This window comes from Proteus sp. GOKU (genome assembly GCF_015475555.1).
Lineage (GTDB): Bacteria > Pseudomonadota > Gammaproteobacteria > Enterobacterales > Enterobacteriaceae > Proteus > Proteus mirabilis_B.
Genome location: NZ_CP034105.1, coordinates 57672 through 115342, shown reverse-complemented (window position 1 = coordinate 115342; position 57671 = coordinate 57672). Strand labels below are relative to the sequence as shown.

The 57671-nt window shown below is 38.9% G+C and carries 49 protein-coding genes (2 of these 49 cut by a window edge); 28 read left to right on the top strand and 21 right to left on the bottom strand.

Annotated features, from left to right (window positions below; genetic code table 11):
- A protein-coding gene (gene trmA, locus EHE21_RS00520) for a tRNA (uridine(54)-C5)-methyltransferase TrmA (protein ID WP_194951596.1) crosses the window boundary here: on the top strand, window positions 1-712 show its 3' portion. It extends 386 nt beyond the left edge of the window; only the last 712 of its 1098 coding nucleotides appear in the window; its start codon lies beyond the left edge, outside the window; it ends in the stop codon at window positions 710-712.
- Between the two features lie 123 nt (window positions 713-835).
- On the opposite strand, the gene EHE21_RS00515 is transcribed toward trmA, so the two are convergent.
- Both EHE21_RS00515 and fabR read right to left on the bottom strand, forming a co-directional pair.
- The gene (locus tag EHE21_RS00515; RefSeq protein ID WP_036933245.1) at window positions 836-1237 is read right to left on the bottom strand and encodes a YijD family membrane protein; all 402 of its coding nucleotides are present in this window, start codon (window positions 1235-1237) and stop codon (window positions 836-838) included.
- Window positions 1237-1923 (bottom strand): HTH-type transcriptional repressor FabR, encoded by a 687-nt coding sequence (fabR, locus tag EHE21_RS00510; protein WP_069366914.1) that lies wholly within the window; start codon window positions 1921-1923, stop codon window positions 1237-1239. The genes EHE21_RS00515 and fabR overlap by 1 nt, the downstream gene beginning before the upstream one ends.
- Window positions 1924-2122: 199 nt before the next feature.
- Here fabR and sthA point away from each other — a divergent pair, with 199 nt between their 5' ends.
- Entirely contained in the window at window positions 2123-3520 is a 1398-nt protein-coding gene (gene sthA, locus EHE21_RS00505) for a Si-specific NAD(P)(+) transhydrogenase (protein ID WP_069366816.1), read from the top strand.
- On the opposite strand, the gene oxyR is transcribed toward sthA, so the two are convergent.
- The 5 genes from oxyR to argC form a co-directional block, all read right to left on the bottom strand.
- Window positions 3512-4429, bottom strand: a complete 918-nt coding sequence (oxyR, locus tag EHE21_RS00500; protein ID WP_075672972.1) for a DNA-binding transcriptional regulator OxyR — start codon at window positions 4427-4429, stop codon at window positions 3512-3514. The genes sthA and oxyR overlap by 9 nt on opposite strands.
- Window positions 4430-4662: 233 nt before the next feature.
- The gene (gene argH / locus EHE21_RS00495) at window positions 4663-6045 is read right to left on the bottom strand and encodes an argininosuccinate lyase (protein WP_194951595.1); all 1383 of its coding nucleotides are present in this window, start codon (window positions 6043-6045) and stop codon (window positions 4663-4665) included.
- Between the two features lie 77 nt (window positions 6046-6122).
- Window positions 6123-7331, bottom strand: a complete 1209-nt coding sequence (locus EHE21_RS00490; protein WP_088494072.1) for an argininosuccinate synthase — start codon at window positions 7329-7331, stop codon at window positions 6123-6125.
- A gap of 75 nt (window positions 7332-7406) precedes the next feature.
- Complete coding sequence (gene argB / locus EHE21_RS00485; protein WP_088494073.1) at window positions 7407-8180, bottom strand: acetylglutamate kinase; 774 nt, start codon at window positions 8178-8180, stop codon at window positions 7407-7409.
- A 20-nt stretch (window positions 8181-8200) separates the two neighbouring features.
- Window positions 8201-9205: an N-acetyl-gamma-glutamyl-phosphate reductase gene (gene argC / locus EHE21_RS00480; RefSeq protein ID WP_194951594.1), complete on the bottom strand. Its 1005-nt coding sequence runs from the start codon at window positions 9203-9205 to the stop codon at window positions 8201-8203.
- A 100-nt stretch (window positions 9206-9305) separates the two neighbouring features.
- On the opposite strand from argC, the gene argE reads away from it, so the two are divergent.
- Window positions 9306-10469 carry an acetylornithine deacetylase gene (gene argE / locus EHE21_RS00475; RefSeq protein ID WP_194951593.1) on the top strand — a complete coding sequence of 388 codons (1164 nt, stop codon included), beginning with the start codon at window positions 9306-9308 and terminating at the stop codon, window positions 10467-10469.
- An 80-nt stretch (window positions 10470-10549) separates the two neighbouring features.
- Here argE and poxB read toward each other — a convergent pair whose 3' ends face one another.
- On the bottom strand, window positions 10550-12274 hold the full coding sequence (gene poxB, locus EHE21_RS00470) for a ubiquinone-dependent pyruvate dehydrogenase (RefSeq protein ID WP_194951592.1): 1725 nt from the start codon (window positions 12272-12274) through the stop codon (window positions 10550-10552).
- 568 nt (window positions 12275-12842) lie between these two features.
- Here poxB and EHE21_RS00465 point away from each other — a divergent pair.
- The 3 genes from EHE21_RS00465 to EHE21_RS00455 are packed head-to-tail and all read left to right on the top strand — an operon-like array spanning window position 12843 to window position 15288.
- The gene (locus EHE21_RS00465; protein WP_023583450.1) at window positions 12843-13664 is read left to right on the top strand and encodes a DUF3100 domain-containing protein; all 822 of its coding nucleotides are present in this window, start codon (window positions 12843-12845) and stop codon (window positions 13662-13664) included.
- A complete protein-coding gene (locus EHE21_RS00460) occupies window positions 13661-14110 on the top strand; it encodes a hypothetical protein (RefSeq protein ID WP_006534124.1) in 450 nt (149 codons plus the stop codon). Before EHE21_RS00465 ends, EHE21_RS00460 begins: the two co-directional genes overlap by 4 nt.
- Entirely contained in the window at window positions 14110-15288 is a 1179-nt protein-coding gene (locus EHE21_RS00455; protein ID WP_194951591.1) for a M20 metallopeptidase family protein, read from the top strand. The genes EHE21_RS00460 and EHE21_RS00455 overlap by 1 nt, the downstream gene beginning before the upstream one ends.
- A gap of 72 nt (window positions 15289-15360) precedes the next feature.
- Here the strand turns inward: EHE21_RS00455 and EHE21_RS00450 are convergent, their stop codons facing one another.
- Window positions 15361-16374 (bottom strand): LysR substrate-binding domain-containing protein, encoded by a 1014-nt coding sequence (locus tag EHE21_RS00450; RefSeq protein WP_194951590.1) that lies wholly within the window; start codon window positions 16372-16374, stop codon window positions 15361-15363.
- Between the two features lie 711 nt (window positions 16375-17085).
- Here EHE21_RS00450 and proP point away from each other — a divergent pair.
- Together proP and phrB are read left to right on the top strand one after the other, a co-directional pair.
- Window positions 17086-18588, top strand: a complete 1503-nt coding sequence (gene proP / locus EHE21_RS00445) for a glycine betaine/L-proline transporter ProP (protein WP_072070617.1) — start codon at window positions 17086-17088, stop codon at window positions 18586-18588.
- A gap of 10 nt (window positions 18589-18598) precedes the next feature.
- Window positions 18599-20026, top strand: a complete 1428-nt coding sequence (phrB, locus tag EHE21_RS00440; RefSeq protein WP_194951589.1) for a deoxyribodipyrimidine photo-lyase — start codon at window positions 18599-18601, stop codon at window positions 20024-20026.
- A gap of 51 nt (window positions 20027-20077) precedes the next feature.
- Here the strand turns inward: phrB and ppc are convergent, their stop codons facing one another.
- The 3 genes from ppc to metB all read right to left on the bottom strand — a co-directional run bounded on the left by ppc (window position 20078) and on the right by metB (window position 27242).
- The gene (ppc, locus tag EHE21_RS00435; RefSeq protein ID WP_194951588.1) at window positions 20078-22714 is read right to left on the bottom strand and encodes a phosphoenolpyruvate carboxylase; all 2637 of its coding nucleotides are present in this window, start codon (window positions 22712-22714) and stop codon (window positions 20078-20080) included.
- 919 nt (window positions 22715-23633) lie between these two features.
- Window positions 23634-26072: a bifunctional aspartate kinase/homoserine dehydrogenase II gene (locus tag EHE21_RS00430; protein WP_194951587.1), complete on the bottom strand. Its 2439-nt coding sequence runs from the start codon at window positions 26070-26072 to the stop codon at window positions 23634-23636.
- A gap of 9 nt (window positions 26073-26081) precedes the next feature.
- The gene (gene metB, locus EHE21_RS00425) at window positions 26082-27242 is read right to left on the bottom strand and encodes a cystathionine gamma-synthase (RefSeq protein WP_194951586.1); all 1161 of its coding nucleotides are present in this window, start codon (window positions 27240-27242) and stop codon (window positions 26082-26084) included.
- Window positions 27243-27524: 282 nt separating this feature from the next.
- Here metB and metJ point away from each other — a divergent pair, with 282 nt between their 5' ends.
- Window positions 27525-27842 (top strand): met regulon transcriptional regulator MetJ, encoded by a 318-nt coding sequence (gene metJ / locus EHE21_RS00420; RefSeq protein WP_006534139.1) that lies wholly within the window; start codon window positions 27525-27527, stop codon window positions 27840-27842.
- Between the two features lie 206 nt (window positions 27843-28048).
- On the opposite strand, the gene yjjJ is transcribed toward metJ, so the two are convergent.
- Both yjjJ and rpmE read right to left on the bottom strand, forming a co-directional pair.
- Window positions 28049-29353: a type II toxin-antitoxin system HipA family toxin YjjJ gene (gene yjjJ, locus EHE21_RS00415; RefSeq protein WP_194952565.1), complete on the bottom strand. Its 1305-nt coding sequence runs from the start codon at window positions 29351-29353 to the stop codon at window positions 28049-28051.
- 212 nt (window positions 29354-29565) lie between these two features.
- Complete coding sequence (gene rpmE, locus EHE21_RS00410) at window positions 29566-29778, bottom strand: 50S ribosomal protein L31 (RefSeq protein WP_006534140.1); 213 nt, start codon at window positions 29776-29778, stop codon at window positions 29566-29568.
- Window positions 29779-29981: 203 nt separating this feature from the next.
- Between rpmE and priA the strand changes: the two genes are divergently transcribed.
- The 7 genes from priA to rraA all read left to right on the top strand — a co-directional run bounded on the left by priA (window position 29982) and on the right by rraA (window position 38008).
- Window positions 29982-32183, top strand: a complete 2202-nt coding sequence (gene priA, locus EHE21_RS00405; RefSeq protein WP_194951585.1) for a primosomal protein N' — start codon at window positions 29982-29984, stop codon at window positions 32181-32183.
- A 341-nt stretch (window positions 32184-32524) separates the two neighbouring features.
- Window positions 32525-33520, top strand: coding sequence for a DNA-binding transcriptional regulator CytR (gene cytR, locus EHE21_RS00400; RefSeq protein ID WP_228766794.1), 996 nt, complete (start codon window positions 32525-32527; stop codon window positions 33518-33520).
- Between the two features lie 70 nt (window positions 33521-33590).
- Window positions 33591-34388, top strand: a complete 798-nt coding sequence (gene ftsN, locus EHE21_RS00395; protein ID WP_194951583.1) for a cell division protein FtsN — start codon at window positions 33591-33593, stop codon at window positions 34386-34388.
- Between the two features lie 114 nt (window positions 34389-34502).
- On the top strand, window positions 34503-35033 hold the full coding sequence (gene hslV / locus EHE21_RS00390; protein ID WP_006534149.1) for an ATP-dependent protease subunit HslV: 531 nt from the start codon (window positions 34503-34505) through the stop codon (window positions 35031-35033).
- 12 nt (window positions 35034-35045) lie between these two features.
- Entirely contained in the window at window positions 35046-36380 is a 1335-nt protein-coding gene (hslU, locus tag EHE21_RS00385) for an HslU--HslV peptidase ATPase subunit (protein WP_075672990.1), read from the top strand.
- Window positions 36381-36477: 97 nt separating this feature from the next.
- Window positions 36478-37395: a 1,4-dihydroxy-2-naphthoate polyprenyltransferase gene (locus EHE21_RS00380; RefSeq protein ID WP_075672991.1), complete on the top strand. Its 918-nt coding sequence runs from the start codon at window positions 36478-36480 to the stop codon at window positions 37393-37395.
- A 109-nt stretch (window positions 37396-37504) separates the two neighbouring features.
- Window positions 37505-38008 carry a ribonuclease E activity regulator RraA gene (gene rraA, locus EHE21_RS00375; RefSeq protein WP_088494084.1) on the top strand — a complete coding sequence of 168 codons (504 nt, stop codon included), beginning with the start codon at window positions 37505-37507 and terminating at the stop codon, window positions 38006-38008.
- 92 nt (window positions 38009-38100) lie between these two features.
- Here rraA and zapB read toward each other — a convergent pair whose 3' ends face one another.
- Window positions 38101-38343, bottom strand: a complete 243-nt coding sequence (gene zapB, locus EHE21_RS00370; RefSeq protein ID WP_036933299.1) for a cell division protein ZapB — start codon at window positions 38341-38343, stop codon at window positions 38101-38103.
- A gap of 294 nt (window positions 38344-38637) precedes the next feature.
- Here zapB and EHE21_RS00365 point away from each other — a divergent pair, with 294 nt between their 5' ends.
- Both EHE21_RS00365 and glpK read left to right on the top strand, forming a co-directional pair.
- Window positions 38638-39453 carry an MIP/aquaporin family protein gene (locus tag EHE21_RS00365; protein WP_194951582.1) on the top strand — a complete coding sequence of 272 codons (816 nt, stop codon included), beginning with the start codon at window positions 38638-38640 and terminating at the stop codon, window positions 39451-39453.
- A 42-nt stretch (window positions 39454-39495) separates the two neighbouring features.
- Complete coding sequence (gene glpK / locus EHE21_RS00360; RefSeq protein WP_194951581.1) at window positions 39496-41028, top strand: glycerol kinase GlpK; 1533 nt, start codon at window positions 39496-39498, stop codon at window positions 41026-41028.
- Between the two features lie 102 nt (window positions 41029-41130).
- On the opposite strand, the gene emrD is transcribed toward glpK, so the two are convergent.
- Window positions 41131-42315: a multidrug efflux MFS transporter EmrD gene (emrD, locus tag EHE21_RS00355; RefSeq protein WP_098941448.1), complete on the bottom strand. Its 1185-nt coding sequence runs from the start codon at window positions 42313-42315 to the stop codon at window positions 41131-41133.
- 337 nt (window positions 42316-42652) lie between these two features.
- Here emrD and fpr point away from each other — a divergent pair, with 337 nt between their 5' ends.
- Complete coding sequence (gene fpr, locus EHE21_RS00350; protein ID WP_194951580.1) at window positions 42653-43399, top strand: ferredoxin--NADP(+) reductase; 747 nt, start codon at window positions 42653-42655, stop codon at window positions 43397-43399.
- Between the two features lie 65 nt (window positions 43400-43464).
- Here the strand turns inward: fpr and EHE21_RS00345 are convergent, their stop codons facing one another.
- Window positions 43465-43896, bottom strand: coding sequence for a DUF805 domain-containing protein (locus tag EHE21_RS00345; protein WP_194951579.1), 432 nt, complete (start codon window positions 43894-43896; stop codon window positions 43465-43467).
- Window positions 43897-43993: 97 nt separating this feature from the next.
- On the opposite strand from EHE21_RS00345, the gene EHE21_RS00340 reads away from it, so the two are divergent.
- Both EHE21_RS00340 and tpiA read left to right on the top strand, forming a co-directional pair.
- Window positions 43994-44629 carry a DUF1454 family protein gene (locus tag EHE21_RS00340; protein ID WP_194951578.1) on the top strand — a complete coding sequence of 212 codons (636 nt, stop codon included), beginning with the start codon at window positions 43994-43996 and terminating at the stop codon, window positions 44627-44629.
- A 106-nt stretch (window positions 44630-44735) separates the two neighbouring features.
- Window positions 44736-45506, top strand: a complete 771-nt coding sequence (tpiA, locus tag EHE21_RS00335) for a triose-phosphate isomerase (protein ID WP_069366847.1) — start codon at window positions 44736-44738, stop codon at window positions 45504-45506.
- A gap of 105 nt (window positions 45507-45611) precedes the next feature.
- Here the strand turns inward: tpiA and EHE21_RS00330 are convergent, their stop codons facing one another.
- Entirely contained in the window at window positions 45612-46613 is a 1002-nt protein-coding gene (locus tag EHE21_RS00330) for a sulfate ABC transporter substrate-binding protein (RefSeq protein ID WP_194951577.1), read from the bottom strand.
- 263 nt (window positions 46614-46876) lie between these two features.
- On the bottom strand, window positions 46877-47854 hold the full coding sequence (pfkA, locus tag EHE21_RS00325) for a 6-phosphofructokinase (RefSeq protein WP_075673000.1): 978 nt from the start codon (window positions 47852-47854) through the stop codon (window positions 46877-46879).
- 534 nt (window positions 47855-48388) lie between these two features.
- Here pfkA and fabG point away from each other — a divergent pair.
- On the top strand, window positions 48389-49144 hold the full coding sequence (gene fabG, locus EHE21_RS00320; protein ID WP_109409900.1) for a 3-oxoacyl-ACP reductase FabG: 756 nt from the start codon (window positions 48389-48391) through the stop codon (window positions 49142-49144).
- Window positions 49145-49287: 143 nt separating this feature from the next.
- Here the strand turns inward: fabG and cpxP are convergent, their stop codons facing one another.
- Window positions 49288-49839 carry a cell-envelope stress modulator CpxP gene (cpxP, locus tag EHE21_RS00315; RefSeq protein WP_228766719.1) on the bottom strand — a complete coding sequence of 184 codons (552 nt, stop codon included), beginning with the start codon at window positions 49837-49839 and terminating at the stop codon, window positions 49288-49290.
- Window positions 49840-50025: 186 nt separating this feature from the next.
- Here cpxP and cpxR point away from each other — a divergent pair, with 186 nt between their 5' ends.
- From cpxR to EHE21_RS00300, 3 genes are all read left to right on the top strand, one after another.
- Window positions 50026-50724 carry an envelope stress response regulator transcription factor CpxR gene (cpxR, locus tag EHE21_RS00310; RefSeq protein WP_023583423.1) on the top strand — a complete coding sequence of 233 codons (699 nt, stop codon included), beginning with the start codon at window positions 50026-50028 and terminating at the stop codon, window positions 50722-50724.
- Between the two features lie 12 nt (window positions 50725-50736).
- Window positions 50737-52104 carry an envelope stress sensor histidine kinase CpxA gene (cpxA, locus tag EHE21_RS00305; protein ID WP_166539325.1) on the top strand — a complete coding sequence of 456 codons (1368 nt, stop codon included), beginning with the start codon at window positions 50737-50739 and terminating at the stop codon, window positions 52102-52104.
- 66 nt (window positions 52105-52170) lie between these two features.
- Window positions 52171-53073: an ATP-grasp fold amidoligase family protein gene (locus EHE21_RS00300; protein WP_194951576.1), complete on the top strand. Its 903-nt coding sequence runs from the start codon at window positions 52171-52173 to the stop codon at window positions 53071-53073.
- On the opposite strand, the gene EHE21_RS00295 is transcribed toward EHE21_RS00300, so the two are convergent.
- Window positions 53070-54059 (bottom strand): glycosyltransferase family 2 protein, encoded by a 990-nt coding sequence (locus EHE21_RS00295; protein WP_194951575.1) that lies wholly within the window; start codon window positions 54057-54059, stop codon window positions 53070-53072. The two genes, EHE21_RS00300 and EHE21_RS00295, sit on opposite strands and share 4 nt — an antisense overlap.
- 605 nt (window positions 54060-54664) lie before the next feature.
- Between EHE21_RS00295 and EHE21_RS00290 the strand changes: the two genes are divergently transcribed.
- The 3 genes in view from EHE21_RS00290 to EHE21_RS00280 are tightly spaced (at most 8 nt apart) and all read left to right on the top strand, a layout consistent with a single transcriptional unit that may run on beyond the window.
- Window positions 54665-55837, top strand: a complete 1173-nt coding sequence (locus EHE21_RS00290; protein ID WP_194951574.1) for a hypothetical protein — start codon at window positions 54665-54667, stop codon at window positions 55835-55837.
- Entirely contained in the window at window positions 55830-56966 is a 1137-nt protein-coding gene (locus EHE21_RS00285; protein WP_194952564.1) for a glycosyltransferase family 4 protein, read from the top strand. The genes EHE21_RS00290 and EHE21_RS00285 overlap by 8 nt, the downstream gene beginning before the upstream one ends.
- Before the next feature lie 8 nt (window positions 56967-56974).
- Window positions 56975-57671: the 5' portion of a nucleotide sugar dehydrogenase gene (locus EHE21_RS00280; RefSeq protein WP_194951573.1), read on the top strand. Its footprint extends 470 nt past the window's final position; 697 of the gene's 1167 nt are visible here — the first part of the coding sequence; its start codon is at window positions 56975-56977; the stop codon falls past the right edge of the window.

Sequence of the window (57671 nt, the reverse complement as noted above, 5' to 3'; positions counted from 1 at the left end):
AACCTGGCAACAAGAAGCAATGGCATTACGCCAATCATTAATTGCTCAAGGTTTTGATGTGCAATTAATCGGTCGCGCATATAAAACAAAAATTATGCTCGATAACGATTTTATTGATGAAGTGCTCCCCGTTGCTGGCAAAGAGATGATTTATCGCCAAGTTGAAAATAGCTTCACGCAACCTAATGCACAGGTCAATATTAAGATGTTGGAATGGGCATTAAAAGCAACGGAAAATGCAAAAGGCGATCTGCTTGAGCTGTATTGCGGTAACGGTAACTTTTCATTAGCGCTCGCACGTAATTTTGATCGCGTACTGGCAACAGAAATCGCCAAGCCTTCTGTTTATGCCGCACAATATAATATTGCAATGAACAATATTGATAATGTGAAGATTATTCGCATGTCTGCTGAAGATTTTACTCAAGCAATGAATGGAGTAAGGGAATTTAAACGCCTAGAAGGGATCGATTTAAAAGATTACCAATGTGAAACCATTTTTGTTGACCCACCTCGTAGTGGCTTAGATGAGAAAACTGTAGAGTTGGTTAAAAGTTACCCTAGCATTTTATACATTTCTTGCAACCCAGAAACACTGTGCCAGAATTTAGAAACGCTAATTAAAACACATAAAATCAGCAAATTAGCTTTATTCGATCAATTCCCATACACTCATCATATGGAATGTGGCGTGCTATTAGAAAAAAGATAACTGCTTATTTCACTTGTTATAGATAAAAAATCTCCAATAGCACCAATAAAAACAAAAACACCAGCAAGATAACTTGCTGGTGTCAAAATTTCGCTGTGTTTACAACAAAGAGATAAGTACAGACTAGTACTGTTCTGCTTGTGATGCTCTTTCAGCTTCTTCAGCTTGTAGGCGTAAGCGTTGGCGCTGTTTAAATTGACGATAAATCCACAACGCAACAATAACAATACAAACAGAAGAGAAAAAGTTTGAACCCCATTCAGGATTAACGGTTCTGGTGTAAGCGTTATAACCGAATAGGCCTAATAAAAAGAATGAAAAAATCAGCTTAGGCATACCATCGGTCATAGGTTGATTTAAATAACGCTGATATAAACAGTAAACTGCCAAGATTAAACTGATGAGTGGGAAAACTGACCACGTCTCAATAAATGAATTAAAAAAACTCGAATAAGTACCATGTAAAGCGACACCAATGACTGTGGCAAGTAATAGCGTGCTTTTTTCACAGCGATTTTGTTCCATCATTTGTCTCCTTTCTGATGCGTTTTTTTCTTTATCTCTGGGTTATCTTGTAGAGGTATTTGCGTTTCTTGCTCGCGTCGATACCAATAATAGGCACCTTTAGCAATCATTCGCAGTTGTATAACTAATCTTTCTTCTAATTGTTGACGCTTTTCAATATCAATATCCAGTGCTTCTGCGCCTGCACTAAATACAATAGTGACCATTGCTTCAGATTGCATTTCTGTAAAATAACGTGGCATATGACTTTCTTGCTCAAGGTAGTCTGCCAGTTCTGCAATAAAATGTTGGATCTCTCGTGCGACTGCGGCACGAAATTCCGCCGAAGTCCCAGAACGCTCACGTAATAATAATCGAAACGCATTAGGATTATTGCCAATGAATTCCATAAAAGTAGCTACTGATGTTCTGATAACACTGCCACCTTTCGCAATACGTTGACGTGCTTGGCGCATTAATTGACGTAACATCAATCCACTTTCATCAACCATCGTGAGTCCTAGTTCATCAACATCTTTAAAATGACGATAAAATGAGGTAGGTGCAATACCAGCTTCTCTAGCCACTTCTCGTAAACTTAGGCTTGTAAAGCTACGCTCGGCACTGAGTTGGCTAAAAGCAGCTTCAATTAAAGAGCGACGGGTTTTTTCTTTTTGTTTAGCTCTGATGCCAATATTATTACTCACGGAAATCCTGATAATCCTAATTTGGTTTATACTCAATATATCAAACTTTGTTAAAAAAGCAGTGCGTACAATCATCTCTCAAGACACATTCTCATAAAAACTCAACAAAGTGTGACTAATGCCCTTAATGTCAATTGGGCTATTATTCATTCTAATGTTAATATAGCGTTGTCGGTTTGTATAAAACAGGTCTCTTCCTATGCAACATTCTCATTTCGATGCAATTGTGATCGGTTCAGGTCCTGGTGGTGAAGGCGCGGCCATGGGGCTTGTTAAACAAGGAAAGCGCGTCGCAGTTATAGAACGTTATAACAAAGTCGGTGGCGGCTGTACTCACTGGGGAACTATTCCTTCAAAAGCCCTACGTCACGCAGTAAGCCGTATTATCGAATTCAATCAAAACCCGCTTTACAGTGACCAATCTCGTCTTATTAACTCCTCTTTCTCTCAAATACTTCGCCAAGCCAGTACCGTAATTAGTCAGCAGACTAAAATGCGTCAAGGTTTCTATGAGCGTAATAATTGTACAATGTATTCGGGCGAAGCTGCGTTTATTGATGAGCACAGGATCAGCGTGCGTTATCCTGATGGCACTTGCGATATTCTTTCAGCAGATAATTTTATTATTGCAACAGGTTCGCGTCCTTATTGCCCGCCAGATGTCGATTTCTCTCATTCTCGTATTTATAACAGTGACACTATTCTCGATTTAGAGCATGAACCTCACCATGTCATCATTTATGGTGCTGGTGTCATTGGTTGTGAATATGCCTCTATTTTTAGAGGATTAAGAGTAAAAGTAGACTTAATTAATACTCGTGATCACCTATTGTCTTTCCTTGATCAAGAGATGTCTGACGCGCTTTCTTATCACTTCTGGAATAACGGCATTGTTATTCGCCATAATGAAGAATATGAAAGTATTGAAGGTGTCGATGATGGTGTGATTGTTCACTTAAAATCAGGTAAAAAAGTCAAAGCAGATTGCCTACTTTATGCGAATGGTCGAACAGGAAACACAGACACACTAGGCTTAGAAAACGTAGGTATTAAAACAGATAGTCGTGGGCAAGTTTCTGTTAATGCACATTACCAAACCAGTTGCGAACACATTTATGCCGTTGGTGATGTCATTGGTTACCCAAGTCTGGCTTCAGCGGCTTATGATCAAGGTCGAATTGCAGCTTTGGCGATCACAACCGGAAAATCAGAAACACATTTAATTGAAGATATTCCGACGGGGATCTACACCATTCCTGAAATTAGTTCTGTTGGTAAAACAGAGCAACAACTCACTGCAATGAAAATTCCTTATGAAGTGGGTCGCTCTCAATTTAAACATCTGGCAAGAGCGCAAATTGCAGGCATGAATGTAGGGAGTTTGAAAATTCTCTTCCACCGTGAAACCAAGCAAATTTTAGGTATTCACTGCTTCGGTGAGCGTGCTGCTGAAATTATTCATATCGGGCAAGCGATTATGGAGCAAAAAGGTGAAGGCAATACTATCGAGTATTTCGTTAATACTACCTTCAACTATCCAACAATGGCAGAAGCCTACCGTGTTGCTGCACTTAATGGTTTAAACCGCTTATTTTAATGCGTTTTGTTTTTCTGCATAAAATGCGGTCATATGTTCACGGATTGTCTCTGCTAACTGTTCATAACGATTACGCAAAGGTGATCCGGGACGATAAACCAATATAATAGAACGTGATGGATTGGGATCAGTACATTCTAGATAACAAACCCCATCACGTTTTTGTTCTTGAGGTACCGATAAATCAGGCAATAAGGTTATTCCACTACCAGCAGCGACCATATTACGCAAAGTCTCTAAACTCGTTGCTCTAAAATGCGTATCTTCTTTCGCCCCCGCTTGGAAGCAGAACCCTAACGCTTGATCGCGTAAGCAGTGCCCATCTTCTAACATTAATAAACGCTGACCCGCTAAGTCGCCCATTGGCACAGACTCGCGTTCATGCCACGGATGTCCTTCATAAATCGCTAACTTCATTGGCTCTTCAAATAGAGGCACTTCAATAAATGGCGCACTCTCTTTTACCATTGCTAAAATAGCACAATCGAGTTTTCCGCTATCTAACTGAGCTAATAAGCTATGAGTTTGTGCTTCATGAAGATACATCTCTAACTTAGGGTAGTTTTTATGTAATTCAGGAATGATATGAGGCAATAAATAAGGGCCAACTGTAGGAATAAGCCCAATATGTAAAGGCCCCGCCATACTTTCGCCTTGCAATGAAGCCATTTCTTGTAGCACTTTGACTTCACGTAAAACGGTTTTCGCTTGATCCACCAGCAATAAACCTTGTTGAGTAAACAAAACCTTACGGCTAGTTCTTTCAAGCAACATCACACCAAGTTCATCTTCAAGTTTACGAATTTGACCACTTAATGTTGGCTGACTCACATGGCAAGAATCTGCCGCACGACGAAAATGTTTATGCTCAGCTAGAGCCACCAGATATTCCAAGTCACGGATATTCATTGCAGATCCCACATTTATTGCTGATAGTTAATGTCTATAGATAATATAGTAACTGATAAATTTTTCTATCAGTCGAATGTTATTCTGTCTCTCTTTTTCGATATTTTCTGAATAAACAACTCAAACAAAAATAATTTCTTTCAATATTATCGGCAATTAAAAATAAAAGAACAGAGTGAAATTCACCCTGTTCTTTTTGAATAACAATAAGTTGTCTCAGATAAACGCTTTTCTTATTTATCCATATCTAAAACTTCTTTGGCTTTTGCTATCGCATAAGCAACCTGTTTTTGAGAAACACCGCCTTTTGCAAGACGTTTATCTAAGCAAGATTGAAGCGATAAAATATCGTACACATCAATCATGATTTTACTGTTAAACATCTGTAATTCAGAAAGAGGGAGTTCTTCAATCGCTTTACCTTGCTCAATGGCGCAAACAACCACTTCACCCACAATATGGTGAGCTTCACGAAATGGCACACCTTTAGCAACAAGATAATCTGCCAGTTCAGTGGCATTCGCATAACCTTGTTTAGCCGCTTCTTCACAACGAGGGCGACGGATTTGGATCCCATCCAGAACAAGCGTTGCCATATGCAAACAATCAGACCATGTATCGATAGCGTCAAATAGCCCTTCTTTATCTTCTTGCATATCTTTATTGTAAGCGAGAGGTAGACCTTTTAAGGTCATCATCATGCCAGTTAATGCGCCTTGTACTCGTCCACATTTCCCACGGATAAGCTCCAGTGCATCTGGGTTTTTCTTTTGAGGCATTAATGATGAGCCAGAAGTCACTTTATCTGATAATTCAATAAAACCCGCTTCACCACTATTAAAGAAAATAAGATCTTCTGCAAAACGAGATAAATGCACCATACCAATAGCCGCAGAGGATAATAGCTCTAAGACATGATCACGATCGGATACGCTATCTAAGCTATTATTGGTTGCACTCGCAAAACCTAACCATCCCGCTAATTGTTCACGATCGATATCATAAGCCGTTCCGGCTAAAGCCCCACAACCTAATGGGCTGACATCTAAACGTTTTAATGCATCAGCTAAACGGCTTTCATCTCTGGCTAGCATTTCATTGTACGCTAAACACCAATGTGCAAAAGTGACTGGCTGAGCTCGCTGTAGATGGGTGTAACCCGGCATCACGGCATTTTGATTCTGTTCTGCGGTGATAACTAAGGCTTTTTGTAGCTCAACAATCGCTTGGCGAAGATGAATGACTTCTTCTTTACACCATAGCTTTAAGTCTGTTGCGACCTGATCATTACGACTACGACCTGTATGTAATTTTTTACCTAAGTCACCCACTTTGGCAATAAGCTTACTTTCAACCCAGCTATGAATATCTTCTGCATCACTTTGTAAAATAGACTGTGGGTTTGCCGTTACTTCTTCTGATAATTCATTTAACGCTTGCTCAAGTTGAGCTTGTTCATCTTGCGACAATACACCAACTGTGACTAACGCTTTAGACCAAGCTACTGAGCCAAAGATATCCTGTTGTGCCAGTCGAAAATCAAACCGCAGTGAATCATTGAATTGTTTAAACCGTTGATCAGCTTCCTGACTAAAACGTCCACCCCAGAGTGCCATAATCGCTTCCTGTATTTATTCTGTGTAATAAAAAAGAGTGAGAGTGATACTTGTTAGCACCACTCTATTGCTTTGCGTTATTTCTTGCTCAGTGCACGAATACGTGATGGCAGGGAATATAAACGGATAAAGCCTTCAGCATGGCTGTGATCATAAACTTCATCTTCACCAAAGGTTGCAAACTCTTCAGAGTACAGGCTGTTGTCTGATTTCTTCTGAATAGCATTTACATGACCTTTATAAAGCTCTAAAACCACTTCGCCATTCACATCTTTTGCCAGTGATTCAGCGGCAGCTTGTAGTGAAGCGCGGATTGGCGTAAACCAGCGACCATCATAAGCCACATAAGACATCTCTAAGCCTAGTTGCTGACGCCATTTAAATGCATCTCTATCAAGAACAAGTTGCTCAACACCACGCAGAGCCGCCATCATGATAGTGCCCCCTGGGGTTTCGTAACAGCCACGAGATTTCATTCCCACTAAACGGTTTTCAACAATATCGATACGTCCGATACCGTGTTTAACACCTAATGTATTTAGTGTATCTAAACATTCAAAAGGTGATTGTGTTTTACCATTTACTGCGACCACTTCACCCGCTTTAACTGTAACGGTGACTAGTTCTGGTGTTTCTGGTGCTTTCTTAGGATCAACGGTCCATGCCCAGCAATCTTCATTTGAGGCATTCCACGGGCTCTCTAATACGCCACCTTCCGTTGAAATATGCCATGCATTTTCATCACGGCTATAAATTTTCTCAAGAGTTGCTGTTGTTGGGATATTACGAACTTTTAGATAATCCAACAGCGCTTCACGAGAACGTAAATCCCACTCTCTCCAAGGAGCAACCACTTTAAGCTGTGGAGCAAGTGCCGCATAAGTGCTTTCAAAACGAACCTGATCGTTACCTTTACCCGTTGCACCATGAGCAACAGCATCAGCACCTAATTTTAATGCGAGTTCAACTTGTGCTTTGGCGATAACAGGACGCGCCATTGAAGTACCTAATAAATAGCTACCTTCATATAAAGCACCTGTTTTTAATACAGGATAGACATAGTCTTTGATAAACTCTTCACGTAAATCAACGACGTAACACTCTGAAGCACCTGACGTTAATGCTTTTTGTTCTACACCCACTAAATCATCGCGGCTTTGACCAACATCAGCAACAAAAGCGACAACCTCACAGTTATCATAATGTTCTTTTAGCCAAGGAATGATTGCCGATGTATCCAATCCGCCAGAGTATGCCAATACGATTTTCTTAATACCTTTAGTCATAGTGATAACCTTCAATTCCCAATTTGTTTAAATTCTGCCAACTACCAAATAGCGATAAGATTTCTAGAGTGATTTTTAAGCTAAAATTCGGGTTCCTACTGCAACACCATTAAATAATGTCGTCAGTTTTTCAGCATGGCGCCAGCTTGCGATTTCAACAGGTCGTCCTAACGTTTTAGCTGCTTCCAATGCTGCGTTTACTTTCACTATCATGCCGTCAGTGATGATGCCCTGATCGATTAACATCTGTGCTTTTTCAGCTGACATCTCAGCAATCTTCTGACCTTTACCATCTAAAATGCCACTGACATCTGAAAGCAGGACTAAATCAGCACCTAATGTTTCAGCAATAGCGGTTGCCGCTTGATCAGCATTCACATTCATCAGCTCACCTTTTTCAGTCATCCCGATAGAACTGATAATAGGGAGATAGCCAGCACCCAATAATAAATTGAGTAAATCAGGAGAGCCGGGAGTTGCATTTCCTACATGACCTAACTCTTCATTGATTTGAGTGACTTTAGCTAATTGTCCATCACCCAAAGAAAGCCCCACGCCATTAAGCCCAAACTTGGTTGCCCACGATAACAAGGTTTTATTGGCACTTCCGGCAAGTGCTCCTGTAATGATGTCTATCTGATCAGCCGGTGTGACACGAAGACCTTGCTTTTTCACCACAGGCAATTGCAATTTGCCCATTAACTCATCCACCAAACAGCCACCACCATGTACGATGACTAAAGGACGAGAATGCGTTGAGCGATATTGTTGTAATGCAGTGAAAAACCGCGTTAACGCTTCTTCATTATCAAGGAGCACACCACCCAGTTTGATAATTAATGGTTCCATGAAACTTCCCTACTCATTATTTAAATAAGTGATTCGGTTTCAGCGAAACCAAACCGAATGTTCATACATTGCACTGCTTGTGCAGCAGCCCCTTTCAGCAAGTTATCTTCAACACCTACCACAATCAGATGTTCACCTTGCTGAGCAAATCCGATATCACAAAATGCGGTTCCTACAACGGCTTTTAATGCAGGCAATCCTTTTTCATAAACACGCACTAATGGTTTATCTTGATAAGCATCTTCAAAGACTTGTCTTACATCCTCTTGTGTCACACCCACTTTTAACTTACAGGTGATAGTGGCTAAGATCCCTCTCGCAAAATTGCCTAAATGAGGTGTAAAAATCACATCAATACCCAGATGTGTTGCAATCTCAGGTTGATGACGATGAGTAAACACACCGTAAGGTTGCAAACTCACTTCACAAAAGCTACTGGTTAGAGAGGCTTTTCTCCCCGCACCACTCACACCGCTGGTGGCATTAATAACAGGCCACTGTGCTGTATCTAAAAGTCCCGCTTCCACTAAAGGTTTTAGTGACAACTGAGAGACGGTTGGATAACAACCCGGCACAGCAATTAATTGTGCCTGACTAATAATGTCAGCATTCCATTCAGCTAATCCATAAACTGCCTGTGATAACCAATCAGTATTCTTATGCTCGAATCCATAGTATTGTTGATAAAAATGCTTGTTTTGTACTCGATAGGCACCAGACAAATCGAATACCACACAACCTTGCTCTAGAAAGATAGGAGCGATGTCATGGCTGACTTCATGAGCTGTTGCGAGAAAAACGATATCAATGTTTTCAGCAGCTTTAGCGACATCAACCATTGGCTCAAGTGGGAGATCCACTAAACCACGATATTGTGGATGAAGTTCAGAAAAGCACTTCCCTGCATCTGCACTTTGAGCTGATACCATCAGTCTGCTCAAATTCACATGAGGATGCTGCTGAAGATAGGCGGCTAATTCAGCGCCAGTGTAACCACTTGCTCCTACAATCAGAGTATTTAACATGTCATTCTTACCTTGTACTATGAACACAAACCGATTAATGTATTTTTATTCAAAAAAAGTGCATGAATATTGATACTATTATGAAGAAAGGCTGTCAACAGTGAATATTAAATTACCTACATTTATTGAGATTTATCGTCAATTAATTGCAACACCCTCTATCAGCGCTACAGACGCTAAGAACGATCAAAGTAATGAAGCACTGATTAATTTGCTTGCTAATTGGTTGGAAACATTAGGTTTTTCAATTGAAATTCAACCTGTACCTGAAACACGAGGCAAATTTAACCTTCTTGCAACATTAGGAACAGGAAAAGGTGGATTATTACTCTGTGGTCACACTGACACAGTACCGTTTGATGAAGGTCGTTGGACGCAAGATCCTTTTACGCTGACAGAGAAAGAAAATAAGTTATATGGCTTAGGCACTGCTGATATGAAGGGCTTTTTTGCCTTTATTCTCGATGCATTGCGAGATGTAGACACTAAGACGTTAACTCATCCTCTCTATATTCTCGCCACCGCTGATGAAGAAACTTCTATGGCTGGGGCACGTTATTTTGCTGCTAATACGGCAATCCGTCCTGATTTTGCCATTATTGGCGAACCCACATCGCTAAAGCCTATTCGTGCGCATAAAGGGCATTTATCGAATGCGATACGCATTACTGGGCAATCGGGCCACTCTAGTGATCCGGAAAAAGGGGTGAATGCGATAGAGCTAATGCATGAATCAATTACTCACCTTAGTACATTGCGCGATACGTTAAAAACTCGCTATAACAACCCTGCGTTTGTTATCCCTTATCCAACGATGAACTTTGGTTATATTAATGGTGGTGATGCAGCAAATAGAATTTGTGCTTGCTGTGAATTACATATGGATATTCGCCCATTGCCGGGATTAACGCTACAAGACTTGGATGATTTACTTCACGAAACATTAGCGCCCGTCAAAGCACGCTGGCCGGGTCGTTTAAGTGTTGAGGCGTTACACGATCCTATTCCGGGTTATGAGTGCCCAACCGATCACAAAATGGTTGCAGTGATCGAAGAACTATTAGGTGAGAAAGCGCAAACAGTGAATTACTGTACTGAAGCGCCGTTTATTCAAGATCTCTGCCCTACCTTAGTTTTAGGCCCAGGTTCTATTGAACAAGCACACCAGCCTGATGAATTTATCGATATGGCATTTATTGAGCCAACGCGTGAATTAATGGGGCAATTAATTGAAAACTTCTGTTTAACAGAAAAAGCGCAATAATAAAAAACCCTATCAGCTTATGTTGATAGGGTTTTTATCTTCAATTAATACTCTAAATAATTCGAGTTACGGATAGGCGATTAGCGTAACCAATTAGTTTTGGCTAGTTGAACAATTTCATCACCTCGACCATTAATAATCGCTTTCATCATATACAGGCTAAAACCTTTTGCTTGTTCAAACTTCACTTCAGGAGGCATTGAGAGCTCTTGTTTTGCAGTGACTACATCCACAATCACAGGGCCATCATGTTCAAAAGCCTCTTTCAGAGCATGATCCAAATCTTCACCTTTTTCTACTCGAATGCCTTTGATACCAGATGCATTGGCAATAGCAGCAAAGTCCGGATTATGTAAATCAGTACCGTCAGTTAAATAACCACCAGCTTTCATCTCCATCGCGACAAAGCCTAATACACTGTTATTAAAAATAATCACTTTAACCGGTAAATTCATTTGAGCTAATGAGATAAAATCACCCATTAACATGGTAAATCCGCCATCACCACACATTGCTACAACTTGACGCTTTCTATCTAACGCCTGCACACCAATAGCTTGAGCCATCGCATTTGCCATAGAGCCGTGATTAAACGATCCCAGTAAACGACGTTTTCCATTCATTCCAACATAACGAGCCGCCCACACTGTTGGCGTTCCGACATCACAGGTAAAAATAGCGTCATCATTTGCTAGTTCACTTAATCGACGCGCCAAATATTGTGGGTGAATAAGTTCACGCTCACTGGGTTGTGCTAGTGCATCCAGATCTTGCCGTGCTTTGGCATAATGTTTTAATGAAGCATCAAGGTGAGTGGTATCTGTTTTCTCTTTTAAACGAGGCTGTATCGCATTTAATGTTGCTTTAATATCGCCAATCATCGCCATATCGACATGGCAATGCGAACCAAGACTGCTTGGATTAATATCAATTTGAATAATATTGGCTTTTGATGGATAAAATGCACGATAAGGGAACTGCGTACCTAATAACACCAAAGTGTCAGCGTTTTCCATCGCATGATAACCCGATGAAAAACCAATTAACCCTGTCATTCCTACACTGTAAGGATTTTTCCACTCAATGTACTCTTTCCCTCGCAATGCGTGTACAACAGGGGCTTTTAAGGTTTGAGCCAGTTTAATCACTTCATCGCGAGCTTGAGCACATCCTGCACCGCACATTAAAGTGATGTTTTTTGCATTATTCAGTGCATCAGATAATTTTTCGATTTCGAAACGATTAGGCATGATGAGTGGAAACTGCAACGGATACCAATTTTCATGCGCATCTTCTGGGGCTGGTTTTAGTGCAACATCCCCCGGCAATACAACAACCGCAACCCCTTTTTTCAAAATAGCGGTTCGCATCGCAATAGCTAGCACTTGAGGGATCTGCTCTGGGTTTGAGACTAATTCACAGTAATGACTGCATTCGCGAAAAAGTTCTTGAGGATGTGTTTCTTGAAAATAATTGCTACCAATTTCGGCAGAAGGAATATGCGCGGCAATGGCTAACACAGGAACATGATTACGATGGCAATCAAAAAGCCCATTGATAAGATGTAAGTTTCCCGGTCCACAAGAGCCAGCGCAAACCGCTAATTGGCCATTAACTGCCGCTTCTGCTCCTGCGGCAAAAGCGGCGACTTCTTCATGGCGGGTTCCCATCCACTCAATCGTTCCCATCTTTCGCAAGCTATCACTTAATCCATTGAGAGAATCGCCTGTCACGCCCCAAATACGTTTTACACCTGCATTATGGAGTACTTTAGCAATATAAGTTGCAACGGTTTGCTTACTCATGGTGATATTTTTCCTCAGTTTTGGGTAAATTGCGCCTCTGCGAGCTACATCTATCTCCTTCCCATATTCTGTTTCTCTTCCTCGCCAGCTTGCAGAGAAAATCATCTTACTAACTCAAATATAAAGAATAACACCAATCACTGTAATGTCACTGTCGTGATAAAGTGAGTACTAATAAAAATGTAAAAATAAAATATCACTTCCAAATACATTCATTAAACTTATAATAACCGCACCAAATAAGAATATATCTCATTAATAACGTATTATTATTTACTAAATGATAGACAAAGTTTGTTTATAGTATTATTTTAATAATTAAAATAATTTTTAATAATGATTTTTCCCTTCACATCTTTATTAACAATTAAGCTGACTCATTTCAGCCTTACCCACTGTCTTTATTAAAAAATTTAACTTTCTTCTATTTGTTAATAAATTTATTACCATTGTATTATTTCATGCCCCATGAAAAAGAGGTATGAAATAAACATGACATTGGTCACGCTACCTTTTGCTTTTTGTCCTCTAGAATAAAGCCTGATTATTTTTCAACGGAGATTAACGGATGGACAAAAGTAGAAGTCCGATAAAGGTTTTCTTTATTAGTATTCTGGCAGTCCTTTTCTTAATTTTTATTTCACAATATGTCATTGGTAAAAAAGAAATTAAGATTGGCATTGCGGTAATACCTATTTTACCAATGCTATTTGCTGTAATTATTGGTATGTGTATATCTGCTGGATTTACCCGTAAAAAAATTAAAGTATGGGGTAAATTATTTACAGAAAAAGAAGAAGGCTTCTGCGGTAAAATGGTAGGTTTCAGCCTGCTTATTTTAGGTACGCAATATGCAGGAATGATTGTTCCTAATATTAAAATGATTTTAAGTGTCGGTATTCCTTTATTTGTTCAGGAACTCGGAAACTTATTACCAGTATTAATTGCGGTTCCATTAGCCATTAAATTTGGATTTGGTCGTCGTGCAATTGGTGCTTGTTCATCTATTAGCCGTGAACCGTCTATCGCTGTTATTCAAGGTAAATTTGGTACAGGCTCTCAGGAATATATTGGTGTATTAGCCATTTATTTATGTGGTTCTGTGATCGGTACTTTATGGTTTAGCGTATTAGGTAGTATTGCTCCATTAACTGGATTACACCCACTTGCTCTTGCAGCAGGCTCTGGCGTGGGTTCGGGTTCAATGTTAAGTGCGGCATCAGGTGCATTAATTAATGGTCTTGATGAAGCATTAGCACAGCAAGTATTAAGTGTTGCCGCTGCATCTAACTTATTATCTTCAGCACTAGGCGCACTGTCATTAACCTATTTAGGTTTACCTCTTTCAGAAAAAATTTATAAAATTTTCACCAGAGGCAAAACTGCATGAAAAATATAATTATTGATATGAAATTTGTATTCGTTGCTATTTTACTGGCAATGTTTACTCAAACGTTAACATCAGGGATCGCTCTTTATGCAATGTGGGATAGCTTTATTGCTATGTCATTAGTGGTATTTATTTCACTCGTTGCAAAACATTATTTACCTTCATCTTTACCAACATTTGCTTATGCAACAATTATCGGGATCCTTATTTGTTTACCCGAAACTCCGGTAAGAGATTTCTTTATTAGTTCTATTGGTAAAGTTTCTTTCTTATCTTGTTGTGTTCCTTTATTAGCATTTGCTGGTTTATCTGTTGGTGGTCAATTAGAAGAACTTAAGAAAATGTCATGGAAAGTTATTCTTATTTTCATGATTGTTTCAACTTGTTGTTTCTTTGGCGCATCAATCGTCGCGCAAATTGGATTTACTATCCAGGGAGTTATCTAATGAATAATATTTATAATGTCAGTGAAAAACTCTTTCAATTAAATGATTTTAGTAAAAAAACACGACAAGACCTGCACAAAATACCTGAGCTATCAGGTGAAGAATATAAAACATCTAAATACTGTCGTGAATTAATGGAAAGTTTTGGTTATCAAATTAAAACTTTTGATGGATATACTGGCTTCACAGCAGACTTAATTGTTAATTCTGAATTTCCATTAATTGCTATCCGTGCTGATATGGACGGATTAGAAATGCCAGACTTAACGAATAATGAATATAGTTCAGTTCACCAAGGTTGTGCACACAACTGTGGTCACGATACTCATATGACTATGGCATTAACCAGTGCTAAATATCTTGCCGAAAATAGAGAAGAGATGAGCGCGAACGTTCGCTTTATTTTCCAAATGGCTGAAGAAGATATGCGTGTACCTGGCGCTGAAAAAATGGTTGAGCTCGGTTGCATGGAAGGCGTTGATGAAACTTACGCACTTCATAACGATGCAGCGATTGAAACAGGTTGTGTTCGCTTTAATGATGGTGTGATGTCATCTTATGGCTCTGCATGGACATTAGATGTTTATGGTGTTTCTGCACATGGTTCAACACCGCACAAAGGTTTAGATGCCATTCGTGAAGCAACCCGTTTAATTGATTATATGGATTATGTTGTTGCAAAGAAAACAGATCCATTTAGCCCAGCGGTCTTTGGTTGTGGCATGATCAATGGGGGAACAATCCCTAATGCATTAGCTGATCACGTACAAGCTCGCGGTACTATCCGTTCTATGGATGAAAATACCGACCAAGTGCTGAAAGCAAGTTTTGATGAAATTGTTGCACGCAGTACAGCTGGCGGATTTAAAACCACATTAAGCTATAGCGGATACCCTGCTGTTGTGAATCACCCAACTGCACACCAGCGTTTGTTAGATGCGATGCGTAAATTCTTACCAGAAGAGAATATTGAATCGAACGGTAAGCCAATGACAGGTAGTGAAGACTTTAGCTATATGGTTAACGCTACAAAAGGCAAAATCGGTGCAATGTTCTTCTTAGGAAGTGGCAATCAAGCGAAAGGTATTAATAATTACCTTCACGCAAATCCTTATTTTGTCGATGATGATTGTTTATTAGTCGGTGCTCAGATTTTTGTTAATATTCTGACTCGCTAATCTCTTATTATTCTGCCCAAAGCCCGTTATTGCCCCCGCAAAAACGGGCTTTTTTCTATTCTGATCTGACGTCTATTCTACAACGCTATTATTCACATTCACTGAACGTAAATCAGGTAATCCTTGGTATACCTCTTTACTGTGCCATTGGGTTTCCCATTGCTCTGGCATCTGAATAATATTTTTATCAATATGTGGCGCATAGAGAGAAATAAACTCATGCATATAATCTTTCATATGAGTATGTTTACTGACACAGATATGGGTATAACTCGGTTGCACTAAATGATCGATATTAATACATTTTAATGCGCCACCATCTTCAATCTCATCATAAGAGGCTGTTGCAATAACACCGATGCCTAAATGGCGCTTAACATAGTATTTAATAATCTCAGTATCCGTCGCGGTTAACGCCACCTTAGGCTTAAGATTATTTTTATAAAATACCTTGTCTAATTTAGATCCTCTTGTAAAACCAAAAACATAAGTAATCAGTGGATATTCAGCCATTTGTTCGATGGTAACCTGCTCATCATCTTTCAATAACGCAAGAGGATGATCATAAGGAACTAATAAACTGCGAGTCCAGCGGTAGCAAGGCAATGTAATAAGATCTTCATAAAGGTGCATAGATTCTGTTGCGATAGCAAAATCTACATCGCCATTTTTAACCATCTCTGCTAATTGAGCGGGTGCGCCTTGATGAAAATGTAGCGAAATATTAGGATAATAGCGACGAAAGTGATCAATCACATTCGGCAATGAATAACGTATTTGAGTGTGTGTTGTCGCAATATGTAAATCGACTTTTTTATTACGATCTTCTTCAGCCACAATGCTCTTGATTCGGTCAACCTGCCCAAGAATATCGCAAGCAATTTTATGGACTTCTTTACCCATCGGGCTCAATGCTAATAAGTTATTATTTTTACGCACAAACAGCGACACACTTAATTCATCTTCTAATATTTTTAGTTGCTTACTGATTGTCGGTTGTGAGGTATAGAGTTTTTCAGCCGCATTAGTAATGTTGAAATTATTTTTCACGACTTCAACAAAGCTTTTCAGTTGATTAATGTTCATAGAGGTACCTGGGTTAATCTGCACAAATGCGCGGTTAATTATTAATTTTATAAATTTTTATTCTAAATATGAGTAATAGATAAACTATCTTTAATATCTCTGTCGTGATATCTCGTCATACTATCTTGATTTAATCTTATAATAAGAATAGCGAGATCTATTCTATTATCCACATTTTCACTTTCACTATTCGAAAGAATAATAAAGCAAAATAAGGTGTTATTATTTTATACTTATCGATCAACCTTTGTATTATGCACAATGCTCATACAAATACGTTAGCCTATATCAAAAATAAATAGGTGATAGACATAACACATTGTTATTAAAATAAAAAATAAGTTTATTTGCTTGTTTTTCTATGTGATACTTTCGGTCAACTTAACGCAAATTAACCATTAGTAACACCATGAATTTTACACAAAAGCAGAATTACGTTATGATATTGATCACATTTTAATACATAGAGGCTCTGTTTTGTTATATCAAAACAACAAAGAAAAATTCCTAATATCTTATTCAATCTTATCTATACTTAATAAATATTCCCTTATCTATTAGCTTAATATCACTATTTAATTTTGGTAGAAGTAAGCTGTTTTTTAGTGAATTTTTATCACTCACTCTTCTCGCTAACAAATAGTCACTTCATTTCTTTTAATTAATTGATAAACAAAAAAATCACAAATACCTTAATAAAGGTCACTTAATATGAAAATGAAGAAAAAAAGAAATAAACCACTACAAATCAATGACATAACCATTATTGATGATAGTAAGCTCAAAAAAGCCATTACTGCTGCCGCATTAGGTAATGCCATGGAATGGTTCGACTTTGGTGTTTATGGCTTCCTTGCTTACGTTTTAGGTCAAGTCTTCTTCCCGGGTGCATCACCTGGCGTACAGATGATTGCAGCTCTCGCGACATTCTCCGTCCCTTTCCTTATAAGACCTTTAGGGGGTGTTGTATTTGGGATGTTAGGGGATAAATTTGGTCGTCAGAAAGTCTTATCTGTCACCATCATTATTATGGCGCTTAGTACGTTTGCCATTGGTCTTATTCCTGCTTATGAAACCATTGGTATTTGGGCTCCTGTTTTATTATTACTCGCTAAATTAGCGCAAGGTTTCTCCATTGGTGGTGAATATTCAGGAGCGGCGATTTTCGTTGCTGAATACTCACCAGACCGTAAACGCGGATTTATGGGGAGCTGGTTAGACTTTGGTTCTATTGCTGGTTTTGTTATGGGTGCAGGTGTAGTTGTACTTATCTCAACTATTTTGGGTGAAGCCGCATTTCATGAATGGGGATGGCGTATTCCGTTCTTCTTAGCATTACCGTTAGGTCTTATTGGCTTATATTTGCGTCATGCTTTAGAAGAAACACCTGCATTCCAACAACATGTTGATGCAATGAATAGCGACGACCGAAAATCTATTCAAGATCCACCTCGTGTTTCATTACGTGAAATTGCATCGAAATATTGGAAAAGTTTAACCGTCTGTGTAGGTTTAGTGATTGCCACTAATGTCACCTACTATATGTTATTAACCTATATGCCGAGTTATTTATCTCATAACCTAAATTATTCGGCAGATCACGGTGTGCTGATCATCATCGCGATTATGATAGGTATGTTATTCGTACAACCTGTAATTGGGTTATTGAGTGACAAAATTGGCCGTAAACCCTTTGTTATTGGTGGTAGTATTGGCTTGTTTGTCCTTGCTTACCCTGCGTTTATGATGATTAACAGTGATGAAATCGGTTTAATTTTCTTAGGATTATTAATTCTTGCGGTTTTACTTAACTGTTTTACTGGAGTAATGGCATCCATTTTACCTGCCATATTCCCGACCCATATTCGTTATAGTGCATTAGCAATCGCATTTAATATCTCAGTATTAATTGCGGGTGCAACACCAACAGCAGCAGCTTGGTTAGTTGAAGCAACCGGTGATTTATATATGCCTGCTTATTATCTGATGATTGTTGCTGTTGTCGGCTTGATAACAGGTATCAAGATGATCGAAACCGCAAATAAACCTTTACGAGGTGCAACACCTGCGGCGTCGGATAAATCAGAAGCTAAAGAAATTTTATCAGAGCACTATGATAGTATTGAACACCGTGTTGAAGATATCGAAGCGGAAATTGAAGCATTACAGAAAAAACGCCAAGCCCTAATCGATCAACATCCTAAGTTAGATTAAGAGAGGTTACATGCACCCGTCTTCTGTTCATTTAGTCTGGTTTCGTAATGATTTAAGAGTGACGGATAACAAGGCACTCTTTAACGCTTGCCAAGATAAACAAGCACAGGTGCATGCTCTTTTCACCGTAACGCCTGAACAATGGAAAGCCCACAATATGGCTTTGTCATGTCAGGCGTTTATTCATGATGCTTTACTCGATCTTTCAATATCGCTGGCAAAACTTAATATTCCACTGACATTAGTGATTTGTGATACTTATTCAAATGCAGCCGATAAAGTGGCCGAATATTGCCAACAACATCAAGTTAGCGCGCTTTTTTTCAATCACCAATATGCCCTTAATGAACAACACCGTGATAAAAAAGTTACTGAGTTACTAGAAAATAAAACCACCATTTATGCTTATCATGACAATGTGTTTATTCCACCGGGTAATGTAGTCACACAACAAGGGGAGATGTATAAGGTTTTTACTCCCTTTAGAAACGCATTTTTACGACTCTTTTTTTCACAAGATAACGCTTCGTTACCTATCCCAGAAATAAGAACATATCAAAAAACAGTCTCTCCTTTAAAAGCGCCGCTATTTTCACTTGAAGACACAAACACATCTTCTTTTATCGCTACGGAAGAAGAAGCACTTAAACGTTTAAAACAGTTCTGCTATGAAAGTGTCCCACATTATGCAAAATGGCGAGATATTCCGGCAGTTGATGGCACAAGCCGATTATCACCCTACCTTTCTATCGGTCTGTTATCTATTCGCCAATGTTTTAATCGCCTTTACCAAACTGAACCTGATTTCTTAGAAAACAGTGCATCAGGCGCATTTGTTTGGTTTAACGAGCTTATTTGGCGAGAATTTTACCAACACTTAATTGTGGCAAATCCCAATTTATGCAAACACATTGCTTTTCAGCTTTGGACAGAAAAAATCAATTGGCGTAACGAACAAGATGAATTTAACGCTTGGACTCAAGGCTTAACAGGCTTTCCGATTATTGATGCTGCAATGCGACAACTTAACCAGACAGGTTGGATGCATAACCGCTTACGTATGCTCACGGCGAGCTTTCTTATCAAAGACTTGTTAATTGATTGGCGTTGGGGTGAGCGTTATTTTATGTCGCAACTCATTGATGGCGATTTCGCATCAAATAATGGGGGTTGGCAGTGGGCTGCATCAACAGGAACAGATGCCGTACCTTATTTTCGAATTTTTAATCCTACTACCCAAGGACGTAAGTTCGATCCTGATGGTGAGTTTATCCGCCATTGGCTTCCTGAACTCGCCGATGTGCCTAATCGATATATTCATACCCCTCACGAATGGTCAGCAAAAACCAATAACTCTCTCGATTATCCATTACCCATTGTTGATCACGCCAAAGCACGAATAAGAGCTATTGAGTCTTACGAAAAAGCTAAAAAATAAAAAAACAGCGCTATTATTAAGCGCTGTTTTTATTTCTAAATATTGGTGACTCTAGCCTGTATTACGCATACCTGCGGCAATACCTGCAATAGTGACCATAAGTGCCTGTTCAATACGAGGGTCTGATTCGCTATGAGTACGAGAACGCTGTAACAACTCAGCCTGAAGTACGTTTAATGGATCTGTATACACATTACGTAGTGCAATAGATTCAGCAACCCACGGCAAATCCGCCATTAAGTGTTCATCTTTTGAAATCGCCAAGACACTCTTAATATCATCAGAAAGTTGCTGACGTAATTTAGATCCTAATGGCCATAAACGCTCTTCAACTAAACGTTGATCGTAATATTCTGCTAACCATAAGTCCGCTTTAGCATACACCATTTCTAACATCGCAATACGTGTATTAAAGAACGGCCAGTTCTCACACATATCGTCTAATACCGCTTGTTTTCCACTATCAATTTCATGCTGTAATGCCGCGCCAGCCCCCAACCAAGCAGGTAGCATTAAGCGGTTTTGAGTCCAGGCGAAGATCCACGGAATAGCACGCAAGGTTTCAACACCACCAGTAGGGCGACGTTTTGCAGGACGTGAGCCTAATGGTAGTTTACCCAACTCGCCTTCTGGCGTTGCCGCTCTAAAGTAAGGAACAAAGTCTTCTTGTCCTCGTACATAGTCACGATACATTGCACAAGAAACGTCAGACAAGGAATCCATTACCTCAATCCAAGGCGCTTTTGGCTCTGGTGGTGGTAATAAATTCGCTTCTAAGATTGCACCTGCATAGTGAGCAAGGCTACTGATAGTGACTTGTGGTAATCCGAACTTAAAGCGGATCATTTCGCCTTGTTCTGTCACACGCAGACCACCTTTTAAACTTCCTGGTGGTTGAGAAAGTAATGCTGCATGTGCAGGCGCACCACCACGACCAATCGTACCGCCACGTCCGTGGAATAGTGTTAATGTCACACCTGATTTTTCACAGAGCTTAATTAATGCATCTTGAGCACGATATTGTGCCCATGATGCTGCCATCACACCCGCATCTTTTGCTGAGTCTGAATAGCCAATCATCACCATTTGTTTGTCATCAATTAAATCGCGATACCAAGGAATATCAAACAAACGCGTCATTACGCTTTCAGCATTATTTAAGTCATCAAGCGTTTCAAATAAAGGGGCAACAGGTAATCGAATATTCGCGCCAGCTTCTTTCAGTAATAGCTTTACAGCTAATACATCAGAAGGTACTTTTGCCATTGAAATCACATAAGAGGCGATAGAATCTTTAGGTGATTCAGCAATCACACGGCAAGTCTCAAATACTTCTTGAGTCGCTGCACTTGGTTGCCAATTAGTTGGGATCAGTGGACGCTTAGAATTTAATTCTTCAAGTAAGAACGTTTGTTTCTGATCTTCAGACCAATTTGCATAATCACCAAGCTCTAAATACTGTGTCAATTCAGAGAGTGCTTCAGTGTGATTGGTACTTTCTTGGCGAATATCGAGCTTAACTAGCTGTAAGCCAAAGCAACGGATACGACGTAATGTATCTAACAGTTGCCCATTAGCGATAATACGCATACCGCACTGAGTCAGTGATTGATAACAAGCGTATAGCGGATCCCAAAGTTGGGCATTATCAATTAATAGCCCTTCAGGAGGTAAGGATTGCTGTCCTTTAATACGTTGTTCTAAATAATCACGAGTGACTTGTAAGCGAGTACGTAACTGTTTAGCAATTTCACGATATGGCTCTGCAACTTCAGCACCACCCGCTAATTCACGTAGCTCAGGTGTACTTTCTGTCATTGAAAGTTCTGAAACAAGAACTTGAATATCATTTAAGAATAAATCAGCGGCTTTCCAACGGCTTAATAGTAAAGCATGGCGTGTGATCTCAGCCGTCACATTTGGGTTACCATCGCGATCTCCGCCCATCCATGAAGTAAAACGAATAGGAGAAGCTTCTACTGGTAAGTTGTAATCAATGGATTCTTTAAGCTGCTCATTAAATTCACGTAAAAAAGCAGGAACACCTTCCCATAAGCTATTTTCAACAACCGCAAATCCCCATTTCGCTTCATCAATAGGTGTTGGGCGAATTTTTCTAATTTCATCCGTGTGCCATGATTGGGCAACTAACTGACGCAGACGGCGCATAATATTAGTACGCTCATAATCTGCTAGATCGTCATGGTCGAGTTGAGATAAACAGGTATTTACTTCAACCAGCTTATGAATAAGTGTACGACGTGCAATCTCGGTTGGGTGCGCCGTTAATACCAGCTCGATAGAGATTTGCTCTACCGCTTCTTTTAATTGCTCGTCGGTAAAATTCTTATCTTTTAGTCTGGTGATCAGTTTTGCCAATGCCACAGGATTACTCGCCGCTTCACCGTGAGGTGAAATGCTATGGTATTGTTCTGCCACGTTCGTCAGGTTTAAAAATTGATTGAATGCTCTAGCAACAGGTAATAATTCATCATTAGAGAGATTCTGTAACGTCAGCAACAGTTTTTGTCGCTGAACTTCATTACCTGCTCGTGATGATTTAGATAGTTTTCGAATTGATTCAACTTTATCTAAAATTTCTTCACCGAGTGCTTCTTTTATCGTATCTCCAAGTAGCTTGCCAAGCATACTGACATTGCTACGCATAGCAGAATATTGTTGATTCATAAGACTCCTGACCTTGTCTTTGTGGCGGTAACAACATGCTTCTTCCTATTAGAAAAGTCATGTCCTCCCAGTTGTGTAATTAACTTTCATTTCTGATGTGACTTTATTTTGATTTTTGTGATAAGCCACACTGCTTTTTTTACTTAGCCTACTATTCATATCAGAAAATAATCGTTTTGGGGGATTTTTCTGAAATTTAATTACGGCTTTAGTCTTATAAGAATGACTAATATCCATGCTGTTCTAGCTCAATTTTACCTAGAATAAGGACTTTTTTTCGTTTCTTATCTACTACGAAGAGTTTTTTACTAGAAAGGGCGAGATACGTGAAAATTTATCTGGCGAGAAATTTAGATGATTTTTTTTAATATTGATAAATTGTCTGGTCGATTTTTTGGTTTTTAGCTAATTTTGCTGGTGGGTTATGACTCGTATTCCTATTTCATCGCTTATTTTTATTCTTTTTTACATTTTTACTAGGCTACGATTTCCAATTAAGTTTTTTATAAGACAAAAACGAATAAAGCGCTGAATATCAGCGCTTTAAGTTAAGAATAACGAATTGTCTTTCAGTAAATTAAGTTGTCTGTTGTAAATAATGTGGTTAATCGAATTGTACTCTTAATAACGTTCAAACACGTTGTAACCGTACTTCAACTTCCACTCAAGACGCTTAAATTTCACATCATGAGCTACTGACAAAAGTTCTCTTTAGCTTGATGGTTCACCTCCGTCATTTCATTTCTTAGTGGGACAATCTGTCTTACTACCTTTGACATCAATCGCTCCTTTGTGACTAGAGATGCTTCAAGTATAGCCAAAGAATTTAAAAAAATTGAGTGATATGACACAAAAATGACAAAAGGTTATCGGCATAAAATAACCCGCTGATAACCTTTATAAAAAAGAAATAATTAAATTACAGTAACTGGGAAAGGCGGTTTAAATCTGACTGAATTGCGCCTGCGGTCACATCTCTGCCGGCTCCCGGCCCTCTGATCACAAGGGGGTTATCACGATACCAACGGCTTTCAATCGCAAATAAATTATCACCCGGTAATAGCGAGGCAAGAGGATGATCTTTTCTCACAGCTTCAACGCCGACTTTTGCTTTACCATTAGCATCAAAACGGGCGATATAACGTAATACCATATCCATTTCATTTGCAGCAGCTAATCGTTGTGCCATCTGTTCATTGATCAATGCACTGTTATCAAAAAACTCTTCTAGCGAACCAGTTTCAGCTTGTACAGGTACTAAAGATTCCACTCGTACTTGCTCTGGCTCGATGTCATAACCTGCTTCACGAGCAAGAATAACCAGTTTACGCATCACATCTTGCCCTGATAAATCAATTCGTGGATCAGGCTCTGTTAATCCTTGTTGCCAAGCTTGTTCCACCAGCTCACTGAAAGGCACTGTGCCATCAAATTGCAAGAATAACCAAGAGAGCGTGCCAGAGAAAATACCGCTAATTGATAAAATAGTGTCACCACTTTCACGCAAATCGCGTACCGTATGATTAATCGGTAAACCTGCACCGACTGTTGCGTTATATAGCCAATGGCGACCTGTTTTAGAAAACGCATCTCGTGTGGCGCGATAACGCACACTTGAAGCTGAGCCCGCAATTTTATTTGCACTGATAACATGAAAACCGTAGCTAGCAAAATCTTCATAAGAGGCAGCAAGAGACTCATTAGCCGTAATATCAACAACCACTAAATCATCATAAGGATGAGCTCTCATCCAAAGATAAAGCGACTCTTCATTATGCTCTGTCGCTTCCTCATCAAAGAAAGCCAATGCACGACTTGGATTAATACCTTGATAATCAAGTAAACTACGACGGCTATCAACGACACCCGCAAGAATAAATTCAAAATCACTACGTGCTGATAAAGGCTCTTGTTCGCGAGCAAACAATTCTAACCAACGTGAACCAATATTCCCTTTACCAAACAGTACTAAGCCAATCTGTTTTTCAGCTCTAAATAGCGTTTGATGTAAACCTTGCAGTAGATGCTCAGTATAATTACGCAATACTGCAACTAAGCTGATGTTATCTTCAGCATGCCAAATAAATTCAACAGGTTGGTCTTTAAGTTGTTGATAGAAACGATGACAATGAAGTGGATTTTTACAAACACCTGCACCGACTAAAGCTACTAGTGAGAAGCCTTCTCGTAGATGTAATTTTCCCGGTAAAACCGCATCTTGTAATACATCTAATGCACTGTTAGCGACTTCACTGGTATAGCAAAGCTGTAAAAGTTGGCTGTCTTTATCAACACCAGTCGCTAAAGGACGGATTTGCGCACGTTTAAGTAATTCATCAACCTCCTTCGCCACTTGTTCAAAGTTTTGATGAGAGGGAAGTTGGAGTTCAATCAAACAAACATCATCATGGCTAGTAACGATTTTAGCGCCTGTTCCTGATGCCAAAACACGTTCTATACGCGTTGAACCTTGTTCTGGTTGATAACTACAACGAAGTTGCAAATCAATATTACTGCCTGAAACGGGTTGAAGTGTGCGTGTATGTAAAACGGGGGCAGCTAATCGAGCCAATTCGCTCGCTTCATCTAAACGCAACAATGGCAATAAACAAGCATCTTTAACTTTGCGAGGATCCGCACTATAAACACCGGCAACATCACTCCAAATTGTGACTTTACCGACATCCGCTAAAGCACCCACTTGCGTGGCAGAGTAATCGCTACCGTTACGACCTAATAAGACCGTTTCACCTTGTTGGTTGCGACTAATAAAACCGGTTACAACAAAACGACTTTCAGGGTGTTTAGCTAATAGTGATTGTAATAATGGACGAGATAAAGTTTCGTTTACTTGAGGCTGAGCTGCTCTCTCAGCACATAAGAATTCACGCGCATCTAACCACACGCTAGGTAAACCCTGCTCTGTCAGTAGATTTGCCATTAATCTTGCAGACCAAATTTCACCATGACCGACAACTTCTGCATAAGTTGCGTCTGTGATAGGTTTATCCAACAAATAGCTTAAACGTTCAAGATCAGCAATAAAAGCTTGAGAAAGTAATTCTGCATTCTCTTTTGAAAGTAGCCCTTCAATTAAAGATAATTGGTAACGACGCAAAGTTTGCTGAACTTGATGGGCAGAAATACGATCACTTTGGCTAAGTTTCAGCCAGCTAATCAACTGATTCGTCGTCGAGCCCGCCGCAGAAACCACCATTAGGTCATTAGGTTGGCTATAGTTCGTCATGATATTCACGACACGTTGATAACATTTTATGTCCGCAAGACTGCTACCACCGAATTTATGTAACTGACGGCAAATCGGCTCCGCCTGTTGTTTAATCGCCACTACGCTCATGATCCATGGTTACCTTTTAGTTGCTGCATCAAACGCACTTTGCAAATCGTTGATTAAATCCTGACTATCTTCAATACCCACCGAGATACGAAGTAATGAGGGGCTGATCCCTGCTACTTTTTTCGCTTCTTCTGACATACCTGCATGTGTCATGGTGGCAGGGTGACAAATTAAGGTCTCTACCCCACCTAAAGATTCTGCCAGTGTAAAGAGTGTTAATTGAGATAAAAAGAGTTTAATCACATCCAATCCCCCTTTTAACTCAAAACTTAACATCGCACCGAAACCTTGTTGCTGTTTTTTTGCTATTTGATGACCAACATGATTTTCCAGTGCGGGGTAATACATTTTTTCGACTAAAGGCTGTGCTTGTAAGAATGCCACTAATGCCTGTGCATTTTCTTGTTGAAGTCGAATTCGAGGCACTAATGTTCTTATACCTCTTAATAATAAATAGCTATCAAATGCGCCAGAAGTGACGCCAATATTATTCGCCCACCAGCTTAGCGCCTCAAGCTGTTTCTGACACTGACAGATAACAACCCCTGCCACAATATCTGAGTGTCCATTGAGATATTTTGTGCATGAATGCACAACAATATCTGCTCCTAATGCTAATGGCTTTTGCAAAACAGGGCTCATAAAGGTGTTGTCAGCAACCACTAAAGCACCGTGTTGATGAGCAAGTTCACTGATTTTTCGAATATCCGTTATTCTTAAAAGAGGATTACTTGGGGTTTCGATAAAAACAATTTTAGGGTGATGTGCTAAAGCCTGTTTCAGTGCGACATCATCATTTTGATCAACAAAAATCACACGATAGGCACCACGCTCTTGTTGGCTGTTAAAAAGACGATAACTTCCTCCATAACAATCATGAGGTGCAACAATCACATCGCCAGGTTTTAGAAAAACGGTACAAATTAAATGAATTGCTGACATTCCACTGCTAGTGACAACTGCGCCTACGCCACCTTCTAACTCTGCTAATGCCTTTTGCACCATATCGCGTGTTGGATTACCTCGGCGAGAATAATCATGATCACGAGGCTGATTGAATTCTAAAAAATTATAGGTACTAGAAAGATAGATAGGCGGTACGACACAACCAAATTGAGTGTCTTCATTTAGCCCATTATGGATAGCAATTGTTGCTGTTTTCTTCGTCATACAGGCACCTTGTCACAGCGATAAGTGGAGAAGTCTACAACAGCATATCCAATTAGACACCAAGACGTCAATACATCTAGCCATCTAAACTCCTTTACGGATAGATTAAGTAATGGAATAATACCTAAATTGAGAATATCGCCAGTGACTGTTACTTTTTCTCTCACCCTCAGCCAGAAGAGTCGATGGTTTTAGAAAAGTCATGATAAACTGGTATTGCCCATCAGAATGTGGGTTAACCCTATTCTGACTTCAACTAAATGATATTAATTAAGGTAATCCATGGCTGAATGGAACGGTGAATATATCAGCCCTTACGCTGAGCATGGCAAAAAGAGTGAGCAAGTTAAAAAAATTACAGTTTCAATTCCATTGAAAGTGTTGAAAATTTTGACTGATGAACGCACTCGCCGTCAGGTTAATAACCTAAAACATGCAACCAATAGTGAATTATTGTGTGAAGCATTTTTGCACGCATTTACCGGACAGCCTCTCCCAAATGATGAAGACTTACGTAAAGAACGTAACGATGAAATCCCTGAAGAGGCAAAAGAAATAATGCGCCAGCGCGGGGTTGATCCCGATACTTGGGAGTATTAATCAGCGTCAATTTTTTGACTTATTGCTTGATTAACACGAACAAAAAAGCCCAAAGCAAAAACTTTGGGCTTCAGATTATGACAACCCCCTTGGTTTTACTCGAAGGGGGTTATTTAGATATACATCGAAAATTTTTCCCATCAGTTATCTGCGTCAAACACAGCAATGCATTATCTTAACTTAATTTTTTTTAAGTCTATTTGTCATTATCCTAGGCGAGATATACGCGAACTTGCTTCATCAAGATGACTACGTAATGCTTTAAGGCATGGCGAAAAATTGTCGGAAAAACAATTACAGCTATTAGCTAAAGTATAAAACTGCTCGGCTAACTCTAAACATTCCTGCCAGATTTCACCGCTGATCCCATCAAGTAATGTTACTGGGCGAAGCGTATTAACTATTTCACCACCAGACTTAGGCGCAAATCCCATTGGTAAAATATCGTAGGCAGGTGAAAGCGCATATGGGCGACCATGGCTACTGATAAATGATAAATTGCCATGGTGCATATCAGTATTTCCAATCAACATACCAAATGCCCAGCGGCGTGCTGTGCTAATCGCAGCATCAGGATGAACACGTTTTTGCTTAATTAGCTCATTAACTAACACAGGCCAAGGCTCTCTTGCCCGTCCTATAAACTCAGCATCTAGTGCCTGTAAAGAAAAAAGTCCTATACGACCTAGTGAACCTACACGATCAAATCGTGGAATTTCAAGAAAGCGTTGTCCTTCAAAATCAAAAACTTCCGTTTCAACTCCAAGCACTTTTAATGCAAGATGCTCAGCTTGAAGCAGATCACGCCAACGCTCACTAACGGCGTTATCATCGGAAGCCGTAAATTTTACGATAACATGGCCTTTCTCTGTATAGGTGCAAAATTTGGGTTGTTCCCCACCTGCGGATGAACCAGGATCCTCTCCCGAACTAACAGCTCGTGCTAATGTGGGGTAAGTTTTAGCGCGCTCAACAATTTTTGGTGTCTGCATACCCAGAAATTGATCTCTAGCTTGCTCTCCTATTAGCAAATTTCCCACAGCATCATGCCCATGAGCCAGTAAAGCTCTGATTATATCTGTATCAGACCAACGATCTGGATTGTGGGGTAAATCAAGCTCAGCCGAATGGGCCGAAGCATAAGCTCTTCCAAGATATCCTTGGGGGCGCATATCCAATAACCACCACGGCAAACCTTCACTATGTCGGCTCACATTATCTATCCGCTCCATAACAAAGCCTTCTGGATAAACGGGGGTTAATTTACCTAGTGGCTTAACTTTACCTTCTTCATTTATGCGATAAATAGGAGCTGAATTGAACCCACGGAAACTATCACGTAAAGCATATTGAATAGAAGATCCAGAACCAATTCGAACAATATCATCATTCAACGCATTTAATGCCCGTGACAACGTTGGCTGACTAATATTTATTATATCAGTAAGTTGCCTTGATGACTGAGGTCCATTACGTAGTATTTGTCGTATCATTTCAGCGCGTATTGTCATGACATTAATTACTTTATGAATAGATAGATGAATAGATGTGTGAATAGATAACTTATCAGTTGTGATCTCGCTTGTCACTACCAACACTGTTATCTAAAAAGAGAAGGTTTTACCCATAAAAAAAGCCCAAAGCAAAAACTTTGGGCTTTTTTTCAATTCCGAACTGTCTGCAAGATGCCAGACTAGGCTGACATCTTGTGACAACAAATATCTTATTTGCTGCCTGGAATTTTGAAGCGTTTGTTGAACAGATCAACACGACCACCAGTTGCAACATCACGTTGTTTACCAGTATAGAATGGGTGGCATTTGTCACAAACGTCCAGATTCAGGTTATGACCTGCAGTGGAGTTGATTTTCATAACGTTACCGCAAGAACAAGATGCAGTAATTTCTTCGTATTTAGGATGGATATCTTTTTGCATGGAAAACCTCTACTAAGGCCGTGTCGCCATTCAGCCCACAGCCGAACACCACACGTCGTGTTGATTGAAATTAAGTGTTTGGTAATTTATCTACCAAAGGGGGCGGATCATACAGAATATCCACTAAACGCGCAATGAAATCTGCACACTTTTTGTGATATTCTTAAGGTCATCTTTTCGCTAAAACTCTCGGAAACCCTGATATGACTATAGTTCAGGTAATTTTGCCTGTACCACTGTTCTCCTCTTTTGATTATCTGTTACCAGAAGGGATCGATGCGCCGGTTGTAGGTAGTCGGGTGATCGTGCCTTTTGGGAATAAACGCCGCTCCCTTGGTATTGTCAAAGGACTCAGTACACACAGTGAGTTTCCTATCGAAAAGCTAAAGCCTATTGATGAAGTCCTTGATAGTGAAACACTCTTTCCGGGTGTTTTATGGGATATGCTAAATTGGGCATCGGCTTATTATCACTATCCTTTAGGGGAAGTGCTTTTTCATGCCATGCCGATTTTATTACGACAAGGAAAACCCGCAGAATTCACACCATTATGGCAATGGTATGCCACAGAAGAAGGGGTTAATCTCGACCTCAACAGCTTAAAAGGTGCAAAAAAACAGCAACAAGCACTAGCAGCTCTACGCCGTACACCTTTGTATCGCCATCAACTTGATGAGTTTGAGATCACCACAGCAACACTCAATAACTTAAAAAAGAAAGAGTTTGTGGATCTCCGCCCTATCCAACCCGCTCCAATACACTGGCAGAGCAGTCTTACCGTTCAAGGTGAACGCTTTAAATTAAACACAGAGCAAGCTGTTGCAGTAGGTGCAATCACAGCACAGGCAGATCAATTCTCACCTTGGTTATTATTGGGTATTACAGGTTCAGGCAAAACTGAAGTTTATTTAAGTGTATTAGAAAAAATCCTCGCACAAGGTAAACAAGCACTGGTACTGGTACCTGAAATTGGCTTAACACCTCAAACAATTCGTCGTTTTAAAGCTCGCTTTAATGCCCCAGTGGACGTGCTTCATTCAGGATTAAATGATACTGAACGCTTAGCCGTTTGGTTACGAGCAAAACGAGGGGATAATGCCATTATTATTGGTACACGTTCGGCACTTCTAACCCCTTTTCAGCATCTTGGTATTATCATTATCGATGAAGAGCATGATGGCTCTTATAAACAACAAGATGGTTGGCGTTACCATGCCCGTGATCTCGCCGTTTTCCGTGCAAAACAAGAAAATATTCCTATCGTAATGGGAACCGCAACTCCATCAATTGAAACCAGTTTTAATGTTGAGCAAAAGAAATATCAACAACTCACGCTGACTCAACGTGCCGGTAATGCAAAACCCGCAACAGAGCATTTAATTGATTTAAAAGGGCAACCACTGACAACAGGGCTGTCTCCAATTCTTATTAAAGCGATAAAAGAGCACCTTAATGCAGGTAACCAAGTGATGCTCTTTTTAAATCGCCGTGGATTTTCGCCTGCATTGTTATGTCATGAATGTGGTTGGATAGCAGAATGTCCTCGCTGTGATCACTATTACACGATCCATCAAAAACATGGCATGTTACGTTGCCATCAATGTGATAGTCAGCGACGAATTCCAGCACAATGTCCACAATGTGGCTCAACTAATTTAATGCCAGTAGGATTAGGAACCGAACAACTTGAACAAGGGATCGGCGAATTATTTCCTGATACGCCAGTGACACGAATTGATAAAGATACGACAAGTCGAAAAGGCGCTTTAGAGCAACAACTGGAAGATATTTACCAAGGTGGCTCACGTATTCTTATCGGTACGCAAATGTTAGCTAAAGGGCATCACTTTCCCGATGTCACCTTAGTGGCTTTACTTGATGTAGATGGCGCGCTGTTCTCCAGTGATTTTCGTGCAGCCGAACGCTTTGCTCAGCTTTATATTCAAGTATCAGGTCGTGCTGGCCGTGCAGGTAAACAAGGTGCGGTATATTTACAAACTCACCAACCCGATCACCCTCTTTTGCTAACACTATTAGAAAAGGGCTATGACGCTTTCACTAAAGAAGCTTTAGTGGAGAGACAAGCAACTTTTCTCCCCCCTTATTCTAGCCATATCATGATCCGCTCTGAAGATCACAATAATCAACGTGCGCCTCAGTTCTTGCGACAACTCAAACAGTTTTTTGAACAACACCCAATGCGAGACGCTAATTTATGGGTAATGGGGCCCGTTCCTGCCATTCAAGCTAAACGAGGTGGAAATTATCGCTGGCAATTATTGCTTCAACATCCTTCCCGGGGTTATTTACAAAAATTAATGTCTATCACTTATCCTCAGATTGTCGCCTTGCCTGAGAGTAAAAAAGTGAAATGGAATATTGATGTTGACCCAACTGATTGTTAAGAGTCTTTTCAACTTAAATCGAATGCATTTTAGCCCGATTTATGATGAGGATATAATTTCGATTGAGCACTAGTTACCACCCAAGACTATTTATCAATTTTGCGAACTACCTCATAAAAACGATTGGTATCACACTTTTTATGCAAACTAGGTAACAGAATCTATTTAAAAAGCGGGTAGAATAACAATTTAGAATATTTCTTGAATTAAAAACCGTCGATAAAATCCTTTTTTGAATATTGGCGGTTTTTTTGCAATAAAAAAGCAATCGTTTAACTAAACCATCCAAAAGGGAGGTATGGGGTTTGCAACAGAATAATAAAGATAATACGCAAGCAACAATGAAAGATGTTGCCCTTGCAGCCGGCGTGTCCACAGCAACTGTGTCACGTACTTTAATGAATCCGGAAAAAGTATCCTCACAAACCCGTCAGAAAGTTGAACAGGCTGTTCTTGATGTGGGCTATTACCCTCATAACCTGTCAAAGAACCTTAAGCGTAACGAGTCAAAAACGATCCTTGTGATCGTACCTAACATCAGTGATCCATTTTTTACTGATGTTGTGTGCGGCATCGAAGAAACTGCAGCACAACATGGTTATCTCGTGTTAATTGGTGATTGTAAACACCAGCAAAAACATGAAAATGCCTTTATTAATCTTATTATTACCAAACAAATTGACGGTATGTTACTTCTTGGCTCACACATTCCTTTTGATGTTTCCAAAGAAGAGCAGAAAAATTTGCCACCGATGATCATGGCAAATGAGTTTGCACCTGAACTCGAATTACCTACCGTCCATATAGATAATCTCACCGCGTCTTTTAGAGCTACACACTATTTACAGCAAATGGGTCATAAACGTATTGCATGTATTACAGGCCCTGAAGATATGCCTTTATGTCGTTATCGCTTACAAGGCTATATTCAAGCTATGCGTAGAACGGGCGTACCTTTGCGCGAAGATTATATTATTCGGGGTGATTTTACCCATGAAAGCGGTGCAGAAAGTCTGAAAAAGCTAATTTCTTTACCTGAGCCACCGACAGCCGTGTTCTGTCATAGTGATATTATGGCAATTGGCGTTATGTGGCAGGCGAAAAAATTAGGGTTAGAGCTTCCTAGAGATCTCTCTGTGATTGGTTTTGATAATCTTGATATCACACGTTATAGCGAGCCTGCACTAACAACAATGGAACAACCTCGTTATCAAATTGGTCGTGAATCTATGTTGTTATTACTTGACCAATTACAAGGTAGACCTGTTGCACCCGGCTCTCGCTTATTAGATTGTGAGCTAATTATAAGAGATAGTGTCTGTCGGCTTAAAAGCTAGGCAAAACACACTATGTTAAGTAACATATCGTTTGTGATACCTATTCCTTTAATTATCAGCGAATCGAACTGTGGCACAACGAGACTATGTGGGACGAGGGCAGACATCTGCTCGTCGTAAAAAGACAACGAAAAGTAAAAGCAAAAAGGCTGCTAAAGGGCTGCCTTTAACGACGCTTATCGCGGCAATCGCTATTGTGGCGCTGTTTGTCGGTGGCCTCTATTTTATTACACATAATAAAAAAGAAGCCGTAGAAACAACGCCAACTGTCACTGGGCAACATCCAGCGAATAGCCTACCGCCAAAACCTCAAGAGCGTTGGCAATATATTAAAGAATTGGAAAATCGTCAGGTAGGTACGCCTTTACAGCCTGAATATCCTTCATCGGGTAGCCAGATTAATCCGAAAGCAACACTTTCGCCTGAGCAGTTGCGTTTTTTACAACAAATTGAAGCGGATAAACGCCAACCTGCCGTTCAACTGCCAGAGGTGCCTTACAATGGTGAAGTACCTCGCTCACAAGTGGTTGTAACACCACCTGCAATAACAACGCCTTCTGTTGCACAACAGCCAGTGCAAACTCAACAACCGCAAGCACCTGCACCTGCGATTGTTACACCACCTAAACCTGCCGTTACTGAAGCAAACTTTTTAGTGCAATGTGGCTCATTTAAAAATACCGAACAAGCTGAATCAGTGAGAGCAACACTGGCTTTTTCTGGTGTTGAAAGCCGAGTAACGAAAGGCAATGATGGTTGGATCCGCGTTTTATCAGGCCCTTACAATAAAGAACAAGCCAACTCTGTGAGTAGACAAGCAGCTGGAGCTGGCGTATCAGGTTGTATTCTTCGCTCTTCTGGGGGTTGAAAAATAATTTTTCTCCCCCACCTATAATTCTAATTCACACAACGGGCAGTGCTTTATCTTAAATAAAGGCACTACCCGTCTCACTTTTTTATTGATTAAACCAGGGGCTGACTCATGACTACAATCGTAAGTGTTCGCCGTAAGGGCCAAGTTGTAATCGGTGGTGATGGACAGGCGACGATGGGTAATACCGTCATGAAAGGCAATGTTCGCAAAGTACGCCGTCTTTATAACGACAAAGTCATTGCGGGATTTGCTGGCGGCACTGCTGATGCTTTTACTCTTTTTGAACTGTTTGAGCGCAAATTAGAACTTCACCAAGGGCATTTAACGAAAGCTGCGGTAGAACTTGCTAAAGATTGGCGCACAGACAGAATGCTACGCAAATTAGAAGCGTTGCTTGCTGTTGCAGATGAAAATACATCTCTTATCATCACAGGTAATGGTGATGTGGTTCAACCAGAAAACGATTTAATTGCTATCGGTTCTGGTGGCCCTTATGCACAAGCAGCGGCTAGAGCTATGCTAGAAAATACTGAACTCTCTGCACGAGAAATTGCTGAAAAAGCACTTAGCATCGCTGGAGATATCTGTATTTACACTAACCATAATGTCAACTTTGAAGAACTCTCTTCAAAAGAGTAAGGATTAGAGAGCATGTCTGAAATGACTCCTCGCGAGATTGCCAGCGAACTTGATAGATTTATTATTGGTCAAGATAAAGCGAAACGTGCTGTGGCGATTGCCCTACGTAACCGCTGGCGTCGTATGCAGCTTGATGAAGCGCTGCGCCATGAAGTAACACCTAAAAATATTCTGATGATTGGACCTACAGGTGTAGGTAAAACTGAAATTGCACGCCGTTTAGCAAAATTGGCGAATGCACCTTTCATCAAAGTTGAAGCAACTAAATTCACCGAAGTGGGTTATGTGGGTAAAGAAGTTGATTCTATTATCCGTGATTTAACCGACTCTGCGGTTAAAATGGTACGTAGCCAAGCTATCGATAAAAATCGCTTCCGCGCTGAAGAAATGGCTGAAGAGCGTATCCTTGATGTACTGATCCCACCAGCAAAAAATAACTGGGGGGTAGCAGAGCAAGCATCAGAACCTTCTGCCGCACGTCAATCTTTCCGTAAAAAATTACGTGAAGGCCAATTAGACGATAAAGAGATTGAAATTGAGTTATCTGCAACACCAATGGGTGTTGAAATCATGGCTCCTCCAGGAATGGAAGAGATGACGAACCAATTACAATCTATGTTCCAAAATTTAGCGGGGCAAAAACAAAAAGCGCGCAAGATGAAAATCAAAGATGCGTTTAAGCTTATTGTTGAAGAAGAAGCGGCTAAATTAGTTAACCCTGAAGAGCTTAAACAGCAAGCTATTGATGCGGTAGAACAACACGGTATCGTCTTTATTGATGAAGTAGATAAAATCTGTAAACGTGGTGGACAAAGTTCCGGCCCTGACGTTTCTCGTGAAGGTGTACAACGTGACCTCTTACCACTGGTTGAAGGTTGTACAGTTTCAACAAAACACGGTATGGTAAAAACAGACCATATCCTGTTTATTGCATCAGGTGCTTTCCAAGTTTCAAGTCCTTCTGATTTAATTCCTGAATTACAAGGACGTCTGCCAATTCGCGTTGAACTTCAAGCGCTGACAGCAGAAGATTTTGAGCGTATTCTAACTGAACCTAATGCATCGTTAACAAAACAGTATGAAGCATTAATGGCTACCGAAGGTGTGTCTATTAGCTTCACCGAAGACGGTATTCGCAAAATTGCTGAATCTGCATGGCGCGTAAACGAAACCACTGAAAATATCGGTGCTCGTCGTTTACATACTGTTTTAGAGCGTTTGATGGAAGAAATTTCCTATGATGCAAGTGAACGTCAAGGTCAATCAGTATTGATTGATGCAGAATATGTGAAACAGCATCTGGATGAGCTTGTAGCAGATGAAGATCTGAGTCGATTTATTTTATAATCAACTTGTGCGATCCTTATCAGCAATATTTACGTGGGAGGCTTGCCTCCCATTCTTATTTTTATAATAACAACGAACATGAGTATCGAATTTCAGCATGAGCTCTCTAAATTCCACTAGCCGGACTCAAGCCTGGCTTGAAAGTTTACGACCCAAAACACTCCCTTTGGGGTTAATTGCCATTGTAACGGGTTCCGCATTAGCGTATTGGATGGGTCATTTTGAGCTACCTATTGCACTGCTTGCTATATTGACGGCGGGAACGTTACAGATCCTATCAAACCTTGCCAATGACTATGGTGATGCCGTAAAAGGAACGGATACTGAAGAGCGTTTAGGGCCACTTCGTGGAATGCAAAAAGGCATGATAACAGCAGCTCAAATGAAAAAAGCGCTGATCCTAAATGTTATTATTTCTTGTATCTGTGGTATTGCACTGATTATTGTCGCCTGTAAAAAGCCTGAAGACGCTATTGGCTTCTTAGTGATGGGTTTACTTGCTATTGTTGCCGCAATTACTTATACCGTGGGTAAGCGTCCTTATGGTTATATGGGATTAGGTGATATTTCTGTTTTAATTTTCTTTGGCTGGTTAAGTGTCATCGGAACTTATTACTTACAATCCAATACCTTTGATATTGTTACCCTACTTCCTGCTACAGCCTGTGGTTTACTTTCTGTCGCTGTTCTAAATATTAATAACATGCGCGATTTAGAAAGTGATATTCAGGCGGGTAAAAATACATTAGCTGTTCGCTTAGGTCCTGCTGGCTCACGTACTTACCATACTTGTGTTATTTTTCTCTCTATAGCTTGCTTAATTATCTTTACCCTACTTTATATGCATCGCTGGACAGCGTGGTTATTTTTACTCGCTACCCCTATGCTTTTACTGCATATCAAGCGTGTGAATGCCGATCACTCAGGTGAGGCGATGCGTCCCCTACTTGAGCACATGGTAAAAGCCGCACTATTAACTAACGTTCTTTTCTCTTTAGGTTTAGTTTTAGAATAATTTCACTCGATTGTTGATTTGACTCACTGAATTTTCAGTGAGTCTTTTGCCAACCGCCCCTGTTAAGGGATATACTGGACTTTCCTGTGGCAACCTGACGTAATCTCCTATGAAATATGATACTTCTGAACTCTGTGATATCTATCAAGAAGATATCAATGTCGTAGAACCGCTTTTCTCAAACTTTGGTGGTCAAAGTGCCTTTAACGGGCAAATCATCACCGTTAAATGTTTTGAGGATAATGGCCTGCTTTATGACTTACTCGAAGAAAATGGCAAAGGCCGTATTCTTTTGGTCGATGGCGGTGGCTCTGTACGTAAAGCCTTAGTTGATGCTGAACTAGCGCGACTCGCTGTTTCTAATGAATGGGAAGGCATTGTCGTTTACGGTGCGGTACGTCAAGTTGATGCATTATCAGAGCTTGATTTAGGTATTCAAGCGATGGCAGCTATCCCTGCGGGTTGCCCAAGTGAAGGCATTGGTGAAAGTGATATCCGTGTTAACTTCGGAGGCGTTACCTTCTTCTCTGGTGATTATCTTTATGCTGATAACACAGGGATCATCTTATCTGAAGAGCCATTAGGCTTAGATGAAGATTTGATTGAAGAGTAATTGTTACTTTTATCTGCGTTCTTACGATTTCAATACTCAAAAGCCACCTAACGGTGGCTTTTGTTTTTTAGGCTTTAAGCAAACAAAGACAATTATTGCACGTCTTCCATTTTGCCTAACAGTGCGCGTAAACGCTCTTGCCAGCTTGATTGCTCTTGTTTCAGCTCTTCGTTTTCACGAACAAGAGCTTCGCGCGATCCTTTCGCTTCTTGAACTTCTTGGTTCAGCGCATCATTTTTTTCTTTTAGCTCTTCGATTTCCATCTGTAATAACGTGATGGTATCAATTGCTTGTTGTACTTTTGATTCTAACTTCTCGAAAACTTCAAATGACATACTGTAATCCCCCATATAATCGATACTTCCGATTGTAAGTAGCCTATCAACAACTGTCTAGCATCTTCCGAGGAATTACATTCTTTTTTCAATTTATCAAAAACACTGGTCAGATCACATTACAAATGTCGATCAAGTCACTAATTAAGAGCGTTTTCACTCATTTTCTTGATGAGACACACAAATTTCAATTTCGCTTATTCTCGTTTACGCTCATTAACGATAAATTCACAGTTATCTTTTCAATTCGAAAAGAATACTAACAATAAATAACCCTCTTTCAGGATAGAATATATGAGCCAGACGAAAACCTCTCTTATGGGTCAATGCATTTCTGAATTTATCGGAACTGCGTTGCTAGTCTTCTTTGGTCTTGGTTGTGTTGCTGCGGTACGTATTGCAGGTGCTCAACTAGGATTGTGGGAGATAAGTATTATCTGGGGGCTGGGTGTTGCCTTAGCCGTTTATCTTACCGCCGGCACCTCTGGTGCACACCTGAACCCTGCCGTTACCGTTGCGTTTTGGCTATTTGCTTGCTTTGAACGCAGAAAAGTTGTTCCTTATATTATTGCACAAATGTTAGGTGGCTTCTTTGCCGCAGCCATTGTGTACTTTATGTACTACAATATTTTTATCGACTACGAACAAGTTAATGGCATTGTCAGGGGCTCACAAGAAAGTCTCTTCACTGCCGGTGTATTCTCTACTTATCCCGCAGCTCAAATTTCCGTTGCACATGCCTTTGTTGTCGAAGTTATCATTGCCGTTATCCTTGTTGGCTTAATTTTAGCCTTAACTGATGATGGTAACGGTGTACCTAAAGGCCCATTAGCTCCGTTATTAATTGGTATCTTAATTGCCGTAATCGGTGGTGCATTTGGTCCACTAACCGGATTCGCCTTAAACCCAGCTCGTGACTTTGGTCCAAAACTGGTTGCGTACTTTGCTGGCTGGGGTGATATTGCGCTGACTGGTGGACGTGATATCCCTTATTTCTTAGTTCCAATGATTGCTCCATTTATCGGTGGTATCTTAGGTGCATTGGCTTACCGTAAATTAATTGGCCGTCACTTACCTTGCGATACCTGCAAAATCGAAGACGATAAATAAAATTAAGAGCAATATTGTTGATTATCAGAACAGGTTACTAACATGACAACAGAAACAAATACATCGAATACCGAGAAAAAATACATTGTTGCGCTGGATCAGGGCACAACCAGTTCACGTGCCGTAGTCATTGACCACGATGCAAATATCGTCAGTATTTCACAACGTGAATTCACCCAAATTTATCCTAAGCCAGGCTGGGTTGAACACGATCCAATGGAAATTTGGGCAACACAAAGTGCAACCTTAGTTGAAGTATTAGCAAAAGCAGATATTCCATCTGACCACGTTGCAGGTATTGGTATCACAAACCAACGTGAAACGACTATTGTATGGGATAAAGAAACCGGTAAACCTGTTTATAACGCGATTGTATGGCAATGTCGTCGTACTGCGGATTTCTGTACTCGCTTAAAAGATAAAGAAGGTGTTGAAGAATATATTCGTCAAAATACCGGTTTGATGGTTGACCCTTATTTCTCTGGTACAAAATTAAAATGGATCCTCGACAACGTCGAAGGTGCTCGTGAAAAAGCAGAAAAAGGTGAGTTATTATTCGGTACTGTTGATACTTGGTTAGTTTGGAAAATGACACAAGGTCGCGTTCACGTTACTGACTTTACTAACGCATCTCGTACCATGTTATTCAATATCCACTCTTTAGATTGGGATCAAAAAATCCTCGATCTGCTGGATATTCCTCGCAATATGCTACCAAAAGTGGTGCCATCTTCCGAAGTTTATGGCCAAACAAACATTGGTGGTAAAGGTGGTACACGTATTCCTATCGCGGGTATGGCGGGTGACCAACAAGCTGCACTCTATGGTCAACTTTGTGTACAAAGCGGTATGGCGAAAAATACCTATGGTACAGGTTGCTTCTTACTGATGAATACAGGTAAAGAAGCGGTTCGCTCTAATCATGGTTTGTTAACAACAATCTGTTGCGGTCCTCGTGGTGAAGTGAACTATGCTCTAGAAGGTGCAGTATTCGTTGGTGGAGCTTCTATTCAATGGCTACGTGATGAGCTAAAACTGATTGATGAAGCCACTGACTCTGAATACTTCGCAACGAAAGTTAACGATACTAATGGTGTCTATGTTGTTCCTGCATTTACAGGTTTAGGCGCGCCATATTGGGACCCGTATGCGCGTGGTGCTATTTTTGGTTTAACCCGTGGTGCTAACCGTAATCACATTATTCGTGCAACTTTAGAATCTATCGCTTATCAAACACGTGATGTGCTCGATGCAATGCAAGCCGATTCAGGTGCGCGTTTACAATCACTGCGTGTTGATGGTGGCGCTGTTGCTAACAACTTCTTAATGCAGTTCCAATCCGATATTTTAGGTACTCATGTAGAACGCCCTGTTGTTCGCGAAAGTACCGCATTAGGTGCCGCATTCCTTGCAGGTCTTGCTATCGGTTTCTGGAATGATTTAGAAGAAGTTAAAAACAAAGCGGCGATTGATAAAGAATTCCGCCCTGGCATCGAAACTACTGAGCGTAACTATCGCTATAACGGCTGGAAAAAAGCGGTTGCTCGCGCTCAAGAGTGGGAAGATCGCGGTTAATTGCAGTAAAACAGTTTGAGAGAGAAGTAGCCTAGGCTACAAAACCCAAATGCCGAGATTTTTTATCTCGGCATTTTTTATTTAACTGATTGCATCAGTCTACTAAATCGTATGCTCTTCATGGCTAAAACGATGAGCCAAAGGAAGCCAACAAAGTATAATAGCCACTGACATACCAAACATAATCATACCTAAGCTAAATTGGTTATGCTGTGGTAATAAAGCTGAAAACCATGTTGCTACACCTGAACCCACATTTTGTAAACCACCCACCAATGCACCTGCTGAGCCCGCTAAATAAGGGAATGGCTCCATCGCACCTGTTGTTGCTAATGGGAATAACATACCTGCACCAAAGAAAAACAGCGCTGCTGGTACCAGTAATGTCCAGATATTAATAATATTTAGCCAACCAGGGATCCACATTAAAATACCCGCAGATAAACAACAAAAAACGGAGTGCCACATCAGCTGTACAAAGGTTTTACCTTCACGACCTGCATACCAAGCCCCAAAGAATGCCGCAGGGATCGGTAAAATAAATAATATACTGATAGTAATACTATTTAATCCTAATACTCCGCCCATTAATACACCACTTGATGCTTCAAAAACAGCAATACCGGATAATGCACAAATCAGCATAATCAAAAATGCACTAAAGGTACTATTTGAAAGCAGTAAGTAAAATGATGACAGCATTTTACGTTTTTCAACTTGTACTGGGCGCGTTTCTGGCATCCAACGATACATACAAAAAAGAACGCTACTTCCCAATAATAATAAGAAGATATAACACGCATGCCAGCCAAAAAAGTGAGCAACAACACCACCAATCATCGGCGCTAATAATGGGCTAACTAAGACACCCATATTTAATAAGCTATTGGCGTAACGTAATGCCGTTCCTGTATATAAATCACGAGGTTGAGTACGTGTCATAACACCAGCAACACCTGTTCCCATTCCTTGTAAGGTACTTGCAATTACCAGTGTGGTTAAATTTTGCGAGAAAATTGCCACCAGCGTTGATAAACAAAAGATCGTCATTCCGACTAAAATAACAGGACGACGCCCGACTTTGTCGGAAATAGGTCCATAAATTAGCTGTGAAAAACCATAAGAAAAAAGATAGGCACCCATTACTTGCTGTACCGCTCCAGTGGGTTCACCAAAGTAAACGGCCATATCAGCAATAACAGGAACATAAATAGTTTGAGTCATTTGACCCACAGCAACCAGTGCAATTATCAATAATAATAAATTTGCATGTTCTAACTTTCTCATTTCTTTTCTTTGCTCAAGAATTTCAGATAAATAAATTAACGGACAGGCGCACACTACAGAGAATTTATAAAAATAAACTCCGCAAAATGCATACCTTTTCAGAATGAGACTAAGTTAACAAATTTGGAGAAATTTGCGAGATAGCCAGCAATTTTTGTATAAAGATTAATGTCAGAGAAATACACCATAGTTGTCAATATAAATGTACATATTGTGTCATTTATTGACAAAATCTTAGATTAATCACATCACCACACCATCTTGATAAATAAAAAGCCGCTTCCTATTTAGAATAAATAAGCAACATAAGCATGTTTATCAAAAGGAGATAATCTCTATGGCTAATTGGGTGAATGGAAAAGTTACTCAAGTTCATCACTGGACTGATGCGTTAATGAGTCTCGTCGTCAATGCTCCTATTGATAAGTTTACAGCCGGGCAATTTGCAAAATTAGCGCTAGATATTGATGGTGAGCGAGTACAACGAGCCTACTCTTATGTAAACGCACCAGATGATCCCAATTTAGAGTTCTATCTAGTGACTGTTCCTGATGGAAAATTAAGTTCTAAATTAAGCGCACTAGAAGTCGGTGATGAAGTATTGGTGACTGAACAAGCCAGCGGCTTTTTTGTATTAGAAGAGGTTCCCACAGTAAATACACTTTGGATGCTTTCGACGGGAACCGCCATTGGACCTTTTCTATCTATTTTGCAATTAGGACACGATCTTGAGCGATTTGAAAATATCGTTCTTGTTCATGCTGTTCGATACGCCAATGACTTAAGCTATTTACCTTTGATGGAAAAACTCGTTGAACGTTATCAAGGTAAATTACGTATTCAAACCATTGTCAGCCGTGAAAATCATATTGGCTCATTAACAGGACGTATCCCTGCACTCATTGAAAGTGGCGCTTTAGAAAAAACGGTTGGCTTAACCATCAGCCCAGAAGAAAGCCATATTATGTTATGTGGTAATCCTCAAATGGTCAGAGACACTCAACAATTATTAAAAGAACAACGGGAAATGCGTAAGCACTTACGGCGCAAACCCGGACATATCACCAGTGAGCAATATTGGTAATAATGCAAAAAATAAGGGTGAGTCTATTTATCTCACCCTTATTCATTTGATTTGAATAATATGAATTAACGCCAACGACGATAGTTCACTTGTTCTGCTTGTTTACCAAAGTAGTTTTCGCCGTCATTACCGACAAATACACCGCAATCAAGCAACATGATCATCCCAATAAAAGAAGGAAGAAAGCGTCCAATCGCCCATTGCCAAAATGGTTCTAAACTACTGGTATCGGCTAACCCTAACATCACGGCAAGTAGGAGTAATAAAAGCCATATCCCTCTTTTATTTCTGTCATGAAGTCTTTTTGTAAAAATTGCACATAGCGGATAAAGAATAAAAAGGAATACTATCCATATTACAGTAGTAGGTAATGGATAAATCACATCATTAATAATAAAGAGGCCTAAAAACAGTGCAAAGCAAGCACCCAAACCAGCCCAAAAGTCACGACGCCCAATTCGTCCTTTGAATGAAAATGCCCAATGTTGTAATGTCATAAATTCTCAATAATTTACTTAATTTGTGAATTACACTGTCCATTTAGTATCAAATAATACAGACTAGCCAATAACAGCACAGACAAGCGGAGGACAGATGATAAAAGCAAACACACTTTCTACGTTATACCTGATAATCATAAGCATTGCTCTTTGTTTGCCAACTTCTGTTTTTGCAACAGAGATGTCTGTCGCACAAAAACAGCCTTCAAAGGATGACATTGCTTATCTTAAACAAGATGCACCTGTTTTTGAGATAACTATTCCAGAGCTAAGAGCAAAATTTAATCAACAAAATCCGTTGTTATCGCTTAATGAATATAAAATTATCACCAATCACGATATTGCGATCCCACTTGTCAGAGCAGCAACACGCATCACGCCTTATCTCTATTCATCTGCAATACTAGAGCGCGGTAGCGAAAAAATAAAAAGTTTACAACTAACGCTGATCCACTCCCCTGATTCACCTGAACTAGAAAAGATAAATCGTGAGATCACAACGCAATACATTATTACTTTGGTTGCTCAATTTGACTCATCAATAACCTCAGAGCAAATTCAAGAGGCTCTCAATTTATTCGCATTTAAAAATCAAACTTCTGATTACATTAGCCATGATGTGGGTGCAATTCGCTATATTATTGTCCATGAAGGTGACCAATTAACAACCTTCGCCATTGAACCGATTAAGCTTTCTTTAAACAGCAAGATCGTTTCAGCTATTCCGTGATAAAAAACAAAGCTATTCTATTCATTGTTCTCTATACTGTTGTGCATCAACAGAATTCGTGTTTATTAGCAAACTAAATTTAAACCACTCGGTTGGAGGAAAAGTTATGCGCCATCCATTAGTCATGGGTAACTGGAAACTCAACGGCAGCATTCATATGGTTCATGAATTAATTGCTGCATTACGTAAAGAAGTTAGCGGTGTTGCTGGTTGTGATGTTGCTATCGCACCACCAGCAGTTTACCTATGCCAAGCACGCCATGAAATTGGTGGAAGCCGTATTGCATTAGGTGCTCAAGATACAGGTGTTAACTTATCAGGTGCTTTCACTGGTGAAACTTCAGCAGAAATGCTGAAAAACGTTGATGTTAAATACGTTATCATTGGTCACTCTGAGCGTCGTACTTATCATAAAGAATCTGACGAGTTTATCGCTCAAAAATTCGGCGTGTTAAAAGAGTTAGGTTTAACACCAGTATTATGTATTGGTGAAACTGAAGCAGAAAACGAAGCTGGCAAAACTCAAGAAGTCTGTGCTCGCCAAATCGATGCTGTATTAAATGCACATGGCGCAGCAGCATTTAAAGATGCCGTTATCGCTTATGAGCCAATCTGGGCTATCGGTACAGGTAAATCAGCAACTCCAGCACAGGCTCAAGCTGTTCATAAATTTATTCGTGATCATATCGCGAAGAAAGATGCCGCTATCGCTGAACAAGTTATCATTCAATACGGTGGCTCTGTTAACGATAAAAATGCAGCAGAACTATTTGGTCAACCAGACATTGATGGTGCATTAGTGGGTGGTGCTTCACTGAAAGCTGACGCATTTGCCGTTATCGTTAAAGCAGCAGCACAAGCTAAAGCGAAAAAATAATTTTTATCTTTCTGACCTATGCGGTTAATCGATAAAAAATAGAGAAAATCACCTTACTGGATATAAAACAGAAGGTGATTTTTTTGTTTCTCTCACCTTTAATTATCAACGACGACTAATTTCATCAAAGATACCGCCTGTCGCAAAATGTATTTTCTGTGCGGATTGCCAATCACCAAAAACTTCATTCAGTGTAAATAGTTCTAGTTTTGGAAAACTGTTTTGGTATTTCTCTGCTATTACTTTATCTCTAGGGCGATAATAGTTTTTTGCTGCGATCTCTTGCCCTTCTGGTGAGTAAAGATAGTCTAAGTACGCCGTGGCAATTTCTCGCGTTCCTCGTTTATCAACAACCTTATCGACTACCGACACCGTAGGCTCTGCAAGAATAGATATTGATGGTGTAACTATCTCAAATTTATCTGCACCTAATTCATTAATCGCTAATAACGCCTCGTTTTCCCATGCAATCAATACATCACCAATACCTCGCTCAACAAATGTATTTGTTGCTCCTCTCGCACCTGAATCTAATACTTCGACTTGCTGATAAAGTGCTTTAACGAAGGCTTTAGCTTTTTCACTATCTTGATGATTGGCTTTTAATCCATAGCCCCACGCCGCAAGGTAATTCCATCTTGCACCTCCTGATGTTTTAGGATTAGGAGTAATAATTGAAACCCCCGGCTTAATTAATGAATCCCAATCAACGATTTGCTTAGGATTTCCTTTTCTCACCAGAAAAACGATTGTTGAAGTATAAGGCGCTGAATTATCAGGTAATCGTGTTATCCATTGTTTATCGATACTTCCTCTTTGCGCGATTGCATCTATATCATAGGCAAGGGCTAATGTGACAACATCTGCCTCAATACCGTTGATAACTGATGTTGCCTGCTTTCCTGATCCACCATGTGATTGGCGGATAGTGACTTTATCTCCCGTTTTTTGCTCCCAATACTGACTAAATGCTTGGTTATACTGCTGATAAAGTTCTCTCGTTGGATCGTAAGAGACATTTAATAGTTGAATATCTTTAGCCCATAAAATATTAGAAAAAAGTAATGTCACTAAAGCTGCCGATAATAAGCCCCATTGTTTAAACATATCTATCCATCCCCTATCGTTAAGTATTTAACTAGGCTGACAGAAAGTTTTATAACGATGAAATAACAAAAAGCCGATGGATATACACAACAGGAATATAACTATCAATATAAGGGGAATAAGAAGAAATAAAGGAGGATAGAGATCGTTAAGTGAAATGTTTTCACTCGAGAAGCTACTCTGACACAAGCAGAATGTATCAGAGCAGTTCACGAATAAGGATAGAACTCAGAAAGGCTCGGGTATTGCGAAAAATCTATTAATTAATACAGTTTTTTCGCTGTTTCATACCAGTCAGCTTTAAAGACACGTTTCATATTCATAACCGCGTCAATAATATCATGGTGAACCAGTTTTTCGTTTTGAATACCGACACAACGACCGCCATAGCCTTCTAATAGCAGTTGTACAGAGTAAGCACCCATACGAGAAGCAAGAATACGATCGTAAGCAACTGGAGAACCACCACGTTGGATATGGCCTAATACCGTTGCACGTGTTTCATGTTTAGTTTCAGCTTCAATAAAACGTGCTAATTCATGCACATCACAAACGTGTTCTGTAATTGCGACGATTGCATGACGTTTACCACGTTCAATACCTGCTTTGATTTCTGCCAGCAGTTCATCACGGTTAAATGGTAATTCGGACTCAGGCAGAACAACAAATTCACAGCCCCCAGCAATTGCCGCAGACAGTGTTAAGTCACCACAGTAACGTCCCATCACTTCTACGATAGAAATACGTTTGTGAGAAGTTGAGGTATCACGTAAACGGTCAATAGCTTCAACAGCAGTTTCTAATGCAGTGAAATAACCGATGGTGTAGTCAGTACCAGCAACGTCATTATCGATTGTGCCCGGTAAGCCGATACATGGAAAACCTGCTTCCGTTAATTTTTTTGCACCTAGATAAGAACCATCACCACCAATAACCACTAAGGCATCAAGCTCATTTTGTTTCATGTTTTCGATGGCAACAGCACGCACATTGTCTTCACGGAATTCAGGGAAACGAGCAGAGCCAAGGAATGTACCGCCACGGTTGATCATGTCTGACACGCTAAAACGGTCGAGTTTTTTCATGCGATTTTCGTATAGCCCCATATAGCCATCCATAATCCCATAAACCTCTAAACCTTCACTTAGTGCGGCACGAACAACACCACGGATCGCGGCATTCATACCTGGTGCATCACCACCACTTGTTAAAACCCCAATTCTTTTGATCCCATTGACCATGATTACCTCTGATTCTTATTCGATGTAATTATTGCAAAATTGTTGGAATAACTTTTTTATCTCAATACCGGCTTGTCTGGTGTTATATACCGATATCGCAAATGCTGAATTGATTCAACAATACTATTGTACGCATATTTTTTACCAGTTCATCATTATCGTACATTTTTTTTCATAAACTTGATGCGCATTAAACTAATCAGATAGCCTGTATAAAGATTATACTAGTCTATCTCAAATGTGTTTCACTAATAAGTTAACACTTTTTATACAGACACTTTACTGCCTTTTTGCATTCATCTCAAAAAAACGCTATTTATGCTAAAAAATAGCATCGGCATATTTTGATAAATATTCAGTTTTTCTCTTAAACGCTGTTTTATCTACCGTTTACCTTCCTATTTTGATGAGTCATCCTTTTAAAGAAAAAAATCATCTAAGGTACATTTGTGACTTATGGCTAAGTTCTTTGGTTCATTCTCCGCTTTTTAGCCTAGACTGATACAGTAGAACTCACACTTTATAGGAGGTTTTATGTTTGATTTAACGGGTAAAATCGCTTTAGTTTCAGGTGGTGCAAAGGGTATTGGCAAAGGTATCGTTATCGCACTAAAAAACAGTGGTGCGAAAGTGATTATTGCGGATATTGATGATGTAGCGGGTAATAAAACAAAAGATGAATTAGATGTAGGTTTTATGCATCTTGATGTCACTCAGCAATCTGCCTGTGAAAAAGTCGTCGATGATGTCGTAAAAGAGTATGGCAAGCTCGATATTCTTTGTTCCAATACTGGTATTTTCCCTCAGGCAACGATTAAAGAGATGACAGAAGCTGACTGGGATAAAATGCATACCGTCAACTTAAAAGGCATGTTCTTTTTAGTAAAAGCCGCACTTCGTGTAATGGAGAAACAAAAACAAGGTCGAGTGATCATTACCTCTTCCATTACAGGTGCTATTACTGGCTATCCGGGCTGGAGCCATTATGGTGCAAGCAAAGCAGGACAATTAGGTTTTATGCGCAGCGCAGCTCTTGAATACGCACGCCATGGCATTACCATCAATGCTGTAATGCCGGGAAATATTCTCACCGAGGGTTTACAAGCCCAAGGCGAAGCCTATTTAAATCAGATGAAGGCTTCTATCCCAACCCACACATTAGGTGAGCCAGAAGATATCGGCTACGCCGCCGCATTCTTTGCGTCAAATGAAGCAAAATATATTACAGGTCAAACAATTATCGTCGATGGCGGACAGATTTTACCTGAATCGCCAGAGGCGCTGTTGTAGGTTTTTTGGATAAAAAAAAGCCCCTCTCCAGAGGGGCTGCAAAAGACAGGGATGGTGTCTATGGCAAGGAAAAAACTTCGTTGTTGCTACTTACTCTCTAACTAGGTACATCTTTACTACACTCTTACTCAACTACTTACTAATTAGTTACGTGTGTCAAAATCTGACATTTGCTGTTGGTAATTCTTTTCCAACTGCGCTTTCTGTTCTGGGGTTAACAACTGATACATCTGATTATGGACTTTTGCCATTTCTACATGGCGTTCAATTGCTTGTTTGTCCATATCTTGCATCTGTGCTCTTACTGCAGCTTCATCAAATTGAGGTGCTGTCACTAATTTGTGCATATTCTCATGACGTTGACGGTATACACCGTTATATCTGTCTTGATGATGCTGGCGCATTAAATCGCGCATTTGAGTACGTTGTTGCTCAGTTAATGTGATACCGTTAAACATACGTGATTCGGCATAACCGCGATCCATCATATGTCCACCGTTGTTCATCATATGGCCGCGTTGTCCGCGATGACCTCGATAATCACGGTCACCATGCATACCATAGCCATAATCACAGTGATAATTGCCATTATATCGTTGCTCAGTAGGCGGATTGGTGTTGGCGGTTTCGGCTAACACTACCGTCGGAGCTGCCAAAAACATTGATGCTAATGCAACTACTGCTACTTTACGCATTGCTTTCACTCCTAATTCGGTAATTTCATACCGACCTAATTAATGCTACCTAAATATGTGTAATTCTTTGCTATGTGGATTACTATACCGTTGCGGCTGCAAACTAGCGTCAGAGCGTGTAAAAGAACGTAAAGTCATAGATTCGCGCTATTTATTATCGTATTTTTCTCTTGGAGGAATTGACGAATGCATAAAATCTTATTAGTGGATGACGATCGCGAATTAACATCGCTATTGAAAGAACTGCTTGAAATGGAAGGCTTTAATGTTGTAATCGCCTCTGATGGCGAACAAGCACTTAAACTTTTGGATGCGTCTATCGACCTGTTATTACTGGATATTATGATGCCACGTAAAAACGGGATTGAGACACTCAAAGAGTTACGCCAAAATTTCCAGACCCCTGTCATTATGTTAACGGCAAGAGGCAGTGATCTTGACCGAGTGCTTGGCTTAGAGCTAGGTGCTGATGACTATTTACCAAAACCTTTTAATGATAGAGAGCTGGTTGCTCGTATCAGAGCTATTTTGCGTCGTTCTAACTGGAGCGAACAAAAACAGACTGACAGCAATACATCTCCAACATTACAGGTCGATAAATTACAACTTAATCCTGGCCGACAAGAAGCAAGTTTTGATAATGAACCGCTAGAGTTAACGGGAACTGAGTTTACTTTGCTTTATCTACTTGCTCAGCACTTAGGGCAAGTCGTATCACGCGAACATCTAAGTCAAGAAGTGCTTGGCAAGCGCTTAACACCTTTTGATAGAGCGATTGATATGCATATTTCTAATTTACGCCGTAAATTACCAGAAAGAACAGATGGACAACCTTGGTTTAAAACTTTACGTGGCCGCGGTTATCTGATGGTTTCAATAACTTGATAAATATTCTTTATGATAAATAGTCTGTCAGCGCGCATTTTCGCAATATTCTGGCTGACGCTAGCATTAGTTCTTGTGCTAGTAATGATGGTTCCAAAGCTGGACTCGCGCCAGCTTACCCCTCTTTTAGAGAGTGAATACCGTCAAGGCGTTATGCTAGAACAACATATCGAAGCTGAATTAGCTCAAGATCCCGCTAACGATCTCCTTTGGTGGCGTCGATTAATTCGTGCCATTGATAAATGGGCTCCACCTGGTCAGCGCTTAATTATTGTTACGAGTGAAGGCCGTATCATTGGTGCTCAACGTAATGAGATGCAGGTTGTCAGAAACTTTATTGGTCAATCTGATAACGCCGATCACCCTAAAAAGAAAAAATATGGTCGTTCTGAGATGTTAGGACCATTTTCTGTAAGGGATGGTGAAGATCATTACCAACTTTATCTCGTGCGCCCTTCAAGTAGCCCTCAATCTGACTTTATCAACTTATTATTTGATAAGCCGTTATTGCTACTGATATTCACCATGCTTATCAGCACACCATTATTAGTATGGCTTTCTTGGAGTTTAGCAAAACCTGCAAGACAGCTTAAAAATGCGGCAGATGATGTTGCTAAAGGCAACCTACGCCCTCACCCTGAATTAGAGACTGGCCCACAAGAGTTTTTAGCTGCTGGTACTAGTTTTAATCAGATGATAAGCGCACTCGAACGCATGGTTGAGGCACAACAACGTTTAATTTCTGATATTTCACACGAGTTACGAACACCATTAACACGCTTACAATTAGCAAGCGCATTGTTACGTCGTCGTAGTGGAGAAAGTAAAGAACTAGAACGCATTGAAACTGAGACTCAACGCCTTGATGGCATGATCAATGATTTACTGGTTCTTTCACGCAACCAGCATAAAAACGAGTTATTACGTGAAACAGTAAAAGCCAACGAACTGTGGGATGATATTTTAGATAACGCTAAATTTGAGGCTGAACAGAGTAATAAGACGCTACAAGTGACAACACCTCCGGGAGCATGGCCTATCTACTGCAATCCATATTCACTTGCTAGCGCATTTGAAAATATTGTTCGTAATGCCCTACGTTATTCAAATTCTCGCATTGAGGTTGCCTTTACTGAACAAAACCAAGGTATCACTATTATTGTTGATGATGATGGCCCAGGTGTTAGTCCTGAAGATAGAGAGCATATCTTCAGACCGTTCTACCGTACTGATGAAGCAAGAGATCGCGAATCAGGTGGTACTGGCTTGGGATTAGCTATTGTCGAGACGGCAGTAAGTCAGCATAGAGGCCATGTTAAAGCCGATGATAGCCCATTAGGTGGGTTGAGGGTTGAGATTTGGTTGCCAAAAACAAAGTAAAATCTATCTAAAAGTGATTTTTAGCCTTAAAATACGATTTTTGCTAAATTATATTTTATTACCTTTATGAACAAATACCTGAAAATTTTAAGAAATAAATTACGTTATAAATATTGTGATACTTTTCCAGAATTAGTAACTAAATCAATATATAAAGAACGAATGAGGAAAACTTTAAATTTAGATTTTCCACAAACATTTAATGAGAAATTACAGTACCTAAAGTTAAATTTATATAAAAATAACCCATTAGTTACAAAATGTGCAGATAAATACGCTGCTCGAGAATATGTTAAAGATTGTGGTTGCGAAGAAATACTTAATGAAATCCATCAAGTATGGGATCAACCTGACGATATTAACTTCTCTGAGTTGCCTAATAAATTTGTACTAAAATGCAATCATGGTGCAGGTTATAATATCATTTGCAGAGATAAAGATAAGATATCCCCAGATAACATTAGGCAAACATTAACAACTTGGCTAAATGAAGACTATTGGCGATTAGCTGTTGAATTTGTTTATAAGGATATCTCTAAAAAAATAATTTGTGAAAAATTCATAGAAACAAAAAATAATGAACTTCCATATGATTACAAATTATTCTGTTTTCATGGTGAACCTTTGTTTGTCATGATCTGCACTGAAAGGGAATCACAACACCCTAAATTCTATTTTGTTAACAAAGAATGGGAATTATTACCTTATGGCATTGATTATAAAAATAGTGAAGTATCTACTGTTTTAGATAAACCACAAAACTATCAAAAACTCTTTGAATATGCTGAAAAATTATCCAAACCATTTCCTTTTGTTAGGGTCGATCTATATTTAAATAGTGGAGTGATCCATTTTGGTGAACTTACCTTTATTCCATCGGCAGGGATGGATAAAGAATTAAATAACGAAGAAACTAAAAACGTTGATCTAATATTTGGAAACTACCTAAAACTAAGGGTTACCCCTTAGTTTAGAGCCTTAATCATTCTTCTATTCATTAAGTAAATAAGCCTTGCTTTGACTTTCATATAAGGATAAAAAAGGCTTTTTTTCTCACAACGCCGAAATAGTGATACTTTTTTTCGCACAATAGCAACTTCAAGGTTTTTGTAAAAATAAGGTCGGAGTTCTTTATTTTTAGTTTTAATCTTATCCAAAACTGCATTACATTTTTTTATATTATCTAAACTTAGATTTTCAGTTGAAAAGTTCAAGTTATATAATACATCCTCATCCACCTCAATATTAAACATATCTAATGCATTAATTTGTGCTTTTATAGCAAATGAGGTTTGTATACTAAAATAGTTCTTTCTATTTCTATCTGGATGAATTCTATATTTTAATAACGCTTCTTCTAGATTGGAAAAAATATTTTCCTGATTTAGCTTTAATAAATTTATCCATAACCCATAATCTTGAGCATATTTATAATCTTCTGGATACATAATTTTATTTTTTTTAATAAAATCAGATCTAAACATGACTGTTGGATGATAAAAATTAGTTCCAAAAATTAATCCAGCGGCTATTGCATTATGCTTTATTGGAAGAATCATGAATTTTTTGTCGTATTCATAGATTTCCATTGATGTACCACAGACCATAATATTTTTATGGTTTTCCATGAACTCAAACTGCTTTTGAAGGCGAGTTGGATATGAGTAATCATCAGCATCCATTCGAGCAATATAGTCACCAGAAGCAAGTAAAAAACCTCTATTCAAAGATTTAGCTAACCCGATATTAGATACATTAGTATACACTTTTACTCGACTATCTTTTTCTTCATATCCTTTTAAAATATCAATAGATAAATCAGTAGAACCATCATTAATGATGATAAATTCAAAATCTTTAAAAGTCTGATTTAAAATAGAATCTATAGCTTCATTCAAATGTATTGAATCATTATATACTGACATCAACACGCTGATTTTATAGGTATTTTTCATTTTACACTTAAAGTTTCTTACTCTTATAAACGATTACTATAAAGGAAGGAATGAGATTAGTGAATACCGCCGTGATTGGAATTCTGAAGAAGTTCTTACAGTGGCCTGAGAATAACACAATAGAGTAAATAATAACCGATATCATGGATCACGAACAAAAATTTAACCATTGGAAACAAACATAAAGTACGTACAATCCAATAGAGTAATTAAACTGTTGTATCAAAACATACTGCCATCTATTGAAGAATAGGTGGCATATTCTTTTTGTTAACGTTTGTTGATGTAATTCAGAATGATCTGGCTGAATCGACCGTTATTCCAGTATTTATATATCTTCAATCAATGCTAAAATACCCAGCTATTACTTGACCGTCTGGTTCGAAGAGTCTACTCTCAGTGCGGTTTTTCGCATACTGTTAAAGTATGCTTATATAATAAAACTCTTATTTTACAAAAAGATAAGAGCTTTTCGAGATAAACTTTGGCGCTCTGGGGGCCGTAAACCCAGTGCGGTAGCTTTGTTATAATAGCAATATAATATTCTTTATAGTTATAAAATTAGTTATCAATTTATATTACATTATGAGAAATATATCTACATTATGGAAAAAACACAGAAAAAGAATAGCATTTTTATATTTCTTATTATCCTATCTTTAATTTATTTCCCTAAAATAGGAGTATTGGATTTTACTGTTTTTTTATTAGCTCCACTTTCATTATATTTATTTATTACAAAAAAAATAAATATAAAAAAAGAAATAATATTCGCTACTATAATTCTATTATTGATTCAATCATATGTTATTATAACAAGCACAGTAAATGGAGTATTTACATCCAATGTAGTTCTGATTCCAATTAGAAATATAATCATCATATTTTCATTATATATAACCATATTGCATTACAAATTAAATTTTGATAAATTTATTAAAATAATATTATATATACTCCTTATTAATACTATTTTAATATTTATCCAATTCATTCTTCACCTTAATTTTGGAATTATTGATTATTTATATAATCCTCAATTTCCTTTAGAAATGATAAATACTGTTAGAAAACCTGGGTATTTTACGGGATATCCCGTTGCTGGTTTTATTTCCAATATGGGAGCAATATTTTCAATCTATATATATAGAAACAATAAAAAATTCATATATATATATATATATATATTATTTTTTATTACATCATTAATTACTGCCAGAACAGCGCTTCTATTCAATATTTTAATACTTCCATTTGTTATCTTATCTTTAAATAAAAGACATTTTTTCTATCTAATAATTATATTTATAATATCAACTTCCTTATTTATCATTTATAGTAATAATTACACGATAGCTATATTTAACAAATTTAAAGTTGTATTTGAATTTCTAATAGAACAAAAAGGTGATCATAGTACTAATGATTTAATAAAAAACCATTATAAACTGCCTAATGATTTACTAACTTTTTCTTTTGGAAATGCCTTAGACCCTCAAGAATTCTCAGATGTAGGATATGTTCAAGCGATATTTAAAGGTGGAATGACTCTATTTTCAATTACTTTATTTTTTTATTTTTATTTATTTACATCAATATTTAAAAATATATCAAAGAATAAGAAAAATATGTTTTTTATTCTTTCAATAACATCATGTTTTATTTTTTATAACTTTAAAGGGCCTTATTTACTATCAAGAACTGTAGGTGATTTTATTATAATAATTTTTACTTCCTTACTTGTATACAAAGCGTCAAAAAATGAAAATCATGAATAATAAAAAAACTATTAGAACGATCGCAATAACATCAAACACTAGCTGGTATTTATATAACTTTAGAAAAAATACCATTATTTCATTAATTAACACTGGTTTTGATGTGTATACAATATCACCATTTGATGATTACTCAGAAAAATTAGTTAATTTAGGTGCAAAACATATCAATATAAAAATTGATTCAGCTAGTAAGAATCCTTTTATTGACCTCTATACATTAATTTCTTTCTATAAAATATGTAATCAATTTAAATTTGATGTAATACTTAATTTTACACCTAAAAATAATATTTATGGAACTTTAGCTGCAAAGTTAAATAAAATAAAAGTCATAAATAATATTGCAGGATTAGGAACTCTTTTTATAAATGATAATATCAGTTCTAAGCTTGCACGCAATCTATATCGTTATAGCCAAAAATACGCTAACAAAATATTTTTCCAAAATAATGACGACTTAACTCTATTTTTGGAAAGAAATTATGTGAAGAAATCACAAATAGATAGACTACCAGGTTCTGGTGTGGACTTATCGCGTTTTACTCTTTCATTATCTGAAAATAAAGAGAAATTAAGATTTATTTTAATTGCAAGAATGTTATATGAGAAAGGGATTACTTTTTATATTGATGCAGCTCGTATCTTGAAAAAAAAGTATGACAACAAGGTTGAATTTTGTCTTTTAGGTTTCGTTGGTGTTAATAACCCATCAGCTATTACTCATGAGCAAATGAATAACTGGGTTTCTGAAGGTATTATTAATTATTTAGGTACCTCGGATACTGTGGAGCAAGAAATAGCTAAAGCTGACTGTATAGTATTACCTTCTTTTTATCGAGAAGGTGTACCAAAAACATTGTTAGAAGCAGGCGCAATGGGGAAACCAATAATTACTACTGATAATGTTGGTTGTCGAGAAACTGTTACTCATGGATTTAACGGATACTTATGCCAACCTAAATCAGTATCAAGTTTAGTTGATGCAATAGATACCTTTATTAAGTTACCCTATGAAAATAAATTAAAAATGGGTGAAAATAGTAGAAAAAAAATTGAAACTGAATTTGATGAAAAAATTGTTATTAATAAATATCTAGATGCTTTAAAAGAAATTTTTCAAGATTAGGATAAAAAATGAAAATCACAATCTCAGGAACCGGCTATGTCGGTCTATCTAATGGGGTACTTCTTTCCCAAAACAACACAGTTGTTGCGTTAGATATCAATAAAGAAAAAGTTGAATTACTTAACAAAAAAATCTCTCCAATTACAGATAAAGAAATCGAAGAGTTTTTAGCAACCAAAAAGCTCGATTTTACTGCAACCTTAGATAAAGAATTCGCTTATAAAGATGCTGATTTCGTTATCATTGCAACACCTACCGATTACGATCCTAAAACAAACTATTTTAACACCTCATCAGTAGAGTCTGTTATTCGTGATGTTTTAGAATATAATCCAAATACGACAATGATTATTAAATCAACCATTCCTGTTGGTTTTACCAAAGAAATGAGAGAGAAATATAATACAGATAATATTATTTTCTCTCCTGAATTCTTACGTGAAGGTCGAGCACTTTACGATAATCTTTACCCATCTCGTATTGTTATTGGTGAACAATCAGAAAGAGCACAAAAATTTGCTGACCTACTACAGCAAGGTGCACTGAAAAAAGATATTGATGTTCTGTTCACTGACTCCACAGAAGCAGAAGCCATTAAATTATTTGCTAATACTTATTTAGCACTGCGTGTTGCTTACTTTAATGAGTTAGATAGCTATGCTCAAGCTTATGGCTTAAATGCAAAACAAATCATTGAAGGCGTCT

What these genes read in the sequence shown, in the direction of transcription:
- EHE21_RS00515 (WP_036933245.1), bottom strand. Translation starts at nt 1,237, where the DNA reads ATGGAACAAAATCGCTGTGAAAAAAGCACGCTATTACTTGCCACAGTC.
- sthA (WP_069366816.1), top strand. Translation starts at nt 2,123, where the DNA reads ATGCAACATTCTCATTTCGATGCAATTGTGATCGGTTCAGGTCCTGGT.
- oxyR (WP_075672972.1), bottom strand. Translation starts at nt 4,429, where the DNA reads ATGAATATCCGTGACTTGGAATATCTGGTGGCTCTAGCTGAGCATAAA.
- argH (WP_194951595.1), bottom strand. Translation starts at nt 6,045, where the DNA reads ATGGCACTCTGGGGTGGACGTTTTAGTCAGGAAGCTGATCAACGGTTT.
- EHE21_RS00490 (WP_088494072.1), bottom strand. Translation starts at nt 7,331, where the DNA reads ATGACTAAAGGTATTAAGAAAATCGTATTGGCATACTCTGGCGGATTG.
- argB (WP_088494073.1), bottom strand. Translation starts at nt 8,180, where the DNA reads ATGGAACCATTAATTATCAAACTGGGTGGTGTGCTCCTTGATAATGAA.
- argC (WP_194951594.1), bottom strand. Translation starts at nt 9,205, where the DNA reads ATGTTAAATACTCTGATTGTAGGAGCAAGTGGTTACACTGGCGCTGAA.
- poxB (WP_194951592.1), bottom strand. Translation starts at nt 12,274, where the DNA reads ATGAGTAAGCAAACCGTTGCAACTTATATTGCTAAAGTACTCCATAAT.
- EHE21_RS00465 (WP_023583450.1), top strand. Translation starts at nt 12,843, where the DNA reads ATGGACAAAAGTAGAAGTCCGATAAAGGTTTTCTTTATTAGTATTCTG.
- EHE21_RS00460 (WP_006534124.1), top strand. Translation starts at nt 13,661, where the DNA reads ATGAAAAATATAATTATTGATATGAAATTTGTATTCGTTGCTATTTTA.
- EHE21_RS00455 (WP_194951591.1), top strand. Translation starts at nt 14,110, where the DNA reads ATGAATAATATTTATAATGTCAGTGAAAAACTCTTTCAATTAAATGAT.
- EHE21_RS00450 (WP_194951590.1), bottom strand. Translation starts at nt 16,374, where the DNA reads ATGAACATTAATCAACTGAAAAGCTTTGTTGAAGTCGTGAAAAATAAT.
- proP (WP_072070617.1), top strand. Translation starts at nt 17,086, where the DNA reads ATGAAAATGAAGAAAAAAAGAAATAAACCACTACAAATCAATGACATA.
- phrB (WP_194951589.1), top strand. Translation starts at nt 18,599, where the DNA reads ATGCACCCGTCTTCTGTTCATTTAGTCTGGTTTCGTAATGATTTAAGA.
- ppc (WP_194951588.1), bottom strand. Translation starts at nt 22,714, where the DNA reads ATGAATCAACAATATTCTGCTATGCGTAGCAATGTCAGTATGCTTGGC.
- EHE21_RS00430 (WP_194951587.1), bottom strand. Translation starts at nt 26,072, where the DNA reads ATGAGCGTAGTGGCGATTAAACAACAGGCGGAGCCGATTTGCCGTCAG.
- metB (WP_194951586.1), bottom strand. Translation starts at nt 27,242, where the DNA reads ATGACGAAGAAAACAGCAACAATTGCTATCCATAATGGGCTAAATGAA.
- metJ (WP_006534139.1), top strand. Translation starts at nt 27,525, where the DNA reads ATGGCTGAATGGAACGGTGAATATATCAGCCCTTACGCTGAGCATGGC.
- yjjJ (WP_194952565.1), bottom strand. Translation starts at nt 29,353, where the DNA reads ATGACAATACGCGCTGAAATGATACGACAAATACTACGTAATGGACCT.
- rpmE (WP_006534140.1), bottom strand. Translation starts at nt 29,778, where the DNA reads ATGCAAAAAGATATCCATCCTAAATACGAAGAAATTACTGCATCTTGT.
- priA (WP_194951585.1), top strand. Translation starts at nt 29,982, where the DNA reads ATGACTATAGTTCAGGTAATTTTGCCTGTACCACTGTTCTCCTCTTTT.
- cytR (WP_228766794.1), top strand. Translation starts at nt 32,525, where the DNA reads ATGAAAGATGTTGCCCTTGCAGCCGGCGTGTCCACAGCAACTGTGTCA.
- hslV (WP_006534149.1), top strand. Translation starts at nt 34,503, where the DNA reads ATGACTACAATCGTAAGTGTTCGCCGTAAGGGCCAAGTTGTAATCGGT.
- hslU (WP_075672990.1), top strand. Translation starts at nt 35,046, where the DNA reads ATGTCTGAAATGACTCCTCGCGAGATTGCCAGCGAACTTGATAGATTT.
- EHE21_RS00380 (WP_075672991.1), top strand. Translation starts at nt 36,478, where the DNA reads ATGAGCTCTCTAAATTCCACTAGCCGGACTCAAGCCTGGCTTGAAAGT.
- rraA (WP_088494084.1), top strand. Translation starts at nt 37,505, where the DNA reads ATGAAATATGATACTTCTGAACTCTGTGATATCTATCAAGAAGATATC.
- zapB (WP_036933299.1), bottom strand. Translation starts at nt 38,343, where the DNA reads ATGTCATTTGAAGTTTTCGAGAAGTTAGAATCAAAAGTACAACAAGCA.
- EHE21_RS00365 (WP_194951582.1), top strand. Translation starts at nt 38,638, where the DNA reads ATGAGCCAGACGAAAACCTCTCTTATGGGTCAATGCATTTCTGAATTT.
- glpK (WP_194951581.1), top strand. Translation starts at nt 39,496, where the DNA reads ATGACAACAGAAACAAATACATCGAATACCGAGAAAAAATACATTGTT.
- emrD (WP_098941448.1), bottom strand. Translation starts at nt 42,315, where the DNA reads ATGAGAAAGTTAGAACATGCAAATTTATTATTATTGATAATTGCACTG.
- fpr (WP_194951580.1), top strand. Translation starts at nt 42,653, where the DNA reads ATGGCTAATTGGGTGAATGGAAAAGTTACTCAAGTTCATCACTGGACT.
- EHE21_RS00345 (WP_194951579.1), bottom strand. Translation starts at nt 43,896, where the DNA reads ATGACATTACAACATTGGGCATTTTCATTCAAAGGACGAATTGGGCGT.
- EHE21_RS00340 (WP_194951578.1), top strand. Translation starts at nt 43,994, where the DNA reads ATGATAAAAGCAAACACACTTTCTACGTTATACCTGATAATCATAAGC.
- tpiA (WP_069366847.1), top strand. Translation starts at nt 44,736, where the DNA reads ATGCGCCATCCATTAGTCATGGGTAACTGGAAACTCAACGGCAGCATT.
- EHE21_RS00330 (WP_194951577.1), bottom strand. Translation starts at nt 46,613, where the DNA reads ATGTTTAAACAATGGGGCTTATTATCGGCAGCTTTAGTGACATTACTT.
- pfkA (WP_075673000.1), bottom strand. Translation starts at nt 47,854, where the DNA reads ATGGTCAATGGGATCAAAAGAATTGGGGTTTTAACAAGTGGTGGTGAT.
- fabG (WP_109409900.1), top strand. Translation starts at nt 48,389, where the DNA reads ATGTTTGATTTAACGGGTAAAATCGCTTTAGTTTCAGGTGGTGCAAAG.
- cpxP (WP_228766719.1), bottom strand. Translation starts at nt 49,839, where the DNA reads ATGCGTAAAGTAGCAGTAGTTGCATTAGCATCAATGTTTTTGGCAGCT.
- cpxR (WP_023583423.1), top strand. Translation starts at nt 50,026, where the DNA reads ATGCATAAAATCTTATTAGTGGATGACGATCGCGAATTAACATCGCTA.
- cpxA (WP_166539325.1), top strand. Translation starts at nt 50,737, where the DNA reads ATGATAAATAGTCTGTCAGCGCGCATTTTCGCAATATTCTGGCTGACG.
- EHE21_RS00300 (WP_194951576.1), top strand. Translation starts at nt 52,171, where the DNA reads ATGAACAAATACCTGAAAATTTTAAGAAATAAATTACGTTATAAATAT.
- EHE21_RS00295 (WP_194951575.1), bottom strand. Translation starts at nt 54,059, where the DNA reads ATGAAAAATACCTATAAAATCAGCGTGTTGATGTCAGTATATAATGAT.
- EHE21_RS00290 (WP_194951574.1), top strand. Translation starts at nt 54,665, where the DNA reads ATGGAAAAAACACAGAAAAAGAATAGCATTTTTATATTTCTTATTATC.
- EHE21_RS00285 (WP_194952564.1), top strand. Translation starts at nt 55,830, where the DNA reads ATGAATAATAAAAAAACTATTAGAACGATCGCAATAACATCAAACACT.